General features: G+C 40.4%; 46 protein-coding genes, 1 tRNA gene and 5 pseudogenes. 27 read left to right on the forward strand and 25 right to left on the reverse strand.

Annotation, left to right across the window (positions count from 1 at the left end):
• Positions 1-112: pseudogene (locus CKY02_RS18720) on the forward strand (IS630 family transposase); the annotation flags it as partial.
• A 276-nt stretch (positions 113-388) separates the two neighbouring features.
• The gene (locus CKY02_RS18730) at positions 389-1,018 is read left to right on the forward strand and encodes an AAA family ATPase (protein ID WP_112896454.1); all 630 of its coding nucleotides are present in this window, start codon (positions 389-391) and stop codon (positions 1,016-1,018) included.
• 65 nt (positions 1,019-1,083) lie between these two features.
• On the opposite strand, the gene CKY02_RS18735 is transcribed toward CKY02_RS18730, so the two are convergent.
• Genes CKY02_RS18735 through CKY02_RS18745 form a run of 3 tightly spaced genes read right to left on the reverse strand, consistent with a single transcriptional unit; the run spans position 1,084 to position 2,777 of the window.
• Complete coding sequence (locus CKY02_RS18735) at positions 1,084-1,806, reverse strand: Imm52 family immunity protein (RefSeq protein ID WP_112896455.1); 723 nt, start codon at positions 1,804-1,806, stop codon at positions 1,084-1,086.
• A gap of 13 nt (positions 1,807-1,819) precedes the next feature.
• A complete protein-coding gene (locus CKY02_RS18740; RefSeq protein WP_112896456.1) occupies positions 1,820-2,428 on the reverse strand; it encodes a restriction endonuclease fold toxin 5 domain-containing protein in 609 nt (202 codons plus the stop codon).
• Between the two features lies 1 nt (position 2,429).
• Positions 2,430-2,777 (reverse strand): hypothetical protein, encoded by a 348-nt coding sequence (locus tag CKY02_RS18745; RefSeq protein ID WP_040149637.1) that lies wholly within the window; start codon positions 2,775-2,777, stop codon positions 2,430-2,432.
• Positions 2,778-3,187: 410 nt separating this feature from the next.
• Here CKY02_RS18745 and pyrG point away from each other — a divergent pair, with 410 nt between their 5' ends.
• The 9 genes and pseudogenes from pyrG to CKY02_RS18790 all read left to right on the forward strand — a co-directional run bounded on the left by pyrG (position 3,188) and on the right by CKY02_RS18790 (position 11,641).
• Positions 3,188-4,825, forward strand: a complete 1,638-nt coding sequence (gene pyrG, locus CKY02_RS18750; protein WP_112896457.1) for a glutamine hydrolyzing CTP synthase — start codon at positions 3,188-3,190, stop codon at positions 4,823-4,825.
• 73 nt (positions 4,826-4,898) lie between these two features.
• A complete protein-coding gene (gene eno, locus CKY02_RS18755; protein WP_112896458.1) occupies positions 4,899-6,200 on the forward strand; it encodes a phosphopyruvate hydratase in 1,302 nt (433 codons plus the stop codon).
• Positions 6,201-6,346: 146 nt separating this feature from the next.
• Positions 6,347-6,604 carry a type II toxin-antitoxin system RelB/DinJ family antitoxin gene (locus CKY02_RS18760; protein WP_112896459.1) on the forward strand — a complete coding sequence of 86 codons (258 nt, stop codon included), beginning with the start codon at positions 6,347-6,349 and terminating at the stop codon, positions 6,602-6,604.
• Positions 6,605-6,606: 2 nt separating this feature from the next.
• A complete protein-coding gene (locus CKY02_RS18765; protein ID WP_146747475.1) occupies positions 6,607-6,933 on the forward strand; it encodes a type II toxin-antitoxin system RelE/ParE family toxin in 327 nt (108 codons plus the stop codon).
• Positions 6,888-7,001 (forward strand): annotated as a pseudogene (locus CKY02_RS18770) (type II toxin-antitoxin system YafQ family toxin); the annotation flags it as partial. The gene CKY02_RS18765 and the pseudogene CKY02_RS18770, both read left to right, overlap by 46 nt.
• 772 nt (positions 7,002-7,773) lie before the next feature.
• Positions 7,774-8,481, forward strand: coding sequence for a hypothetical protein (locus CKY02_RS18775; RefSeq protein ID WP_112896461.1), 708 nt, complete (start codon positions 7,774-7,776; stop codon positions 8,479-8,481).
• A 61-nt stretch (positions 8,482-8,542) separates the two neighbouring features.
• Positions 8,543-9,724: a cysteine desulfurase family protein gene (locus CKY02_RS18780; protein WP_112896462.1), complete on the forward strand. Its 1,182-nt coding sequence runs from the start codon at positions 8,543-8,545 to the stop codon at positions 9,722-9,724.
• Positions 9,725-9,746: 22 nt separating this feature from the next.
• Complete coding sequence (locus tag CKY02_RS18785; RefSeq protein WP_112896463.1) at positions 9,747-10,931, forward strand: MFS transporter; 1,185 nt, start codon at positions 9,747-9,749, stop codon at positions 10,929-10,931.
• Between the two features lie 500 nt (positions 10,932-11,431).
• The gene (locus CKY02_RS18790) at positions 11,432-11,641 is read left to right on the forward strand and encodes a helix-turn-helix domain-containing protein (RefSeq protein ID WP_036780506.1); all 210 of its coding nucleotides are present in this window, start codon (positions 11,432-11,434) and stop codon (positions 11,639-11,641) included.
• Positions 11,642-11,973: 332 nt separating this feature from the next.
• On the opposite strand, the gene CKY02_RS18795 is transcribed toward CKY02_RS18790, so the two are convergent.
• The 3 genes from CKY02_RS18795 to CKY02_RS18805 all read right to left on the reverse strand — a co-directional run bounded on the left by CKY02_RS18795 (position 11,974) and on the right by CKY02_RS18805 (position 14,775).
• Positions 11,974-12,696 carry a helix-turn-helix transcriptional regulator gene (locus CKY02_RS18795; protein WP_112896491.1) on the reverse strand — a complete coding sequence of 241 codons (723 nt, stop codon included), beginning with the start codon at positions 12,694-12,696 and terminating at the stop codon, positions 11,974-11,976.
• Positions 12,697-13,013: 317 nt separating this feature from the next.
• Positions 13,014-13,736 (reverse strand): helix-turn-helix transcriptional regulator, encoded by a 723-nt coding sequence (locus tag CKY02_RS18800; RefSeq protein WP_112896464.1) that lies wholly within the window; start codon positions 13,734-13,736, stop codon positions 13,014-13,016.
• A gap of 316 nt (positions 13,737-14,052) precedes the next feature.
• Positions 14,053-14,775, reverse strand: a complete 723-nt coding sequence (locus CKY02_RS18805; protein ID WP_112896465.1) for a helix-turn-helix transcriptional regulator — start codon at positions 14,773-14,775, stop codon at positions 14,053-14,055.
• 981 nt (positions 14,776-15,756) lie between these two features.
• On the opposite strand from CKY02_RS18805, the gene CKY02_RS18810 reads away from it, so the two are divergent.
• Complete coding sequence (locus CKY02_RS18810; RefSeq protein ID WP_112896466.1) at positions 15,757-17,142, forward strand: DASS family sodium-coupled anion symporter; 1,386 nt, start codon at positions 15,757-15,759, stop codon at positions 17,140-17,142.
• 91 nt (positions 17,143-17,233) lie between these two features.
• On the opposite strand, the gene CKY02_RS25890 is transcribed toward CKY02_RS18810, so the two are convergent.
• Positions 17,234-17,545 (reverse strand): hypothetical protein, encoded by a 312-nt coding sequence (locus CKY02_RS25890; protein ID WP_238399212.1) that lies wholly within the window; start codon positions 17,543-17,545, stop codon positions 17,234-17,236.
• Between the two features lie 132 nt (positions 17,546-17,677).
• Entirely contained in the window at positions 17,678-18,436 is a 759-nt protein-coding gene (locus CKY02_RS25895) for an MFS transporter (protein WP_274382196.1), read from the reverse strand.
• 19 nt (positions 18,437-18,455) lie between these two features.
• Between CKY02_RS25895 and CKY02_RS26420 the strand changes: the two genes are divergently transcribed.
• A complete protein-coding gene (locus CKY02_RS26420) occupies positions 18,456-18,590 on the forward strand; it encodes a hypothetical protein (RefSeq protein ID WP_274382195.1) in 135 nt (44 codons plus the stop codon).
• 357 nt (positions 18,591-18,947) lie between these two features.
• Here the strand turns inward: CKY02_RS26420 and CKY02_RS18820 are convergent, their stop codons facing one another.
• Positions 18,948-19,883, reverse strand: a complete 936-nt coding sequence (locus tag CKY02_RS18820; RefSeq protein ID WP_112896467.1) for a 2OG-Fe(II) oxygenase family protein — start codon at positions 19,881-19,883, stop codon at positions 18,948-18,950.
• A gap of 781 nt (positions 19,884-20,664) precedes the next feature.
• Between CKY02_RS18820 and CKY02_RS18825 the strand changes: the two genes are divergently transcribed.
• From CKY02_RS18825 to CKY02_RS25220, 4 genes are read left to right on the forward strand one after another with little or no spacing between them, the layout of a single operon-like run.
• Positions 20,665-21,228, forward strand: coding sequence for a DUF2975 domain-containing protein (locus CKY02_RS18825; protein ID WP_162120633.1), 564 nt, complete (start codon positions 20,665-20,667; stop codon positions 21,226-21,228).
• A gap of 9 nt (positions 21,229-21,237) precedes the next feature.
• The gene (locus CKY02_RS18830) at positions 21,238-21,444 is read left to right on the forward strand and encodes a helix-turn-helix domain-containing protein (protein WP_112896469.1); all 207 of its coding nucleotides are present in this window, start codon (positions 21,238-21,240) and stop codon (positions 21,442-21,444) included.
• 7 nt (positions 21,445-21,451) lie between these two features.
• The gene (locus CKY02_RS24915; RefSeq protein ID WP_167405336.1) at positions 21,452-21,589 is read left to right on the forward strand and encodes a hypothetical protein; all 138 of its coding nucleotides are present in this window, start codon (positions 21,452-21,454) and stop codon (positions 21,587-21,589) included.
• A 40-nt stretch (positions 21,590-21,629) separates the two neighbouring features.
• A complete protein-coding gene (locus CKY02_RS25220; RefSeq protein WP_193493172.1) occupies positions 21,630-21,947 on the forward strand; it encodes a hypothetical protein in 318 nt (105 codons plus the stop codon).
• 172 nt (positions 21,948-22,119) lie between these two features.
• On the opposite strand, the pseudogene CKY02_RS18845 reads toward CKY02_RS25220, so the two are convergent.
• The 3 genes and pseudogenes from CKY02_RS18845 to CKY02_RS25900 all read right to left on the reverse strand — a co-directional run.
• A pseudogene (locus CKY02_RS18845) lies at positions 22,120-22,269 on the reverse strand (PIN domain-containing protein); the annotation flags it as partial.
• Positions 22,270-22,482: 213 nt separating this feature from the next.
• Complete coding sequence (locus CKY02_RS24920) at positions 22,483-22,644, reverse strand: hypothetical protein (protein WP_162120632.1); 162 nt, start codon at positions 22,642-22,644, stop codon at positions 22,483-22,485.
• Positions 22,625-22,714, reverse strand: a pseudogene (locus CKY02_RS25900) (antitoxin); the annotation flags it as partial. The gene CKY02_RS24920 and the pseudogene CKY02_RS25900, both read right to left, overlap by 20 nt.
• Before the next feature lie 865 nt (positions 22,715-23,579).
• On the opposite strand from CKY02_RS25900, the gene CKY02_RS18865 reads away from it, so the two are divergent.
• Entirely contained in the window at positions 23,580-24,092 is a 513-nt protein-coding gene (locus CKY02_RS18865; protein ID WP_112896474.1) for a DUF6622 family protein, read from the forward strand.
• A gap of 150 nt (positions 24,093-24,242) precedes the next feature.
• Here CKY02_RS18865 and CKY02_RS18870 read toward each other — a convergent pair whose 3' ends face one another.
• Positions 24,243-24,638, reverse strand: coding sequence for a hypothetical protein (locus CKY02_RS18870; protein WP_238399214.1), 396 nt, complete (start codon positions 24,636-24,638; stop codon positions 24,243-24,245).
• A gap of 208 nt (positions 24,639-24,846) precedes the next feature.
• On the opposite strand from CKY02_RS18870, the gene CKY02_RS26425 reads away from it, so the two are divergent.
• Positions 24,847-24,969: a hypothetical protein gene (locus CKY02_RS26425; RefSeq protein ID WP_275658229.1), complete on the forward strand. Its 123-nt coding sequence runs from the start codon at positions 24,847-24,849 to the stop codon at positions 24,967-24,969.
• A 612-nt stretch (positions 24,970-25,581) separates the two neighbouring features.
• Here the strand turns inward: CKY02_RS26425 and mltD are convergent.
• Together mltD and gloB are read right to left on the reverse strand one after the other, a co-directional pair.
• A complete protein-coding gene (gene mltD / locus CKY02_RS18875; protein WP_112896475.1) occupies positions 25,582-26,943 on the reverse strand; it encodes a murein transglycosylase D in 1,362 nt (453 codons plus the stop codon).
• 71 nt (positions 26,944-27,014) lie between these two features.
• Positions 27,015-27,767, reverse strand: a complete 753-nt coding sequence (gene gloB, locus CKY02_RS18880; RefSeq protein ID WP_112896476.1) for a hydroxyacylglutathione hydrolase — start codon at positions 27,765-27,767, stop codon at positions 27,015-27,017.
• A gap of 42 nt (positions 27,768-27,809) precedes the next feature.
• Between gloB and CKY02_RS18885 the strand changes: the two genes are divergently transcribed.
• Positions 27,810-28,526 carry a class I SAM-dependent methyltransferase gene (locus tag CKY02_RS18885; RefSeq protein ID WP_112896477.1) on the forward strand — a complete coding sequence of 239 codons (717 nt, stop codon included), beginning with the start codon at positions 27,810-27,812 and terminating at the stop codon, positions 28,524-28,526.
• Here the strand turns inward: CKY02_RS18885 and rnhA are convergent.
• Positions 28,523-28,993: a ribonuclease HI gene (gene rnhA / locus CKY02_RS18890; RefSeq protein WP_112896478.1), complete on the reverse strand. Its 471-nt coding sequence runs from the start codon at positions 28,991-28,993 to the stop codon at positions 28,523-28,525. The two genes, CKY02_RS18885 and rnhA, sit on opposite strands and share 4 nt — an antisense overlap.
• 57 nt (positions 28,994-29,050) lie before the next feature.
• Between rnhA and dnaQ the strand changes: the two genes are divergently transcribed.
• A complete protein-coding gene (gene dnaQ, locus CKY02_RS18895; RefSeq protein ID WP_112896479.1) occupies positions 29,051-29,797 on the forward strand; it encodes a DNA polymerase III subunit epsilon in 747 nt (248 codons plus the stop codon).
• Between the two features lie 129 nt (positions 29,798-29,926).
• A tRNA-Asp gene (locus tag CKY02_RS18900) sits at positions 29,927-30,003 on the forward strand.
• A gap of 115 nt (positions 30,004-30,118) precedes the next feature.
• Here CKY02_RS18900 and CKY02_RS18905 read toward each other — a convergent pair.
• Positions 30,119-30,385, reverse strand: coding sequence for a helix-turn-helix domain-containing protein (locus CKY02_RS18905; RefSeq protein ID WP_011145309.1), 267 nt, complete (start codon positions 30,383-30,385; stop codon positions 30,119-30,121).
• Between the two features lie 444 nt (positions 30,386-30,829).
• Between CKY02_RS18905 and CKY02_RS24105 the strand changes: the two genes are divergently transcribed.
• Positions 30,830-31,138: a hypothetical protein gene (locus CKY02_RS24105; RefSeq protein WP_146747476.1), complete on the forward strand. Its 309-nt coding sequence runs from the start codon at positions 30,830-30,832 to the stop codon at positions 31,136-31,138.
• Here CKY02_RS24105 and CKY02_RS18910 read toward each other — a convergent pair.
• Genes CKY02_RS18910 through CKY02_RS18920 form a run of 3 tightly spaced genes read right to left on the reverse strand, consistent with a single transcriptional unit; the run spans position 31,095 to position 33,214 of the window.
• Positions 31,095-31,763 (reverse strand): helix-turn-helix transcriptional regulator, encoded by a 669-nt coding sequence (locus CKY02_RS18910; protein WP_112896480.1) that lies wholly within the window; start codon positions 31,761-31,763, stop codon positions 31,095-31,097. The genes CKY02_RS24105 and CKY02_RS18910 overlap by 44 nt on opposite strands.
• 17 nt (positions 31,764-31,780) lie before the next feature.
• On the reverse strand, positions 31,781-32,464 hold the full coding sequence (locus tag CKY02_RS18915) for a helix-turn-helix transcriptional regulator (RefSeq protein WP_112896481.1): 684 nt from the start codon (positions 32,462-32,464) through the stop codon (positions 31,781-31,783).
• 60 nt (positions 32,465-32,524) lie between these two features.
• Positions 32,525-33,214: a PAS domain-containing protein gene (locus CKY02_RS18920; protein ID WP_112896482.1), complete on the reverse strand. Its 690-nt coding sequence runs from the start codon at positions 33,212-33,214 to the stop codon at positions 32,525-32,527.
• A 777-nt stretch (positions 33,215-33,991) separates the two neighbouring features.
• Between CKY02_RS18920 and tkt the strand changes: the two genes are divergently transcribed.
• A complete protein-coding gene (tkt, locus tag CKY02_RS18925; protein ID WP_112896483.1) occupies positions 33,992-35,986 on the forward strand; it encodes a transketolase in 1,995 nt (664 codons plus the stop codon).
• Between the two features lie 106 nt (positions 35,987-36,092).
• Here the strand turns inward: tkt and CKY02_RS18930 are convergent, their stop codons facing one another.
• Positions 36,093-36,464, reverse strand: a complete 372-nt coding sequence (locus CKY02_RS18930) for an antibiotic biosynthesis monooxygenase family protein (protein ID WP_011145312.1) — start codon at positions 36,462-36,464, stop codon at positions 36,093-36,095.
• A 157-nt stretch (positions 36,465-36,621) separates the two neighbouring features.
• Positions 36,622-37,143 carry a MarR family winged helix-turn-helix transcriptional regulator gene (locus CKY02_RS18935; RefSeq protein WP_167405337.1) on the reverse strand — a complete coding sequence of 174 codons (522 nt, stop codon included), beginning with the start codon at positions 37,141-37,143 and terminating at the stop codon, positions 36,622-36,624.
• Positions 37,144-37,531: 388 nt separating this feature from the next.
• On the opposite strand from CKY02_RS18935, the gene epd reads away from it, so the two are divergent.
• From epd to fbaA, 3 genes are all read left to right on the forward strand, one after another.
• A complete protein-coding gene (gene epd, locus CKY02_RS18940; RefSeq protein WP_112896485.1) occupies positions 37,532-38,551 on the forward strand; it encodes an erythrose-4-phosphate dehydrogenase in 1,020 nt (339 codons plus the stop codon).
• 82 nt (positions 38,552-38,633) lie between these two features.
• Positions 38,634-39,797, forward strand: a complete 1,164-nt coding sequence (gene pgk / locus CKY02_RS18945; protein WP_112896486.1) for a phosphoglycerate kinase — start codon at positions 38,634-38,636, stop codon at positions 39,795-39,797.
• 62 nt (positions 39,798-39,859) lie between these two features.
• Complete coding sequence (gene fbaA, locus CKY02_RS18950) at positions 39,860-40,936, forward strand: class II fructose-bisphosphate aldolase (RefSeq protein ID WP_112896487.1); 1,077 nt, start codon at positions 39,860-39,862, stop codon at positions 40,934-40,936.
• A gap of 67 nt (positions 40,937-41,003) precedes the next feature.
• Here fbaA and CKY02_RS18955 read toward each other — a convergent pair whose 3' ends face one another.
• The 3 genes and pseudogenes from CKY02_RS18955 to CKY02_RS18965 form a co-directional block, all read right to left on the reverse strand.
• Complete coding sequence (locus tag CKY02_RS18955; RefSeq protein WP_112896488.1) at positions 41,004-41,516, reverse strand: GNAT family N-acetyltransferase; 513 nt, start codon at positions 41,514-41,516, stop codon at positions 41,004-41,006.
• Positions 41,494-41,790, reverse strand: coding sequence for a type II toxin-antitoxin system TacA family antitoxin (locus tag CKY02_RS18960; protein WP_112896489.1), 297 nt, complete (start codon positions 41,788-41,790; stop codon positions 41,494-41,496). Before CKY02_RS18960 ends, CKY02_RS18955 begins: the two co-directional genes overlap by 23 nt.
• 343 nt (positions 41,791-42,133) lie before the next feature.
• Positions 42,134-42,242, reverse strand: a pseudogene (locus CKY02_RS18965) (IS5/IS1182 family transposase); the annotation flags it as partial.

The following is a 42,242-nucleotide window of genomic DNA, read 5'->3' on the forward strand; positions in this document are numbered from 1 at the left end:
CAGGCAGGCAATACATCGCTTTTTTACGGAAATATTACCGGAACTTGCCGGGAACCTGTCGTGCCGTATTAATGACAACTTCCAGGTTCTGAATCCTGCATCTTCAAGTTAAACGGGTATATTGAAATGAATCGATTTTCATATTTATTTAATTTTTTGTCTATGCAAAAATTTTTATTTTATAATTATTTGGTTTCTTTGTTTTTATTTTCTATTTTAATTTCTGCTTTTTGTTTTTTTGTGGTTAAATCATTTTCAGTTATTATGTTTATATCCTATATTTTTCTTTCAGTTATTCTCTCATTTATTTCTTTATTGAGAAATCAGTATGTGAAACTTATTATTCTCTGTGTTATTGTCTCTTTTACATGCTTTTTTGGGGTTATTTATGCTTGAAGTTATTGGACTGGAAGTTATTATTAATGATAAGATTATTTTTTCAGAAAGCAATTGTAATTTTTATGTTGGATTGAACCGTATTGCGGGAATGAATGGGTCGGGTAAAACGACTTTTCTTTCAAGTATTGCGGGTATGAATAAGGTTAAAAAAGGAATGGTTAACTTTATAAAAAAGGAGAAAAAATATCGATGTAATTTACAGAAATATGGTTTTTATGTATCAGATAATGTTGATTTTTATAACTTTATTACTGGGATGGATGTGATAAAGCTATGCAAACGTTATAGGAAAAATAATCTAAGACATCAATTAGATTACTATTTAAATGGTTTTGGCATATCTAAATATTCTGGTATTGAATATGGGCAAATGTCACTTGGCACAAAAAAGAAATTCTTATTGACCTCAGCTTTTATTACGGATGCAGATGTTTATATTTTTGATGAGCCAACAAATGGCCTTGACTCCAATTCAATAACATTTTTAATAGAATTGATGATTTCTATTGCAGAAGAGAAAATTGTTATTTTTAGCTCACATGATGATAGCTTTTTGCAGGGATTAAATTTCACTACCTATGAAATAAATGGTAATAAAATAATGCATCATAGGGAATAAAATATCCTGATTAGTAGTAATGTAGCGTTGCCTGAATGTAAAAACATAAAACAACGCAATTGCCGTTAAACCTCAGTAATTAATGGCAGTAATCCCAGATTTAACAACTGAATTTCAATATCATTGGCTTTATCAATATCATCCTGATTTTCGCCGTCAAAAATGCCTTGTTTGGTGATAATTAATGTCCCCAATTGTTCTTTATCATTGGCAATAGGCAAGATTTCATCTGCCATTGGTAATAATGCGGGATCTATAACAAAGGGTAAATAAATCATCCACCCAGCACTTAACCTGTCGGGGAATACCTGATTTTTCTTCAAGGTATAACCGTTAGTTTCTACCATAATGTAGGGAGCATTACGACTGAGAACTAAAAAAGTAATAAAATCAATCAACCGTGAAAACTGAAACTCTTTTTCGTCAATATTAAGATCTATTGTTATCTCAGTTTGTCCTAACCTGTCACTACGATAGTTCTCATAAAATAGGGAACAGGCAAGATCATCATCTTCACCATCCCAAATACTTTTTCCTATAAAAGGAAAATTTTCTTTGTAATTTTTTTCAAACATTTGAAACGCTTTTTCCGTCGGGTGGTTCTCTTCAAAAACAAGGTGTTCTAATGCTTCTTTACGAGTATGGCCTGTCAAATACCAAGCCTTATGACGGCCAAAAAAGTGATCGATTTGCTGAGTAATTCTATATAAATCAGTTAATACTATTTGGGGACTCAACGGTTCTTGCCGGTCAAAATACAGCTTTATTTCCGGTGATAAAATGATCATTTGTTATCTCGCATTATCTGAATAAGGGGGTATGAAATACTTTAATATTGGGATATTTAGAAAACTCTTTTGAATAGTAAGCCGCGCTCATAGGTTCCATAAAATGCCAGTGGGAACGTGGAATGCCATTCAATGAAGTGCATACTTCTTGCTGCCGTCCTCCTTGGTTCCTCATTGAATCTTTTCCCGTCCACCACCCCATTGGCTTTCCCTTCCTAAAAAACTGATCATATTTAGCTTTAGATTCCAGAAACAGGCATGCTTTTGGTCGCCAGCCATCAAAACTGACCCCCAGACATTCCCATACTTGTATGAGTTTTGCGTCCGGTTTGTAAACGGTTTTGGCTATCTGGAGTTGATAATCAAGGGTAATCTGCGAATATGAACTGGTGCTTTCCCAACTGGGACTCACTTTCTCAATGGCGGGGCAAGCCTTGCATTCTTCCCTTGTTGTACTGATCACATCCGTTCGGGCTTCCGCTTGCTCTTTTTCATCATCCTTGTCTTTTGTCATTTCCGTAACGCCGAGGCCCACACCAACGCCAACCAATATGCCCGTAAGGGCTGATGCTGCATATTCGGCAGCAGTCAGGGCTACCGGAACTAACAGAGGTAAAGGCATGTTAATTGCTCCTTTTCAACAATTTATCTATTATTCTCAAGATATCTTTGTATTGTTGTTCCGGGTTTTCTCCTGCTTCAAGGGCATTTTTGATTTCTGGTACACCGTGGAAATTAAGATTGAAGGCAGTTAAATAAAGGTATGATTTAATCAGCTTTTTATCTTTAAAGCCCAGGTCTTCGATTAAATACCGATAGGCTTCTTTAAGCCGCTTATGCAAATTTTTCTCATCCTCATGCACAACCAAGTCGGCATGTTCTGACAAAATGCATTGCCTGATTTTTTCAATATAAGTATTGTCCTCTGCATCAATAATTTTATCGAATTGTTCCTGAGTCAGTGTAATCATGGCCCCGCTCCTTAAATCATAAGTGACTGTTACCTATAATGGGGCCTTTGGGTTGAGTGTGATTTAGATGAAATGATCACCATAGAAGCAATAATACTGTTTTTTAATCAATTAAAGCAATAAAATCATCCGACATTGAGAATAAACAGACACGATTGACTTCATGGAAAATAAAGTTTGTGTCTGTGCTCATGTTGACATTGACAATGCTATGAAAGGGGCTGTTATCCATGTACAACGAATGAATCGGCTATGTTTAAGCAGAGATGGGGTTAATGTGGGACAACAAAATGTGGGAAAAATACCTTATTTGCGTTCAGATTATTTGTGGCGAATTTAAGGTTCGGGTATACTGCTTTCCCGTCCTGGTTATATCCATCATCTTTTAAACCTAAACTTTCAGGTTCAGCATGAAAACTAATTATATTTTTGTGACCGGCGGGGTCGTATCCTCTCTGGGTAAAGGCATTGCCGCAGCCTCTCTGGCGGCTATACTCGAAGCCCGTGGACTCAATGTGACTATTATGAAACTGGACCCGTACATCAATGTCGATCCAGGTACGATGAGTCCAATTCAACATGGGGAGGTTTTCGTTACCGAAGATGGTGCTGAAACTGATCTCGATTTAGGTCACTATGAGCGTTTCATCCGCACTAAAATGACTCGTCGCAATAACTTCACCACGGGTCGGGTTTATTCCGAAGTTTTGCGCAAAGAGCGCCGTGGCGACTATTTGGGGGCGACCGTTCAAGTTATTCCTCACATCACCAATGAAATCAAAGATCGCATCATCAGTGGTGGTGAAGGTCATGATGTGGTGCTGGTGGAAGTTGGCGGTACGGTCGGTGATATCGAATCGTTGCCATTCCTCGAAGCTATTCGCCAAATGGCGGTCGAAGTTGGCCGTGAACACACTTTATATCTGCATCTGACACTGGTGCCTTATTTGGCGGCGGCTGGAGAAGTCAAAACTAAACCGACTCAGCACTCGGTAAAAGAGCTGCTTTCTATCGGTATTCAACCGGATATTCTGATTTGTCGTTCAGATCGCGTTATCCCTGCTAACGAACGGGCAAAAATTGCTCTTTTCTGTAATGTGCCGGAGAAAGCGGTTATCTCCCTAAAAGACGTTGATTCCATTTATAAAATCCCAGGGCTATTGAAATCTCAAGGCTTGGATGATTATATTTGTAAACGATTCAGCCTCGATTGCCCGGAAGCAAATTTGTCAGAATGGGAACAAGTCATTTACGAAGAAGCTAACCCTTCCGGTGAAGTCACTATTGGGATGGTGGGTAAATACGTTGAACTGCCCGATGCGTACAAATCCGTGATTGAGGCATTGAAGCACGGTGGATTGAAAAATCGTCTAACGGTGAATATCAAGCTAATTGATTCCCAAGATGTTGAAACTCGTGGTGTTGAATTATTGAAGGGACTGGATGCGATTCTGGTTCCTGGCGGTTTTGGTGGTCGTGGTGTGGAAGGCAAAATCATGACAGCCCGTTATGCGCGTGAGAACAAAATCCCTTATCTGGGGATCTGTCTCGGCATGCAGGTAGCGTTGATTGAGTTTTCTCGTCATGTTGCGGGTTTGGAAAAAGCCAGCTCAACAGAATTTGAACCTGATTGCCGGTTTCCGGTTGTTGGTCTGATCACGGAATGGCGTGATGAAGATGGTAATTTAGAAGTGCGTAGCGAAGAGAGTGATCTTGGTGGAACGATGCGTGTGGGGGGTCAGCCATGCCACCTGACAAAAGAGAGTTTAGTGCGCATCTTGTATGGGGCAGATACGATTGTTGAACGTCATCGGCATCGTTATGAAGTGAATAACTTACTGTTGAAACGTATTGAAGATGCGGGTCTGCGGGTAGCGGGTCGTTCAATGGACAATAAGCTCGTAGAAATTATTGAGATTCCAGAGCATCCTTGGTTCGTGGCTTGTCAGTTCCACCCAGAATTTACTTCCACTCCTCGTGATGGTCATCCATTATTTACTGGTTTTATTAAAGCAGCCGGTAAATATCAGAAAGGCCAGCTCAAATAAGATGTGCAGTGAGTGACGGTGTGAAGTGTTTCCGTCACTTACCTGAAATGTAACTTGTACTGAGGAAAACCTAATGTCCAAAATCGTTAAAGTGATCGGTCGTGAAATCATTGACTCCCGTGGTAACCCAACCGTAGAAGCAGAAGTGCATCTGGAAGGGGGGTTTGTGGGTTTAGCGGCTGCACCCTCTGGTGCATCTACCGGTTCCCGTGAAGCGTTGGAACTGCGTGACGGTGACAAATCCCGTTTTATGGGTAAAGGTGTACTGAAAGCTGTTGATGCAGTAAATGGCTCGATTGCACAGGCAGTTATCGGTCAGGATGCTAAAGATCAGGCTAACATCGACAGGATCATGATCGACCTGGATGGTACTGAAAATAAATCTCAATTCGGTGCTAATGCGATTCTGGCGGTTTCTCTGGCTAACGCTAAAGCCGCAGCAGCAGCGAAAGGCATGCCGTTGTACGAGCACATTGCTGAATTGAATGGTACTCCGGGTAAATTCTCTATGCCGTTGCCGATGATGAACATCATCAATGGTGGTGAGCACGCGGATAACAACGTTGATATCCAGGAGTTTATGATTCAACCGATTGGAGCAAAAACGCTGAAAGAGGCGGTTCGTATCGGTTCTGAAGTTTTCCATAACTTGGCTAAGGTTCTGAAAGCAAAAGGCATGAGTACTGCGGTTGGTGACGAAGGGGGCTATGCGCCTAACCTGGAATCTAACGCGGCTGCACTGGCTGCTATTAAAGAAGCGGTAGAACAAGCGGGTTATGTTCTGGGCAAAGATGTCACTTTGGCTATGGATTGTGCCGCTTCTGAATTCTACAACCCAGAAACGGGTAACTACGAACTGAAAGGTGAAGGTAAGACTTTCACTTCTCAAGAGTTCACTCATTACTTAGAAGATTTGACCAGAAAGTACCCGATTGTTTCTATCGAAGATGGGTTGAATGAATCTGACTGGGAAGGTTTCGCTTACCAGACAAAGGTATTGGGCGAGAAAATCCAGTTGGTTGGTGATGACCTGTTTGTTACCAATACTAAGATCCTGAAAGAAGGTATTGAGAAAGGCGTTGCTAACTCTATTCTGATTAAATTCAACCAGATTGGTTCTCTAACTGAAACGCTGGCGGCGATTAAAATGGCAAAAGACGCAGGTTACACTGCGGTCATTTCTCATCGTTCTGGTGAAACTGAAGATGCGACTATTGCTGACCTGGCAGTAGGTACCGCAGCAGGCCAAATCAAAACCGGTTCTATGAGTCGCTCTGATCGCGTTGCTAAATACAATCAGTTGATCCGTATTGAAGAAGCTTTGGGTAACCGCGCTCCTTTCTATGGACTGAAAGAAGTAAAAGGTCAGGCTTAATAGGTAATTAATTAAGTATTAGAATTAAGCAGGAGGGGTAAAACCCTCCTCAGATAATTGGCTACCAAGTCATATTTATAATCTTTTGACGTGTGGCTACAAAAAGGCTACGGTGTTCTAATCAAACACACAGGGGAGCATTTACTATGACTAATACTGTTGTCAGAGCCAGGGTGTCACCAGCCTGCAAAGCGGCGGCAATGGCAAATGCCAAAGCACTTGGGCTCGATTTGTCTACCGTTATACGTATGGTTATTAATCGATTAGCCGCAGAAGGTCGGCTGCCGGATGGGTTGCTGCAACCGAATAGCGAGACGTTACAGGCAATTCATGATCTAGAGAACGGGATAGGTGTTCACCGTGCCAACACGCTTGATGAATTAAAAAGTGATTTAGGTTGGTAACAGTGCTGATTTTCGTTTATCAGAGCCGATTTAAAAGGGATGCCAAAAAGTACGTTAACAATAAAAAAGCGCAAGAAATCATTATGAAAACTCTTGCGCTTTTGCAAACCGGCCAGCCATTACCACCGAAGTACAAAGAACACCGTCTGAGCGGTAACTATACCCTATGGATTTCAAGATGCATCGCGACGGCAAGGGAGCGAATCCCCGGGAGCATAGATAACTATGTGACCGGGGTGAGTGAGTGCAGCCAACAAAGAGGCAACTTGAAAGATGACGGGTATATATTGGTTATTTGGAATGTCATGGAGCACCGGATTTACTTCTGATTTATCGACGTACGGACACTGAATTGATCTTGTATCGAGTTGGTAGCCATGCTGATTTATTCGGATAGTAAGAGGATAACTGATGGATTTTTAAATATGTTTGTTGAGCGGAGAGCTAGCTGTGATTCGAAGAGAAAGAATTAAGTTGAGCTGTGTGTAATAGGTTGATGTTTGAGCATGACAAACCTGAAATAATTTTATTCTTCCAAATGAAAGGCTAAAACCCTCCTTCACAAGGGTAATAGCCTGATAACTTCTACAACGTCAATTTTTGAGTTTTCCTGAGGCAGTCGGTCGGTGCAGCCATGTTTTCACATATGAAACTTTTCGCCGATGGCTTAATAGCGAGAATCCCCCCTTTAATGTTGCTGAGAAGATTTACCTTGATATAACGGATTTTAGTTAGCTGTCTCAACAACAGTTCGGACATATCCATACTTGGCAACTAGAGCCTTGTATTGGTGTGACAGAATTACCCGGTCAGCTGAGAGCTAAATGATGTCCGATGGTCGGGCTCAGAGCTTCGACTGCAAGGTTAAAAAGAAAAAAACATTTAAACAAGACGAAGATCTATTTTTTAATAGAAAAGACACGCTAACCTTTAGTCAGAACTCAGCTTTTTTATGGCAATTATACTTTTGCTTGATATCAGACATATTTATTTCATAACCGGGGTTGCAAGAGAAAAAGATATTTAACGTACGTGAAATTATAAAAGATCGTCTTATTTTCCATTCGTTATATCAACCACTCTTTAAGAACGCCCCGATCCAAAAATTAATGGATTCTTGCGGTCATCCTTATACGTACGATCCATCTTGGGAAAGGATATTGATAAAAATGAATCAGCGAGAAACTAACGTAAGCATACTGGCAGGGAATTCACGAGTTTATCTCAATAAGGATAGCGAGATAGTTATCGAGGCTCAGTTGAAAGCCTTTGAGGCTGCTCTGATGTTCGCCAAACGAAGCCAAGATGAATGTGGTCAATTACCGAGGATATCTGTGGCATTCGATCATCATGGGATATTCCGCCTCCAGTTCCTGATAAATAACCTCACTAATTCTCAAAAACGGAACCCCCGTCTGAGTCATCTCCACGCCTCGATCAGGAATATCTTTTTGCCCGTAGCAGAAAAATATCAGATTCCGCTCAGTGAAATACGTGTTATTCACGAAGATTCAGCCAGGCAACACCTTGTCCACATCCTAGCCTCTGGGGAAATACCCGAAATTATCACTCGACGGATGGTGTCCAAAAACCTTGCTGACGGCAAACCGTCGACATCAGATACTTCTTACGAAGAGCCAACTCAGAAACTCACCTGTGCGGCAATTACGAAGGAATATTTTGAGAAAGCCGCAGGTGATCACAAAGGTTCAGACGCTATTCTGGAGGTATTCTTTGAGGACTGCGCTTGGTCGAGAGCTTTGGCATATGTGCGTGGGCTGCAACTCAGCCACATGCTCGGAGTTTCAACTGCCATTCGTCTTAATCTTGTTAATGAAGAGGGGGAGGTGAGTAAAGGCGATGTAGTTACTGCCTAGCAGATATAGTCAAGATAATAAAAAAATAATTTCATCTTTGTTTGTTAAGGGGGAAAAATTTATGTACAACTTAACTCGGCCGATATATTTGGATAACAATGCTACAACGCCATTAGATCCCGACGTGCTTCAAACTATGATGCCCTATTTTACCTGCGCTTATGGAAATGCTGCCAGTAATCACCATGCATTTGGGTGGAAAGCTATGGAAGCGGTTGAGAATGCAAGAAAAGTGATATCAACATCGATAAATGCGGCGAGTCATTCCGATATTATATTCACGTCGGGTTCCACCGAGTCGAACAATCTTGCAATCGCGGGCCTTCAACATCGGGGCAAAAGGGGGCATGTCATCACATCGACAATTGAGCATAAAGCTGTTCTTGATTGTTGCGGTAGGCTCGAAGCAATGGGAACGGAGGTGACCTATTTACCGCCGCAAAGCGACGGCGTCGTATCCCCAGATTCAATATCTCGTGCAATAAGAGATGATACCTATCTCGTTTCGATTATGGCCGCTAACAACGAGATTGGTTCAATACAAAAAATTGAAGAGATAGGCGCGATCTGTAAGGAACATGACATTCCTCTTCATACTGACGCCACGCAAGCGCTCGGCAAAATAAAATTTGATGTACAGCGCATGAATATAAGTCTTGCCTCATTTTCCGCGCACAAAATATATGGACCAAAGGGGGTTGGTGCACTTTATATCGATTCACGCAATAAGAATATAACACTCGCTCCTCTCATTGTTGGAGGGGGACATGAGCGAGGCTTACGCTCTGGAACCCTCAACGTTCCGGGGATAGTAGGATTTGGGCGTGCCGTTGAACTGTCTGTTAAAAACTTGCCTGATGAGTCGATGAGGTTACGTTATTTAAGGGATTTACTTCGGTCGTATATTATCGAGAATGTGGCTGACGTTCGGATAAATGGTCATCTTACCGAATGCCTTCCCGGTCTGTTAAATGTCTCTTTCAACGGCTTGGATGCTGACTCGCTTTTGCTGGAGCTTTCCGAGGTTGCGTTGTCCTCTGGGTCTGCATGCACATCCGCTAACAGGGCGCCGTCACATGTACTGAAAGCAATAGGAGTCAGTGATGCACAGGCTCAAGCCAGTGTGCGTTTCGGACTAGGAAGATTTAATAATGAAGACGAGATACGGTATGTTTGTCTCCGTCTGGAAAAAGCGGTGAATAAACTGAGGTCAATGGCGCCAAAGCCATTTGGCGTCCTGTAATAATTAAGATGGAGTTTGACTCATGCGAACAATGTCGGCATTTTTTCTCCTGTTCGGAACCCTGTTCACTGCGGGGGGATATGGTGCCACCTTTCTTATTTCCGCGTATTTTCGGTCACAAGGGGGGAGTGACATTGACACTGGGACGACCCTTAGCGTGGCCTTGATCGGCACCTTGATTGGCGTTCCTTTGGTTGGATGGTTTGCTGGGCAACTGGAAGCATCGCGCCTTGCAGCCCTAGCGGCGCTGGCGATGTCTTGTGGTTATTTTCTTTTAGGCGGTTTCAGCGGTGAATTGGGTTACATTCCGCGTATCGCAGCGTTCTTGATTGGACTCGGTTGGGGAATGTTCTATATCAGTGGGCCTATGGCATTGTCGGAGCGTGTCACTGACGTTGACAGGGGGCACTGGTTTACTCGCTTCAGCGCGTTTCAAATGGCTGGGATTTGCGGCAGTCCCATCCTCCTTGCCGCGGCGGTTGAACAGGCAGGAGTGCCCATCCGAGTAACATTTCTCTTTGTTGGCGTCATTGGCATCCTCGCCTCACTACTTCTGGCGACCTTTGGGGTCAGGGAACCGCATGGTCAACGGGAGTTATCACTGAGACCTTGGGTGAGAAAAATAACCAAGATTGCTGCAAGTAGTGCGATCCGTCCCATTGTGATGGTGGGTCTGGGAGGCGGCGTATTCTCCGGAATGATGTCGTTCCAGAGTTCGCTGGTTGAAGGGACTCAAGCAAATGCAAGTACATTCTTTGCTGTACATGCAGCGACTGTGGTTGTGTCGCGGCTTTTGTTGGCCCGACGTTTATCGACGATGCCCCGTACCCCATTAGTCATCGCGCTGATGTTATTCTTGATTATGGGCATTCTAGCCCTGCTAGGCGTACCGGTTCACCCTATGTTCCAGGTTGTGGCGGCCATGTTAACGGGGATAGGCTATGGATTGGTGTATCCCGTTATTCAAACATGGGCAGTAAACGACTCTGCGCTTGAGAATCGTCATGCTGCTCTCACTTGGTTCGTTGTCGCCTACTTTGTGGGGATATTTGGATTTCCGGCAATCGGTGGATGGATATTAGTTGGCGCGGGCAAAACCTTATTTATCCTAACTCTAGCTGCAATAGCTTCTCTTGAACTTATGGTGGCAATATTGGGAGGACGGTGGTTTTGTCGCATTAAAGGCAGGCTGATGGCACAGAATTAAGCATGTTAACGTCATTCAGCCAGTCGATAATTATCGGCTGGCTGATTTGTTGTTGCACAAGCAATTTTTCGATGGCCATGAAGTAGTTAAATTCAGAATCTCTGTAGTCCCGTGCTTCGACATTATCGATTGAGCTGGGACAGTCACTTAGCGTTATTCCTCGTAATTGAAGAGTTTTTTAGGACATTCATTAATGTATTTAATGCTCTTCCAACATTTCCCAAAATAACTAAACTTTTTAAACATTCTAGTATCTATAAAAGAGAATTTATTAACAATTAAAGTTCATTTATGACTTTTGAACGTTAGATATAACATTTTCCTATTCGGAGAATATTTGGCTGTACTTAGCGGGGTTTAACGTTTTAGTTCAGTTATTTTTTAATATTCCGCACCAGTACGGACTCAGGGAAAAAGCTGTAACAATATAAAAACATTAATTTGAAGAGAGTATGAATATAGCACCTTGAATAACCAAACTGAGAGGAGAATCAGTAATGATTGTAAAAAACGACTGGCACCCGGCTGATATTATTGCAGGGCTTAAAAAGCGGGGAACGTCGTTATCTGCTATTTCAAGAGAAGCGGGGCTTGCATCATCCACTTTATCAAATGCTTTGCACCGTCCGTGGCCTAAAGGTGAACAGCTCATTGCTACTGCTTTAAATTGTGAACCTTTCGAAATATGGCCAAGCAGATATTCTAAATGAATTAAAATAAACTTCTCGAAAAAAAGTTAATGAGAAGAGATTAAATGCCTGAAACTTTTCTGATATATTGTGGAAAGTTTTAGGTATGTTCATAGGATTAGAATAGAGTTATTAACGTCGCGTTTTGATGCTTGTCATAATTAATTTTTTTCGGCATCAATTATTTAATATTTTATTATGTGGGAATTCCTCTTTATATCTCTGTTGATTTCACAGATTACCAGATAGGCGTAGTATTACATAAGCGGATGAAACAAAACTTTTTGGGAGGGGAGTAGGATTCTGCTTGGCAGAACCCTAATGACATAGTAACGACAGCGATGCTGTAATTGTTATGCTAAAGGTATATAGGGATTCGTGTTAATAAATCGAGTAGGAGCATAGTTATCATACCCCTTACCCCTGCAATATTCTTTTAACTGGCTTAATGAATTTATTCCTATTTTCTGATAAATGATATGTAGCCTGCTTTGTACCGTTCTATAGGTAATATCTAATTTTCTCGCTATGTCTTTAGCGCTTAGCGATTGTAATGCAAAAAATACTATATCGAACTCTCTATCAGTAAATAAATCAGTTGGTTTGCCAAAAGTTAATGAGTCAGGCTGAATGTTGTTTTCAAAATGATACATGGAATAAATTTCAAGTTTTGTACCGTGACCAACAACCCCAATGCATTTCCCATCCTTCATTAGGGGGGTAACATTGAGCATAAATGGTTGGATCATTTTTTGTTTCCCACCATAAGTCAAGGTGTTTAATACTGGAATGTTTTTTTGACTCGTCATTACAACATCACAACTAGCTTGTATAATATTTTCAAACTCAGACCACGGTGCTGGACACTCACCATCAAGCCTCCCTTCTATATTAAAACCTTTAGGAAGACCGCTGTAATAAATCATTGCATCGTTGGCATAGATGAATCGATGTTCGTTGTCTTTTATAGCCCAAATATCATTGCTGTTTTCCATATATGATATAAAGGCGTCAAAGCTTTTTGAATGAACATCCAGATCCTTGTTTACAGAGAAACTCATCGTGTTATCTTTCATAATTTCACCTATATGATTAAACGGTAAAACTGGAATAACTTCCATGTAAGGTTATCACTTTTGCGACACAATGGATAATTATATTTATGAGTTTTTGGGCACCTATTTGGTGCGGACGATTTTACAAAGGAGCAGTTTCCTGTAATCACCTTCCATATGCTAATATTCTATATTGTGTAAAATTTTTATTAGTAATTATGTTTTTAATGAGTAATTGCAATATGAAATATGCTGGATGGAATGTGAGAGAAACAAGGCTTAAGGTTCTGCCAAGCAGAACCCTAATAGCATAATGACGATAACGGTGTGGTTCATTGTTATACTAGAGGTATATAGGGATTCGGGTTAATAAATCGGGTAGGAGCATAATTATCATATCCCTTATCCCTGCAATATTCTTTTAGCTGATTTAATGAGTTTATTCCTATTTTTTGATAAATAAATTGTAACCTGCTTTGTACTGTTCTATATGTGATGCCTAATTTTCTAGCTATATCTTTAGCGCTTAGCGATTGCAACGCAAAAAATACTATATCGAACTCTCTGTCGGTAAATAAATCAGTTGGTTTGCCAAAAGTTAATGACTCTGGATGAATGTTATTTTCAAAATGATACATGGAGTAAATTTCAAGTTTTTTGCCGTGTCCAACAATGCCAATGCATTCTCCATCCTTCATTAGCGGTGTAACATTGGTCAGAAATGGTTGGATCATTTTTTGTTTCCCACCATAAGTCAAGGTGTTTAATACTGGAATGGTTTTTTGACTCGTCATTACAACATCACAACTAGCTTGTATAATATTTTCAAACTCAGACCACGGTGCTGGACACTCACCATCAAGCCTCCCTTCTATATTAAAACCCTTAGGGAGGCCGCTGTAATAAATCATTGTATCATTGGCATAGATGAATCGATGTTCCTTGTCTTTTATAGCCCAAAAATCGTTGCTGTTTTCCATATACGAAATGAAGGCGTCAAAGCTTTTTGAATGAACATCCAAGTCTTTGTTTACAGAGAAACTCATCGTGTTATCTTTCATAATTTCACCTATATGATTAAACGGTAAAACTGGAATAACTTCAATATAAGATTATCATTTTTACGACACAATGAGTAATTATGTTTATCAGTTTTAAAAGGAGTTTATCTTTTATGCGGATGATTTTACAGAGGAGCAATTTCCTGTAATCATTTTCAATATGCTAATATTCTATATTGTGTGAAATTTTTATTAGTAATTATGTTTTTAATGAATAATTGCAATATTAAATATGCTGGGTGGAGTGTGAGAGAAACAAGGTGTAAGGTTCTGCCAGGCAGAACCCTAATAGTGACGATAACGATGTGGTTCATTGTTATGCCAGAGGTATATAGGGATTCGTGTTAATAAATCGGGTAGGAGCATAATTATCGTACCCCTTACCCCTGCAATATTCTTTTAACTGGCTTAATGAATTTATCCCTATTTTCTGATAAATGATATGTAGCCTGCTTTGTACCGTTCTATAGGTAATACTTAATTTTCTGGCAATATCTTTAGCGCTTAGCGATTGCAACGCAAAAAATACTATATCGAACTCTCTATCTGTAAAAATCTCAGTTGGATTGCCAAATGATAATGATTCAGGAGGTTTATTAATTTCCATATGATACATTGAAAAAATTTCTAGCTTTTTAGCTCTGCCTACTACGCCAATCGACTCTCCATCTTTTATCAAAGGCGTGACGTCCGCCATAAATGGTTGAATAATTTTATCCCTACCGCCATACATAAATGTAATCAAAGTAGGAATGACTTTTTTTTCCTCCATCACTCTACGATCATTAGATTGAATAATATCAGCAACCTCGGACCAATAAACCGGACATTCACTATCCAGTTTACCTTCAACATTAAACTCTTTGGGTAGCCCGCTATGATGAAGTCCATAGTCATTCATATAGATAAATCTCGACTCATTATCTTTTATATACCAGAACTCATTACAGTTCTCCATGTACGATATGAAAGCGTCAAAGCTTTTTGAATGAACATTAAGATCTTTATTTACAGAGAAACTCATCGTTTTATCTTTCATAATTTCACCTATCATGATTAAACTGTAAAACTGTAAAACTGTAAAACTGTAAAACTGTAAAACTGTAAAACTGTAAAACTGTAAAACTGTAAAACTGTAAAACTGTAAAACTGTAAAACTGTAAAACTGTAAAACTGTAAAACTGTAAAAAGCTCCATGTAAGGTTATCACTTTTACGACGCAATGAGTAATTATGTTTAGGGGATTTAAAAGGAGCACCTCTTTGGTGCTAATTATGTTTTTAATGAAGAATTACAATGTGAAATACTTTGGATGAAATGTGAAAAAAGTTAGCTGTTCATGTAATCGGTTTTATGAAGCGTGAAAATGATAATTTTGCATTGATTTTCGATCTTGCTTATAACTGGATAGTAAAATAATTTTGTAGCTCGTGGTCCTATTCACTCAGGTTAAATCATGTGGATTATCGCTTTTCGTGCCATTTGAAAGTAAAGGATTATAGAAACTTTCATTTATTCAAGTAGTAAAACTTTCCCCTCATAAAGCTATCAGTGAAAAATAAGAAAAAATTGGTTTTGTTCGTGCTCATATAAAAAACACCATACCTTAAATATGCCAGTTTAAACTTACTTTATATTACTTTAACCCGTTAAACCACTTGGTAAGTTAATTCACCAGATTTTTAATCATAGTTGATACGAAAACATCCCCTAGTTTTTTAAATGGGTTTGTCAATAGCTTGAGAGAGGGAGAGTTCTCCTGTTTTTTATGCCCGAAAACTTTCATAAAACGTAACGATTTCCTATACCTATAAAGATGTAATAATGTGATGTAACAACAAAAATTTGTATAAAATACCATCTATTACGATTTAATCGGCTAGTTATCGCGCTTTAGATCCCAAAATTTAAAGAACTGCATTTGCTTCCTGGAGAAGACTCCTTATATTCACACGCCTTGTATTTTTTTAACAATTGTAGCAATGGTGGATCAGATATCACCGGCGCTAATGGAGTCACCATGGATGTTTCTGAATCTTTAACCACAGCTATAAGGCCAAATTTTTCGAATAAAAAAGGCTTAATTATTCTGGCTGCTGATATTGCATTACTATTTATTCTACTTAATACGTTACCGTTTGGTGAAAAAGCTAATGCAGGTTTAGCACTAATGGTATTTGTTGGCGTGCTGTGGCTTACCGAAGCTATTCACGTCACTATTACAGCATTATGTATTCCAATTCTGGCAGTTGGTATGGGATTGATGAATACGGGAGATGCGCTGAAATCTTTTGCTAATCCCATCATCTTCCTGTTTTTTGGTGGCTTTGCTCTGGCAACCGCACTCCACATCCAAGGATTGGACAGACTGATTGCTAACCGTCTGCTGATGATTGCCCGTGGACGTTTGTCTGTAGCGGTGATGTTGTTGTTTGGTGTGACGGCGGGTCTTTCCATGTGGATCAGTAACACAGCGACTGCCGCGATGATGCTGCCATTAGTCTTGGGTATTTTGTCTAATCTGGATGCGCGTTCTGAGCGCCATACATTTGTATTTGTGCTGTTGGGTGTAGCTTATAGTGCAAGTATCGGTGGCTTAGGTACTTTGGTGGGAAGCCCGCCAAACGCGATTGCAGCGGCGCAACTGGGTATCGATTTCTTCAATTGGATGAAGTTTGGGGTTCCGTTGGTGGTTATTCTGCTGCCAATGATGGTGGGTGTTATGTATCTGATGCTGCGCCCGAATTTGAATCATAAATTCGACATGAAACTGGAAAAACTGGATTGGACTGGCAAGCGTCTGATGACCATGCTGATCTTCCTATTAACCGTATTTTGCTGGATCTTTAGCACGGTTATCAGTTCTGCCTTAGGGGGCGTGAAAGATCTGGATACCATTATTGCTGTCAGTGCTGCTGTTCTGATTGGTATCACGGGGGTGGCGAGTTGGTCGCAGATTCAGAATAATACCGAGTGGGGTGTGTTGATACTGTTTGGCGGTGGTCTGACTTTAAGCGCTATTTTGAAAAACTCAGGTGCTAGTGAAATCATGGCGAATGGTATGGCGGCTACTTTTGGCGCAAGCCACTGGTTTGTGATTATTGTTGCGGTAGCTGCGTTTATTATCTTCCTGACTGAATTTACCAGTAATACAGCCAGCGCAGCTTTGCTAGTACCGATATTCGCAACCGTTGCGGAAGCGTTGGGGATGCCGGTAATGACGCTGACGCTTATTATCGGATTTGGGGCATCCTGTGCCTTTATGTTGCCGGTTGCCACGCCACCTAATGCGATTGTTTTCAGCTCCGGTCATATTAAACAGACTGAAATGGTCAGAGTGGGTATGGTGCTGAATATTGCCTGTATTGCTATCATCTCTCTGTTTGCCTGGTTATTCTGGTTGTAACTGAAAATTTACTTATGTCCCTCTGGATACAATAATTATTCAATATCCCCATCAAATATATGGTGGGGAAATAAAGCCAGAGGGCGAAGATTCATAGAGAAAGATTTGTCGAACGCGTTAGCCAGAAATCTAATATTGTCAATGTAAGACCGATAACCAATCCTACCGATAACACAATCATGGCTACGGGGGGACCTCCCTTTGCCAGTCCTATCATTGCTAACGGTACCAAGCTCAAAATGCCCAGATTATTGAACGTTTCTGCAAAGGCTAGAACCATACCTTTATTAGCACTTGCTCTTGTCACCAAAACCACTGTACTTGAAGGTGCTCCAGCACCAAGCGCGATTCCCCAAAATATCAAACACCCCAATGAGCCGAAGAGTGTAATTGGAACGAGCATGAAAACTGAGATCACACCAGTTAGTAGCAGACTGACAACGACTAAAGTCGCTTCTTCTCGACCGCAAAGCTTGCGAAGCCAACCTGTTGAGATATTTCCTATACCCAGACCGACACCAAAGGCTATAACGGTCTAGCCGATTTCGGTTGGACCAAATCCGTACTGTTGACGTAAAACTTCTCCCGACAGAAGAAAAGCAGAGACACCGGCACCATTCCAGGCCCCTTTTGCAATGAGTGGCCTGACAATTGACCATTGCCGAAACCAGACTAATTGCTGGCTTATAAGCTCTTTTGATGCCATTTGCGTCGGAAGACAGTAAAACCCTGCGATAAATGTGACGGTGCAGCCAAGCGAGCTAAATAAAAATGGTGCTTGCCAACTAATGAGGTCAGTAAGTATTCCCGCTAAGGCTGGGCCAAATGCAATACCGAAAGTCATGCCAAGCATAACGACTCCCATTGCTCCCGCCTGGTGGTTATAAGGAACGATATCGGCGATCAAGGCAAATACGGTGGGTATGATTACCGCTGATGCTATACCGCCAAAAATTCGCAGTATGATTGCGATTTCAAGAGTGGGTGCAAGAATGATAGCGAGACCATCTACGGCGAAAAACAATAAGGAACCCAGAAGCAATCTGCTCCGATTAACACGATCTGAAAAATATCCGAGTACCGGGGCTGCCAGAGCATAGGAAAATGCATAACCAGACACTAACCAGGATGCTCCGACGGTGGTCGTCCCGAAGGCTACTGCTAAAGGGGTAAGCATAGACGATAACATGAATTCGGTCGCGCCGACGAAGAATACGGTGACTGAAAGGATAAATAAAAACGTGTATTTTGTACTTTGTTCTAAAGTGGATGAATATTGCGTTTTTTTGTTCATAAGATCGATTTAACTCCATATGTATGCCTTATGGATTTCAAGATGGATCGCGACGGCAAGGGAGCGAATCCCCGGGAGCATAGATAACTATGTGACCGGGGTGCGCGAGTGCAGCCAACAAAGAGGCAACTTGAAAGATGACGGGTATAGATAGATATTCGTATATTTTTTGCGATAAAGCGTGATGAACCAGTGACGTAGGAAAGCTGTTGTGAAATACATATTAAGGGAGGCGGTACCAGACCAGATTAAGCAGATGTGAAAATATTAAATATTACAAAGGAGAAAAGGGAAGCGCATTAGTAATATACCCAATAAAGAAAGCGAGCAAGGAATTAATTTATCGGATTAGATATGTCGGATACCGGATATAAGAACGGAGTTTATCCTTTGTGTACATTCTTTTAGCTACAGGAAAGATTAGCTTTGAATCGATATGACAGACACCGATATAAAGGTATCTGTCAGCTCAAATCTGCGTTATGACCTTGATTTATTGTGCTAAGAATATCTACAAAGTGTCATTATCATCATCGTATGTTCGACTCGCTTCCTGGATAACAAACTCTTTAACGGATTGAACTTTGATGGGGCCGTTGGGACCATATTTGTAGACATTACCAGCCAGATCGCTAACTAAAAACATGACATATGACATTCTATCGCACTGCCTATTTCTTTCTGTGCGAGCAACGCCATGTATATTGGCTCGAACATTCGGGATTAAATTTTCTGTCAGCACTTCGATCGAACTACCAAAGTTAATTATTAGGTATCCTGGAACAGGATCAATAGCTAAAAGCTCATCATTTATATAGGCAAGAAGGCCACGTTCAGTTGATCTTAGAACTGTCACCCATCCTGAATCCCGATGAAATTTAGAGCCTCGGGTGGCTTTCTCTGATCGGAAGTGGTTAAACGATAACATCTGGTTTCCTAGCCCTTCTGAAATACCATTGGTGACAAGTTCCCAGTCATGGCGAGGAATACCAACATAAGTTAATACAGAGCGTAGTACACATATACCGACGTGTGCCATATGGTGACCCAGTGTGGCGACCTCTGATGGCATGAGGTTCCAGTGTTCCCGTTCGAGGCGGAACTGTTCCCATTGATCATGTTCTCTGTTGAAATAACCTTCGTATTCGTTGGAAAAAGTATATGATTTGAATCCCGTATAGGGTCGAAGGTCACCTTCTGTGGCGGGTTCAAAGAAGTGGTATGCAAATCGATCACCATATTTAAAATCCATATATGGTGGTGCTTTCAGAAGGAAAAAACCATCCCGGAGGGCTCGATTAAAGCCGTCGTTGTCAGTAAAAATGAGATTATCTCCCTCTAGATAGGAGCGCGCCATGTCTGCTGATTTATATGTTTTTGAGGCTTCGCTTTCCGATGGCATTGGTGGTAATTTCACTGGCGCTCGCGTTGTTGATGAGGTTTTCATAGTCGTAGTCCTTAGGTATAGTGATAGAATTTTTATTTTATTCGTGAATATCTTTGATTTTTTGATGAAATTTGCTAGCCATTCATAATGGTATACAATTTTCTATTCTTATTAGTTCGAAATAAAAGAAGTCTGGAAATTGAACCCGATAAGTTGTATTCAATATAATGTATCTTCACCTAGTTTATTATTATAGTGTATTAATTCGTTTTTTCGTTATACTTATGTCTAAATAATTGTATTTTGTCGATTTTTATTAATTGGTAAATATAATTATTTGTATTTTTACAATTGTTATTAATTTTATTGTAATTATCTACATTGGAGAAAGCATATGAAATTAATTTAATGGTAATTTATAATAAAGAGCTTATCTAACTGCTATTTGTATCTGAATTTATGTTTTTTTAGCATAACTAAGTATTAAAATCATCTTTTTCTTGATGACAGATATATTTGTTATTTTAGAGTTTATCCTTATGGGAATTTATTCCAGACAATGAATCTATATGCCGGGTGAAATATATATTTTTATTTTTATATCATGGAATAATCCTATTAAGATAGGTTTTTAAATGTAAAAAGTATCTTTGCTTATAGGGAAAAACTGTTCATCTACCTTATCTGTTCATTTTTCTTTTTAAAAAGATGCTTAAAAAACAATTTGTTACTTAATTATTATAATCCAAGGTATAAAATTATTATCGTTTTACGATAAGAAAATATTGTTTTGTGGTAATTTTTGGCTATAGTGTGATCATGCTTGATGATAGGGGTAAGTATGACAGACTCTTCAAAATTGGATCGAATGACTAATCTTAGCTTAGTCATGTCTAAATTTTCTCTGTTAGTCATCACGGTGGCTATTATAATTAACATTTTTAGTTGGTTGAAGCCAGAATTGATCCTGGAGAAATACGGACTTGGGTTTTCTCTCACGGAGAGAATATTACCTAATTTTGATATATATTCTTTCAGTTGGTGGCAGCTTACCGGTGGAATTCTCATAACAAGTATCCCGTTGTCATCATTAATATTTAGCTTGTGGGCTTTACATCAACTGTTTAGAAGTTATAGCCAAAGGGATTACTTTTCAAAGAAAACAGCAAGGTATTTAGGATTTTCTGGTTGGGGAGTGATTGGTTGGAGTATGTTAGATATTCTATGTGAGCCTTTGCTAACTTTATGGTTAACGATGAATGAGTCACCGGGGAGTCATTTTATATCAATAAGTTTGACTACCGGCCATTTTGTCGCTTTTTTTATGTCGGCTTGCTTGGCCATAATTTCTCGTATTCTTTATCAAGCCTGTGATATATACGCTGAAAATCAGAGTATTATATAGGGGTACACTGTGTCAATTCATATGACTCTAGATGTAATGATGGCAAAGAGGAAGGTTAAATCTAAAGATCTCGCGTTATTAATAGGAATTACCGAACAGAATCTGTCTTTATTAAAGAAAGGAAAGATTAAGGGAATTAGATTTTCTACTTTAAATGCTATATGTCAATATTTGGAGTGTCAACCTGGAGATATACTGGAGTTTAAAAAAGATTAGTTGGTTAGTGTTAGTTAGTATTGTTAATTGTTATATACCTGTCATCCTTCAAGTTGCCTCTTTGTTGGCTGCACTCACTCACCCCGGTCACATCGTTATCTATGCTCCCGGGGATTCGCTCCCTTGCCGCCGCGATGCATCTTGAAATCCATAAGGTATATCAATTTAGTAAATAAGGAAAAGAGATGAAATTTCTATCATATGCTTTATTGCTTGGTCTGGCTTATATTCCGTTTTCTTTTGCAGAAACATCAGTAAATGATGTTAATAATGAAATTCATGCCAATGAAAAAGGTGCCTTGAGTAAATGTACAGATTTACTTCCCAAAGGGAATTTATATACAATTAGTGTTGTTGGAAAGTCAGATAAGAAAACGGCGAATGTAGATGGAAAATTTAAAGGAAGGTTTGATGTTTCCGATGAAACAAAAAAGCCTTTAGATAAGAAAAGAAGTGAAGAGGTAAAACCTTTTATTCAATGTGTAAAAGATACTGTACTGTGATTTGAGATTTGTTTAAAATTAAGATACCTGAGACACAATCAGCTTTTTTGCAAGTATTTAGTTTGTGGAAGTCCTCAGGTATATTTAATTTAAAAGAGTTTTATTATAAAGTTGATGCAAAAGCTGAGTAATGAAATTATTTCTATGATTTGGATATTTCCTGGTTTTATTTTTATAATGTCCAATCTTCAAGGGGCAAATCCGGTATCATTGAGAACGCTTTATCGTTCGTTACCATAGTGATCCTTCGGCTGAGTGCGAGAGCGGCGATAAGTTGATCGAGTGCTCCCATAACTTTCCCTTTCTTTTCCATAGTCGCTCTCTAGAGTGCCGCAGCTTATAAACTTTAATGGAATCTAAAAAGGCGTGTACCGTGATTACTTCACTCCAGCAAACGGATCACGATTTGCTATTCCTTGCTGTCGTTCATCAGCATCTAGAAATGTTGAAGGTACAGTTGTCTTTATCAAGTAAATTGAAAAAATGCTCTAAATTATCTGGTTTGGCTGGTTGTTTTGACAGGATAATATTACCGTTATCGTCTCGACGGATATATATACCCGTCATCTTTCAAGTTGCCTCTTTGTTGGCTGCACTCACTCACCCCGGTCACATAGTTATCTATGCTCCCGGGGATTCGCTCCCTTGCCGCCGCGATGCATCTTGAAATCCATAGGGTATACACGGTCTGTGTCAAACTCAAATTCGACGGGTAATCTTACCGCTTGATTCCGGCCATTTTTAAATAGTTTTGCGATTCTTTCCATTGTAATCTCCTTCTCTAATCATATGCTAAAGCATAGGCCACAAGCAGGCATATATCAAAGCATATGTTTTAGTATGCTGGCCTAAATGAGGGCCCTTTTCCAAGCGGACCCCATTTACCAAGGAGGAGTGGTAAATGGAGCGACGGGCTGCTAGCAGCGTACGGTAATATTAGCGGTTGGCCCAAGGCGTGAGAAATCAGGCCTATTAGTAAGCAGGTTTATGGTTTCCGCTTGAATTTAGACCATTATTTGTTTCGGGAGTATTTTCCCAGACAGTCAATTTCTCCCTGGCTCATTACTTATCGACTTTGTTTTTTCTCTGTGTAAAGGTAATGAAAGAAATACTGATATCATTGAACTGCATAAAGTCAAATTCTTAAAGGCTGTAATACCTAATCACAACTATACGGTATCATTCAGGGTTGATAGAGGCGAAATGTCAGGTGACTTTTTTATCTATGCTGAAAATGGTGAACGCCGTGTTAATGGTAACTTCTCCTTATCCAGGTATTGTCATGAATGGTTTGTTTAAATTTGTTATTTCTCTGATTCCTTGGGATTTCTATTCTTATGTGATGTCTACTTCATTAACCTTAGAAACAACATTTTCCATCTGGTGGCTGCCATTAATTTCTCACTATCCCGCAAGTTTCCGTTACGCTATTTTGGATTTTTTTAATAAATGGAATAATAAGCTATTTTCTTGTATCAAGGGTAAATTCTCGCTTATACTCTTTAAGTTTTGTTATTTTAGCCATGCTCTCCTCTAAGTATTTACCAACAATGATGAGAGAGTATTACAGAAAAAAATATAAATCACCTAAGTTAGAAGTTTCTCATACGAAGAAGATTAATGGAGAATAACATGTCACTCACCGTCATTATAGAAGACACACCTATTTGGGTGTGGATCCTTCTTGTATTGCTTGTTATGAGAGGAATTAGTGCTCTGTCCGATCGTGAAATGCGCGTAGAACGCATTTTCTTATTGCCTATCGTGTTTTTAGTCTGGGGAGTGCATAGCGTCCTCTGCAAAACCTACTTCTCAGATTTATCATTAATGACGATGGGAGTAGGCCTAGTTGTCGGCATTGCTATTGGTTGGATATTGTGGAAATCCCTACCACGATTAAGAGAAAAACCTGATAGCACTTTAATTATCCGTCCAGGTACTTCGCTGACGCTGGTGCTGATTGTGACTACTTTTGTGAGCAAATTTATTATGACAGCTATGTTAAGTATTCATCCAGTGTTGCTGCATTCATTATATTATAATCTGCTGTTCGGCCTATTAAGTGGCGTTCTTGACGGTGTTTTCTGGGGGGGAACGCTGAATCTTTTTATTTCATGGTATAAGAATAGGAATGAAAGCACATAATTAACATTACCTCTGCTTACATAATACGTATATTATCACTCGCTTTTTAGTTGGAACGTATAGGAAATTAATCCTGATACCACTTCCAACAAGAAACCAAGCTGACAAGGTATCTGTCAGCTCAAATCTGCTTTATTGTGCAGAAAATACCTACAAAGCGTTATCATCATCGTATGTCCGATTCACTTTTTGGGTAACAAACTCTTCGACGGATTGAACTTTGATTGGGCCGTTGGGACCATATTTGTAGATATTGCCAGCCAGATTGCTGACTAAATACATGACATACGACATTCTATTGGGTTGTCCATTGCGTTCTGTACGAACAACGCCATGCACATTGGCCCGAACATTCGGCATTAAATTTTCTGTCAGCACTTCGATCGAACTACCAAAGTTAATTATTAGGTATCCTGGAACAGGATCAATAGCCAAAAGCTCATCATTTATGTAAGCCAGTAGGCCACGTTCAGTTGATCTTAAGGAGGAAAAAACCATCCCGGAGGGCTCGATTAAAGCCGTCGTTGTCAGTAAAAATGAGATCATCTCCCTCTAGATAGGAGCGCGCCATATCTGCTGATTTATATGTTTTTGAGGCTTCGCTTTCCGATGGCATTGGTGGTAGTTTGATTGGTGTTCACATTGTTGATGATGTTGTCATAGTGATAGTCCTTAGATGTGGTAAAAGAACTTTTGTTTATTCTTTTGTATCTCGGCAATGTATGTTGCCGATATTACATGTAGTGCTTATTATGTGAATCTACCTATACCCGTTATCCTTCAAGTTGCCTCTTTGTTGGCTGCACTCGCTCACCCCGGTCACATAGTTACCTATGCTCCCGGGGATTCACTCCCTTGCCGTCGCGATGCATCTTGAAATCCATAGGGTATAGTGTATTAATCTGTTTTTTCGTTATATTAACGTCTGGATAATTATATTAATAAGTTTATTTGTTAAAACGCCATTTGTTAAAACATTAAGTAACTATTTGGCAAAGTAATTGATATTGATTATTAACTATCCTAGCTGATTTTTTGAATATTACAAGAATTTGATGATTTATATATGAAAAATAATAAAAATATAAATGGCGATAATAGGGTCATGTTTTTTAATCGGTTGTTAATATGAAAGTTTTATAAATGACTTGGTTATGTTTTATTGTTAAATGTGATAGTTTATCAATGATATTTTTATAATTTCCATTAATTCTATTAATTAATATTTTATCGTGATTATATTGTTATATTATTTAAATGCGATTTCTTAAATAGTATGTTTAACATCTTGCAATATTGATAATTAAGTCGATTTTAATGATTGAGTGTTATATTTATCAATTGATTATATGATTTCCTTGCACTGTTTATCAATTTGTTTGATTTCGGAAAGAGTAAGCTAGGGTTTATTCCACTAAATATGAAAAATGGCCCTAAGAGAGGGCCGTCTATTATATTTCTTTAACAACAAATAGTTGCAGGAAAAGTTTTAAACTTCATCATAATATTCATTGATATAAAGCGTTAGTTCAATTCCTGGCTTGATATCTGTTGTTTTTATACCATCGTTCCAGTTCATTAAATCCTTAATATTGATGCCATGACGTTTAGCAATACTGGCAATTGAGTCGCCTTGGCGTACACGGTAAATAATAGCATTGTCATTATTTACTCTTAATAATTGTCCAATTTTTAACAATCTGGCGGTTTTCAGATTATTCAGGCGCTGTAATTCACGGATGGAAACATTAAATCGCTTTGCAATAGCGGATAATGTATCACCTGAACGAACTTTATATTGGTTTTGTTTACTCAGTCGGCGGTTGTTTTTAGCAACTTCTTGACGAATATTGCTCAAAACTGTTTTATTGGCCAGCGAGTTTTTAAACTGATCAACTTTTGCCTTTGGCAGCATGATGTAATGTGGACCGTTCGGCGATGTCACTCCTCGCTTATACCCAGGGTTGTAGGCTTTAATTGATGTCAGGGACATGCCCGCCAGTTCTGCGGCTTGAGACAGCGTGATTTGTTGACCGACATCAACCTGATCAAGCGCCCGCTGATTATTGGATTTTGGCAGCGTAATGCCATATTTATCACTGTTACGGATGACATCACTGAGTGCCAGAACTTTAGGTACATAGAGCGAGGTCTCCCGTGGTAGTGATAATGACCAGAAATCCGTTGGCTTGCCTTTTACTTGGTTTTCTTTTATTGCACGCATAACACGGCCTTCGCCGCTGTTATATGCAGCAATAGTCAATAACCAGTCACCATTGAACATTTTATTCAGGCGTTGTAACAGATTCAGGGCGGCAGTTGTTGATGCGGCAACATCCCGACGTGCGTCGTACCATTTATCCTGAGTAAGACCGTAATTGCGACCCGTATCCGGGATAATTTGCCACAGACCAGCGGCCTTAGCGCGTGAGGTAGCATGCGGGTTAAAAGCACTCTCCACTATGGGTACCAATACCAGTTCCATCGGCATATCGCGTTGCTTGATCTGCCTGACTATCCAGTACATATACGGTTCAGCCCGTAAAGTTACATCGTGGAGATAGCTCTTGTTTTTCAGGTAATAATTTCGTTGTTCACGTACCCTGTAGTTATCAGGGATCTTCATCTTCAACTCATCACGGATGTATCCCCACAGCTCACGCTGAGCGCCAGAATCATCCTCTCCCCAGTAGGCAGTACGCTGATTGGTATCATCAGTTGCTATCTTGCCTGTCTTTAGACTCGTTGAAGACGAATTCTGTGCCCGTTGTCCGGCTGTCGTCGACCAATCAGGCCCTGATTGACAGCCAACCAGCAAGACAGATGCGAACAGAATCGCTTTTGTCTTCATAATTAATTTTTATGGTCGCTTAAAAGACGACCAATAATACTTATCTTGGTTTGATATAGCAACTCTCTAAATCAAAATTGATCTTTTTGTCTTCTTAGTTGACGGAAAACGGCGGAAAGCGGTTGAGAGTTGGGTGTAATTCCAATATTTCTTTGTAAATCAATATCATCACATTTTAAGAAAATATTGATTTTTTTCTCAGTTTGTAATGTGGTTGGTGTTGTTGGTTGATTATTTTCCCTCATTCTGATTACTTTTTGCTGGTATTCGCTAATAATCTGATTGGGTAAAACAGTATAAGCAAATTTCATATTAGAAACGGTATATTCATGGGCGCAACAGATCAGTGTATCATCGGGCAGCTCAGCGATTTTTCCGATAGATGTATACATCTGCTCAGCGGTGCCTTCAAAGAGACGTCCACAGCCACCAGAGAACAAGGTATCCCCACAAAAGAGATAAGGCGCTTGATAAAAAGCAATGTGCCCCAGAGTATGGCCTGGAACATCGATGATCTGGAAAGAAAAGTGACCGAAATTGATGCTATCACCGCCACATACTATCATGGTGGCACCTTTGTTCTGGGTTTCTGCTGGGCCGTATACTAGTAGCTCAGGGAATTGATCAATAATTCCAGGGACGCCACCAACATGATCGTGATGATGATGGGTAAGTAAAATTGCATCGGGTATCCAGCCGCGAGATTCCAAGGTATCAAGAACAGGTTGTGATTCTGCCGGATCAACGATGACAACATGTCTATTCTCATCACAAAGTAACCAAATGTAATTATCTGAAAGGGCCGGAATGCTGATAAGCTCCATTGTATACCTCTTATTAACAGCGGGTTATAAGGAAAAGAAGCCATGAAATCTGCACATACAATACAGAATATAAATCCCCCGGCTTCTTGGGCTGATTTACCTTGGGGGGAGTATTACCGTGCCGCTTTGGAGCACCAATTACAACCCTGGTGGCCGAAAATATTTGGTTTCCATCTGCTGAAAGTCGGTAATTTGAGTGCTGAAATTGACAGTAATGGCTGTCCGATTTTTAATCAGATTAATGTCGGTAGGGAAGGCAAGAATATGCAGGTGATTAGCGATCCTTACCATCTGCCGTTTGAAGAAAAGTCCGTTGATGCTTGCTTACTGAGTCATATGTTGGCTTACAGCGCTGATCCCCATCGTCTTTTACGGGAAGTTGACCGGGTGATGATTGATGATGGCTGGCTCATTATCAGTGGTTTTAATTCATTGAGTCTGCTTGGTTTGGGGAAATTAGTACCGGGATTATGGCGTCATCAACCCTATTGCAGCCGGATGTTTTCCATGATGCGCCAACTTGATTGGTTGAGCTTGCTTAATTATGAAGTGGTGTATCGTGACAGCTTTCAAGTATTGCCCTGGCGAAATGAAACAGGTTTTTCTAATCGGCACTTGTCTGTATTAGGCTGTGTCAGTCTGATTATTGCCCGCAAGCGCACACTGCCATTAACACTAAGTCAGAGAAAAGTGACGCGATTAAAACCTAAATTGGGCAATGCCGTTGGCGTAACAAAATGTTACCGAAAGCGTAATTAATCTCTATTTTCGAGATATCCCGCGTCGGTTTCTGTTGGTGAGTTTGCTGCGGCACGGGCCAGTTCATCACAACGCTCATTTTCATCATGTCCGGCGTGGCCTTTGACCCATTGCCAATCAATGTCATGGCGGCTAATGGCTTGATCGAGACGCTGCCATAAATCGACATTGCTGACAGGAGATTTATCTGCTTTACGCCAGCCGCGTTTTTTCCAGTTATGGATCCATTGTGTAATGCCTTGACGCACATATTGGCTGTCGGTGGTTAAGACAATTTTGCAAGGGCGAGTCAGCGTTTCCAGGCCAATAATTGCCGCCATGAGCTCCATTCTGTTGTTTGTTGTACGATAAAAACCTCCGCTAAGGTTTTTTTCGTGTTGTTGATAACGTAATAACACACCGTAGCCTCCAGGCCCCGGATTGCCGAGACAAGATCCATCGGTGAAAATTTCTACCTGTTTGCTCATATCTGGTAGACTCTTCTTATTCAATTCAAAACCCTAAGTCTGACACAAAAAGGCATTATGAGCACTGTAATTACACGACAAGTTGTCCTTGATACCGAAACGACTGGTATGAATAAATTAGGTGTTCACTATGAAGGACACAAAATTATTGAAATTGGGGCCGTGGAGCTTGTTAACCGTCGTTTAACGGGTCGCCATTTTCATGTCTACATTCGACCGGATAGATTGGTCGATCCTGAAGCATTTGAAGTGCATGGGATCAGTGATGAATTTTTGCAGGATAAGCCGCTGTTTGTTGACATTGTAGATGAGTTTATTGAATTTATTCGCGGGGCTGAATTGATTATCCATAATGCTCCCTTCGATATCGGCTTTATCGATTATGAGTTTGGCAAGCTGAATCGTGATATTCCGCCAACTGCGGATTTCTGCAAGATTACTGATAGCTTACAACTTGCAAGAGGGTTATTTCCGGGGAAAAGAAATAACCTTAATGCGTTATGTGATCGTTATGATATAGACAATTCTAAACGAACCTTACATGGGGCGTTACTCGATGCTGAGATATTGTCTGATGTCTATTTGATAATGACAGGCGGGCAGACTTCTCTTGCCTTTTCAATGGAAGGGGAGGTTGCTGGCGGTGCGAATGTTTCTGAAATACAGCGTATTACCCGGTCTCAAACGGCATTAAAAGTTATTTATGCAACGGATGAAGAGCTCGCGGCACATGAATCCAGGTTGGATTTAGTGGAGAAGAAAGGCGGGAGCTGTTTATGGCGTATGAATTCTGGACAAAGCTAATATAAAATTGCAGATAAATTACCTTTTTGGGTGAAAAGTTGATCAGGCGCGCCGCTTTGTTATAAAAAATATTGACGGAATGATCTTGGATTCGTAATATTCACCTTGTTCTCAACCAGAACACTGCGCGGTGCGGTAGTTCAGTCGGTTAGAATACCGGCCTGTCACGCCGGGGGTCGCGGGTTCGAGTCCCGTCCGCACCGCCAAAGATTCCGAAGCCCTGGGTAGTTGCCCGGGGCTTTTTCATTCGTACTTATATCATTCAGTAATCTCTCGATAATAGACAATGATGAAATTGCATTGAAATAAGACATAGAGACGCTACCAGCTTTCTATAGTGCTTGTTTCTGCAATTCTTATTAGGAATTTATTTTCTTTACCAGGTTTATAGCGTGATGGCCAAATATCCGATGGATGTAAACCCAATTCAGTGGCAATTAATGCTTCTCCCTTTGGCCACGGGCGATGTAATGCATTACTCAATGTCGATGATGCTAATCCGGCTTTTCGGGAAACGGCTGAAAGATTTGTTCCTTGTTTTCTCAGTGCTGCAATAATATCTGCCGGATGCCAGTCTTGAATATCCATGAATAATCTCCAAATTTTAATTGTGAGAAAAACATTGATAATAGATAAATTATCAATGTCTTGCTGTTTGGTAGTAATTAGGTGCAGATTATCAATGAAGATTAATTGAATTGGCTATCGGAGATAATACTGAATAATGGTATCGATTGTTTTATAGCAAAATATGACCTATATATTGAAGGTGTTTTTTCTGGATGTAAAGAGTATTATTATTTTCTTTGAAAAATATTATTGGTTTAATAACTTAAATAGCTAATAATTTCTGACGAATATTTTCACTCTGTTTTTCATACAATTTATTAATGATTTTGTATTCACATAATAAATGCAGTGAAATTGCTTGTTTTTTGTAAGCCACGACCCGAAATTCTATTCCATATATACTCAAGATACTTCAAAGTGCATGTTTGAAAAACGATTATGTTGTTGAATTTAAATGTTTTTATGTCTGACGACTCAAGCATCTTGAAGTTCATTCGGTATATCATCTGGTTGAGTCGTGGTAATAATCAAATTTCTTATATATTCATAGTTGGCTTTTATACCCTATGGATTTCAAGTTGCATCGCGACGGCAAGGGAACGAATCCCCGGGAGCATAGATAACTATGTGACCGGGGTGAGTGAGTGCAGCCAACAAAGAGGCAGCCTGAAAGATGACGGGTATATAATATTGTCGCCTTATAATAACTTTAATATAAAGATGATGTTTATGAGTAAGGGAATAAAAATCTCTCTGGTATATAAAGGTTAAAATTATTCATACGGCAGTACTCCTCAAATTGAGAATCAGAGTTAATTTTTAGTTTTTGATATGTTTTTTCTATCTGGTCTTTTACTGATTGATAAGGAATATTGAGTCTCTCACTGATTTCCCTTTTGCTGTGTTTTGCCAGAAATAGAAAAATAATTTCCCATTCTTGTTGGGAAAATTGTTCTGAGGGAGAACAAAACATAATGGAAGGCGGTAGTTTCCCATTGAAAAATTCTTTTAAAGCAAGCGCTTTTGCTTTCCGTCCATGAAAAATAATGCCAATACATTCATTATCTTCATTATAAAATGGGAATTTCTCGAAAAAATAGGAAGAAAGATGTTTTTCCTTGCCAAACCTATGTGTCTCTAATGAGGATATACTTTTTTCCAAACGCATGACAGTTCTGTCATGTCGTTGAAATTGCTCTTCAAAGATTGCTCCTGCCCAAGGTAATTCACAATCAAAACGCCCTTCGACGTTTAAATTAAGTGGGATATCTTGTAGCATAGCCATTGCTTTATTTTCATAAATAAAGCAAGTGCTTTTATCTTTAATTCCCCAAGGATCATGGCTATTTTTTATGGTGTTTATTATTTGTGCTGATATGTTATTTGCTGTTTTCATCTGTTTTATTTACCACATTATATAAACATTTTACTTCCCGGTTTTAAAAATCTCTCAGGAACATAGAGATCAAAATCATTAAGGCGGCAGTATTCATCCAACTGTTGACCAGAGTTAATACCAATTTTCTTGTATATCCGTAACATATGCGTTTCTACCGTGCGATAAGAGATATTCAGTATTCGCCCGATTTGTTTACTGGTATATCTCTGTAGAAATAGAAAAATGACATCCCATTCCCGTTGAGTAAATAGCTCAGAAGGTGGCTGGAACATGATAGAAGCGGGAAGTTTACCATGAAAAAAGCGTGTCAGAGAAAAGGCTTCGGCTTTCCAGGCATGAAAAATAACGCCGACACATTGATTATCCCCATTATAAAAGGGAAATTTTTCAAAGAAATAGGAGGAAAGTAGTTTTTCTTTACCATATAAATGGGTTTCTAATGAACAGATTCTTTTTTCTGCTTGCATTACTGCTCTGTCATGGATCTGAAATTGTTCTGCAAAAGCGGCTCCTTCCCAAGGTAGATCATTGTCTAGACGTCCTTCTACATTAAAACCGCGGGGAAGATCGCGCAACATAGCCATTGCCTTGTTTTCATAAACAAAACGGGAGTTTTGATCTTTTATGCCCCAGGGTTCATGACTGGTTTCCATTAGATTAATAATTTGAGGCGATACGGTTAATTTTTTATAGCTCACAACATAATTCCTATCATTATTAGAAAAATATCTGGGTTTTAGATTTGAATTAATAGAAACTTACAACTCTTGGCTGCCAATAGTGACGAATCTTTCTGGAATATATAGGTCAAACTTATTTGCTTTGCAGAAATCTTCTAATTTTATATGCAGCGGTAGATTAAATTTTTGATAAATTGACTGAATATGATGAATGGTATCTTCTGTGCTTATCATTAATTCTTCGCTGATACTCTCTTCATCCGGTGTGCGAAGGGCCAGAAAAAGAACTTCCCATTCAGTTTGGGTTAGTATGTCGTTAGGCGGTGTAAATTCCAAAGCCGCTGGAGATGATTTTTCATGATAGTAAGCAGTAGAAAAGTTTTGGACTTTGGACATGTGAAACGTGATGCCGATGCAGTTCCCATTTTCATCACAAAGTGGGTATTTATTACAGAGATAGGTTTGTTTGACTTTATTTCCCCCAAAAAGGTGAGTCTCAAGTGAAGTGACTGTTTTCATGGTTTGCATCACTTTTTGATCCTGACGACAATATTCTTCTGTATATTCTGCAATAGGTGAAGGTAATTCGTCCGTTGCAAGCCCTGCAATATCGAAATCTTCAGGCAAATTGAGCAGTTGGTAAAAAGCAGGATTTGCGTATATAAATTTTGATTGGCGATCTTTAGCGCCCCACGGCTCATTACTTTTTTCCCACATGTAAATTAATTGCGGAGTGATATTATTTGGTCTGTTTTTGATATTTGACATGGAAGTGCCCTAGCTGTTAATTAAGTAATCATCTGTATGTCTATTTTATGTGTTCTATTTAAAATAACCTGATTGTATAATGGATTGCAATAATTAATTCGCAAAAAAAATAATATTTTTTTTATTTTATCCATATCTGTTAATTAAATTACTTATTATTTTAGGTAAAAATGTTATCATATAAGAAAATATAACCATAAGTATTATTTTATTTTAAATTGTTTATTTGTTTATTTGTTTATTGATATTAAAATAATATTGATTTTTGATTGGTGTTTTTTTACGTATTCACTATTGATAAATTAAATTATTAAGAGAACATTGCCCTATAATTCGGAACAATATAAAAAATCAATTTAGTTGCTGAAAATTACCATAAATCAAGAATGTGTCGCCTCTTAATTGGTTATTTTATCTCTTGATTTGCAACTAATATACCCTATGAATTTCAAGATGCATCGCGACGGCAAGGGAACGAATCCCCGGGAGCATAGCGAACTATGTGACCGGGGTGAGCGAGTGCAGCCAACAAAGAGGCAGCTTGGAAGATAACGGGTATAGCGGTGTTTAATTAATTTACCCCTTTATATGAACAGTGAGTTTGTTTATTACTTTGATGATGCTGAAATTCATTGTAGAACAGTAAGGTAAATCAAAGAATTGTCGTTCAGATGAAATTAAGATAGTTTCCTGATATTTGGCTTTAAAGATTGCGGTTTGTGTGCTGTGCTGAGAAAATTATTCCCCTAAACGTTTTTATCCCACTTGGAGTAGAAAATGACCACTCGTAAAACCCTTGCTAATGCTATTCGCTTCCTGAGCATGGATGCTGTGCAGAAAGCAAAATCAGGGCACCCTGGTGCGCCTATGGGAATGGCTGATATCGCTGAAGTTTTATGGCGTGATTATTTGAATCATAACCCAACTGATCCACATTGGGTCGATCGTGATCGTTTTGTATTGTCTAACGGTCATGGTTCTATGCTGATTTATAGCCTGTTGCATCTCACCGGTTATGGTGTTTCAGTTGATGATCTGAAAAATTTCCGTCAGTTACACTCTAAAACCCCAGGCCATCCTGAGTATGGCTATACTCCAGGCGTAGAAACTACGACAGGTCCTTTAGGGCAGGGGATTGCCAACGCAGTAGGTTTTGCGATTGCTGAACGCACTCTGGCCGCGCAATTTAACCGTCCTGGTCATGAGATCGTTGACCATAATACTTATGTCTTTATGGGTGATGGCTGCATGATGGAGGGCATTTCTCATGAAGTTTGTTCTCTGGCAGGAACATTAAAGCTAGGCAAGTTGGTTGCTTTCTATGATGACAATGGTATTTCCATTGATGGTCATGTTGAAGGCTGGTTTACGGATGATACGGCAAGCCGTTTTGAGGCTTATGGTTGGCATGTGATTCGCGGTGTTGATGGTCATAATGCAGATTCAGTTAAAGCGGCTATCGAAGAAGCACGTAAAGTTGCTGATAAACCTTCTCTGCTAATGTGCAAAACGATTATCGGTTTTGGTGCGCCAACCAAAGCGGGGACCCATGATTCTCATGGCGCGCCATTGGGTGATGCGGAAATTGCCGCGACTCGTGAAGCACTAGGTTGGAATTATCCGGCATTTGAAGTTCCAGCGGAAATCTATTCTGAGTGGGATGCAAAAGAAGCTGGCAATGCGAAACAAGCCGCTTGGAATGAAAAATTCTCTGCCTATGAAAAAGCGTATCCTGAATTAGCCGCTGAATTCAAACGTCGTACCGGTGGCGAATTACCGGCAAACTGGGAAGCTGAATCAAAAGCATTTATCGAGCAGTTGCAAGAAAATCCGGCCAATATTGCCAGCCGTAAAGCATCTCAGAATGCCTTGGAAGCTTTTGGTAAGGTGTTGCCTGAATTTATGGGGGGATCTGCTGATTTGGCACCAAGTAACCTCACGATGTGGTCAGGTTCTAAGCCGTTGAACGAAGATCAGGCAGGTAACTACATCCATTATGGCGTTCGTGAATTTGGCATGTCAGCCATTATGAACGGTATCGCTCTGCATGGTGGTTTTGTGCCTTATGGTGCAACCTTCTTGATGTTCGTTGAATATGCCCGTAACGCGGTGCGTATGGCGGCATTGATGAAAATTCGCAGCATTTTTGTTTATACCCATGACTCAATTGGTTTGGGTGAAGATGGTCCGACTCACCAGCCAGTAGAACAGCTTGCCAGTTTGCGTGTGACACCAAATTTGAGCACATGGCGCCCATGTGACCAGGTTGAATCTGCGGTGGCGTGGAAATATGCTATCGATCGTAAAGCAGGCCCATCAGCACTTATTTTCTCTCGTCAGAATCTGGCACAGCAAGAACGTACTGCTGAGCAGTTGGCTAATATCGAGAAAGGGGCTTACATCCTGAAAGATTGTCAGGGCCAGCCAGAACTGATTTTGATCGCAACGGGTTCAGAAATTGAATTGGCGGTGGAGGCTTACAATCAATTGATTGAGGAAGGTCGTCAGGTGCGCATAGTCTCCATGCCGTCTACTGACGCTTTTGATAAGCAAGATGCTGCATACCGAGAAGCGGTTCTGCCTGCTGCGGTTTCTGCACGTGTTGCAATCGAAGCGGGTATCGCCGATTACTGGTTTAAATATGTCGGTATGAATGGCGCTATCGTTGGTATGAATACATTTGGTGAATCAGCACCTGCTGATCAACTGTTTAAAACGTTTGGTTTCACTGTAGAGAATGTAGTCGCTAAGGCTAAAGCTCTGCTGAAATAATGAGTAAATTCATGAATGAGCGCACCTGAGGTAAATGTTGAGCGGGTGCGCTCTTTTTCTGTACGATGCCGTTATTGAAGATGGATTTGTGACGGTTTTCCTCGGCTTATGCCACGCAAATTCCAGGGACGGCTACTTTTTGGAATACGTGAGGCGAACCGACAATCCCATCAGGATACTTGGCGAGTTTCTCCTTGAATTCAGGGTCCGTGAACGCGGCGCGGAAACGCTCCAGACTCTCCCAAATGGCGTAGTTCATGAATGTGCCACTGCCAGCGATTCCGCGATGTAATTGTGCGGAAATCAGTCCTACCTTAGACCGGAAATATTCTGCATCTTCCTTCCAGGTTTCTATTAGGGTGTCAGCCATTGAGGGATCAACATGAAATATGTTCACCAGCACGATGGAGCCATCGGTGTTCGAAAATAACTGTTCCCGCAGGGTTACGTGGGTGTCCATTTCTTCTAGCTTGACCATTTCTATCTCCTGAAAATTATGTGTTTATATTTATGTTTGTATTGCTATCCTGCCGAGGCGAGTCGCGTGATTTACGCGGCTTTTGATGGCAACAATATGTCAACGTAGAGACAAACGCGTTCCACCAATTACATGCTGTTTCCACGTTGTATTTTGTTTAACTGTTTGGTAACTCTTTGTCGTTATTAACAAACGAATCCGTAGCGCTATGTCGTGTATTTGGCACTGGTGACTCTTCCAGCTTCGTCTCTAGGCTTATCAATGTGTTTAATGTCACTTTTAGCTCGTTAGGATCAGAGGATTGCACCAGTGATCCGACCCATTCAGCTTCCAGCGATATCGCCGCATCAAAAGTACGCCAACCAAGCTCGGTCAGTTGATAGAGTGGTGAGCGTTCATGCCGAGGGTTAGTGATGGTTTTCACCATTCCTGAACTCAGCCCGAGATTCAATTGCTTTTGCACTCCTTGGCGTGTGATACCCATTGCGGCGGCAATCTGAGGCGCGGTAAGTGGATGTGGTGCGTGCGCAATCGCACCAAGTACTTGCCATCTTGCACTCGTGATTCCTAACGGGGCAACGAGCTGATCCCCTTTAGAGAGCAGTAAGGCGTTGAGCCGAAATACCGCCAATGTGATCTCAGTGAATACCTCAAACGCTGAAGTTTTCTCGGTTGACACGATTTACTTCCTTTTCCTTAAATACATCAAAAAACGACAACCAGTTTCCACTTATTGAGATTAGATGTCAATATTTCAACAAGTGATATTGATGATCAATGTCGCAGTTGTGAGTAAATAACTGTGGGATTGTTTCTTTCTGCTTGCTTAAAGTTCGATATTTTCACTTCGTAGGTTGATCACTTTTTACTATTACTATTCGATTATTATTGCTATCAATTTCCTTTTCCCGTAACCTCATTATTTATAGCTGAATCGTTTCATTTTGTTATTTGAAGCGGTTTTTTGTGCTTGGTTTTAATAATTTTGTGATAAACAATCAGTACATGAGTGATTGAGTCGGTTATTCTAAGCGGTTGCGTGGTAATAACTATATTCAGGGAGTAACATGACAATTAAGGTAGCAATAAACGGTTTCGGCAGAATAGGGCGTAGTATTTTACGTGCTCTTTATGAGTCTGGACGTCGAGCTGAAATTGCGGTTATTGCTGTTAATGAGCTGGCAGATGCTGAAGGAATTGCTCACTTGCTGAAATATGACTCTAGTCACGGCCGTTTTGCTTGGGATGTGCGTCTGAATAATGATGTGTTGCAGGTTGGTGATGATAATATTCGCTTGTTTCATCAACCTGATATATCGATGTTGCCTTGGCAAGAACTGGGGATTGATATTGTTCTTGATTGCAGTGGGATTTATGGCAGCAGAGCTGATGGCGAGGCACATCTTGCCAGTGGCGCCAAAAAAGTGCTGTTTGCTCATCCGGGGGGTAATGATTTAGATGCGACTGTGGTTTATGGTGTGAATCAGCACTTACTGACAGCAGAGGATTGCATTGTGTCCAATGCTTCCTGTACCACTAATTGCATTATTCCCATCATTAAATTATTGGATGATGTATTTGAGATTGAATCGGGTACAGTGACAACCATTCATGCCTCAATGAATGACCAACCGGTGATTGATGCTTATCACAAAGATTTACGGCGTACTCGGGCTGCTAGTCAGTCTATCATTCCGGTGGATACTAAGCTGGCCGCAGGGATAACCCGGATTTTTCCAAAGTTCTGTGACCGTTTTGAAGCTATCTCCGTGCGTGTACCAACGATTAACGTTACAGCTATCGATTTGAGTGTTACGGTAAAATCTTCAGTAACTGTTAAGAAAATCAACGAATTAATGCAAAAATCAGCAGCTACTTCATTTCGTGGTATAGTTGACTATACCGAATTGCCGTTAGTCTCAACGGATTTTAACCACGATCCCCACAGCGCGATTGTTGATGGCACACAAACGCGAGTCAGTGGGCAACATCTGATTAAGACATTAGTCTGGTGTGATAATGAGTGGGGATTTGCTAACCGAATGTTGGATACAACGTTAGCAATGGCTGCTATGGGTTTCAAATGATCTGTTGTTGATCGACGGTCCATAATAGATCCGCACACGGCGCAAGATTAAATAATTTAGAGAATCAATGAGAGGATTCACCATGTCTGTAATTAAGATGACCGATTTAGATCTGGCGGGTAAGCGTGTTTTGATCCGCGCTGACCTGAACGTTCCGGTAAAAGATGGCAAAGTCACCTCTGATGCGCGTATCCGTGCTTCCTTACCGACCATTGAGGCAGCATTAAAACAGGGTGCCAAAGTCATGATCACTTCTCACCTTGGCCGCCCTACTGAAGGCGAATGCAATGAAGAATTCTCGCTGAAACCAGTAGTAGACTATCTAGAAGAGAAATTATCTTTCCCCGTTCGACTGGAAAAAGAGTATCTGGAAGGCGTGGATGTTGCGGAAGGTGAACTGGTTGTGCTGGAGAACGTTCGCTTTAATAAAGGTGAGAAGAAAGACGACGAAACCTTGGCTAAAAAATATGCTTCCCTGTGTGATATTTATGTCATGGATGCATTTGGTACTGCTCATCGTGCACAGGCTTCTACTCACGGAGTGGCTAAGTTTGCTCCTGTGGCCTGTGCCGGTCCTTTGTTGTCCGCAGAGTTAGAGGCATTAGGTAAAGCGTTAGATAATCCAGCTCGTCCAATGGTGGCTATCGTTGGGGGTTCTAAAGTTTCAACCAAGCTGACCGTTCTGGATACGCTGTCTAAAATTGCTGACCAACTGATTGTCGGTGGTGGTATCGCGAATACCTTTGTTGCCGCGGAAGGCCACAATGTCGGTCGTTCTCTCTATGAAGACGACTTGCTCCCGGAAGCGAAGAAATTGCTGATAAGCTGTGATATTCCGGTGCCAACCGATGTTCGTGTGGCAACAGAATTCTCTGAAACAGCCGAAGCAATCTTGAAATCTACCCACGATATTAAAGATGATGAGCAGATCCTCGATCTGGGAGATGAATCTGCTCAACGGCTGGCGGATATTCTGAAAAACGCCAAAACGATTCTATGGAATGGCCCGGTTGGTGTATTTGAATTCCCTAATTTCCGTCAAGGAACTGAAATTGTCGCGCGCGCCATTGCTGATAGTGATGCCTTCTCTATCGCCGGTGGCGGCGATACGCTGGCAGCGATCGACTTGTTCGGTATTGCTGACAAAATTTCTTATATCTCTACGGGTGGTGGTGCTTTCCTTGAGTTCGTGGAAGGGAAAAAACTGCCTGCGGTTGTGATGTTGGAAGAACGTGCAAAACAGTAATTAAGTCATGACGGGTAGCGGCTGATTGGCTGCCTGCCCGCTCTAAACAGGACCCACGTAACATGTCTAAAATTTTTGATTTCGTAAAACCGGGTGTCATCACTGGTGATGATGTTCAAAAAGTGTTCGCTATAGCCAAAGAAAACAGCTTTGCTTTACCGGCGGTCAACTGTGTAGGTACTGATTCAATCAATGCCGTGTTGGAAGCCGCTGCCAAAGTTCGTTCTCCCGTTATCATTCAGTTCTCTAACGGCGGTGCTGCTTTTATTGCCGGTAAAGGTTTGAAAGCTGAAGGTCAACAAACGGCTATTTTGGGTTCAATTTCTGGTGCTCACCATGTTCATCAGATGGCTGAACATTATGGTGTTCCTGTGATCCTGCATACTGACCACTGCGCACGTAAATTGTTGCCGTGGATTGATGGCCTGTTAGATGCAGGTGAAAAGCATTACGCAGCGATGGGTAAACCCCTATTCTCTTCTCACATGATTGATCTGTCAGAAGAATCTCTGGAAGAGAATATTGAGATTTGCAGCCAATATCTGGCTCGTATGGCAAAAATCGATATGACGCTGGAAATCGAGTTGGGTTGTACTGGTGGGGAAGAAGATGGGGTTGATAACAGCCATATGGATAGCTCTGCTCTGTACACTCAACCGGAAGATGTTGCTTATGCTTATGAGAAACTGAACGCTATCAGCCCACGTTTCACTATTGCGGCTTCTTTCGGTAACGTTCACGGTGTTTATAAGCCGGGTAACGTTAAACTGACGCCAAAAATTTTGCGTAACTCTCAAGACTATGTTTCTGAGAAATTCAATCTGCCACATAACAGCCTGGATTTTGTTTTCCACGGCGGTTCTGGTTCTACTGCGGAAGAAATCAAAGAAGCGGTCAGCTACGGCGTCGTTAAAATGAATATCGACACTGACACCCAATGGGCGACTTGGGAAGGTATTCTCAACTACTACCAAAAGAACGAAGGCTATCTGCAAGGTCAACTAGGTAATCCAGAAGGCGCAGATAAACCTAATAAGAAATTCTACGATCCACGGGTATGGCTGCGTGCCGGTCAGGTTTCTATGGCTGCCCGTCTGGAACAGGCATTCAAAGAATTGAACGCGATTGATGTATTGTAATTAGTGAAAGCGTTCCCTCTGAATTTTCATTCAGAGGGAACGTTAGCCGCATTCAGTAAATGAGATGTTACATCGCATCTACTCTTTTTATCATTTCCATTGCAACAGCCATAGACATGAACAGTTTGCTCTTTGTCTGAGGAAACTCCTCAAACCCTACGTTCATATACAGTTTTTTGGCTATGTCGTTCTTCGCATCGACGATAATCATCGGGGTAGGAATAGATTTTGACGACTCTATAGCTTTTCGAATTGCATCTATAAGCAATATTTCACCAAACCCTTGGCGTTGAAATGACTTACTTATAGCTAGGCGACCAATAAGTGCGCAATGTAGTGTAGAAGGGTACTTTTTCGATATTTGCTCTGGTAGTTCGTCTAGCTCTACCGTGCATAGTGCTAGGGAATAGTATCCCTTTATTTGAGATCCATTTTGACTACTTGTAAGGACGAATGTTCTTGATAAGTCCTTTTTATCATGTTGTCCCGATACTGCCTTCAAGTAGTTGTTTAGTGCGGGTTCACCACAGTTAAAATTATTTCTATCGTGTTTGTTTTTATCTAGACGTTCTATCTTCATTTTTTATTGTTTCTTTATGTCTACGAGCAGCACGAAGGAAACGTTTGTTTACTTTGATTGGTTTTTCCAATGCATGAACAAATGCCAATGCATCTTCTTGACACAATTGAATACGCATATTTTGTTCAATGAGTCTTTTTGCCTCTGCTACAGCAGCATTGGCAATAAAGCTATTCAAACTTGCATACCCTGATAGTGATAACGCCCTTTCAAGTAGCTCTTTGGTCTCTGAACTCACCCTTGTGGTGATTCTTTCATTTGCTAATGTGGTCATAAGCCTTACTCCTACCGCATTGCGGTTATTAGTTCTTTAGTTCACTATAGATATCCACTACTCGTTTGCATTATTTATTTGGAGCTAGCGGAACATATTGGTTTAGTGAAATGCTAAGTTTGCTTCATTGACTAGTTTAAGATTTTTTTTAACAAAATTCAACATGTGTGCCAAAATGACGCCATAATTGTGAGACTAAACAAACCATAGTCAGATAGAACAAAAATCATCAAAATTCGGGCGCAAGTGAATCTGAGTATGCAGAGTTGTTAGCAAAAACCGCCGTAAACCCTCTTTACGGCGGGAAGCAGTCACCTGAGTTGTACTAGGTTATGTCCCTCAATTAAATTATGGCCTTAAGAAATAAGCGGATACAACCTAATTTCACCATAGCGATATAATTTCTTGCTGTCTTTTCATAACGGGTGGCGATGCGACGATGCTCTTTGAGT

The organism is Photorhabdus bodei (assembly GCF_003287735.1).
In the GTDB taxonomy this organism is placed as follows: Bacteria; Pseudomonadota; Gammaproteobacteria; order Enterobacterales; family Enterobacteriaceae; genus Photorhabdus; species Photorhabdus kayaii.

What these genes read in the sequence shown, in the direction of transcription:
- CKY02_RS18785 (WP_112896463.1), top strand. Translation starts at nt 9,747, where the DNA reads ATGCGAACAATGTCGGCATTTTTTCTCCTGTTCGGAACCCTGTTCACT.
- CKY02_RS18810 (WP_112896466.1), top strand. Translation starts at nt 15,757, where the DNA reads ATGGATGTTTCTGAATCTTTAACCACAGCTATAAGGCCAAATTTTTCG.
- CKY02_RS18865 (WP_112896474.1), top strand. Translation starts at nt 23,580, where the DNA reads ATGTCACTCACCGTCATTATAGAAGACACACCTATTTGGGTGTGGATC.
- CKY02_RS18825 (WP_162120633.1), top strand. Translation starts at nt 20,665, where the DNA reads ATGACAGACTCTTCAAAATTGGATCGAATGACTAATCTTAGCTTAGTC.
- CKY02_RS25890 (WP_238399212.1), bottom strand. Translation starts at nt 17,545, where the DNA reads ATGCTCGTTCCAATTACACTCTTCGGCTCATTGGGGTGTTTGATATTT.
- CKY02_RS18930 (WP_011145312.1), bottom strand. Translation starts at nt 36,464, where the DNA reads ATGGTCAAGCTAGAAGAAATGGACACCCACGTAACCCTGCGGGAACAG.
- CKY02_RS18920 (WP_112896482.1), bottom strand. Translation starts at nt 33,214, where the DNA reads ATGTCAAATATCAAAAACAGACCAAATAATATCACTCCGCAATTAATT.
- CKY02_RS18775 (WP_112896461.1), top strand. Translation starts at nt 7,774, where the DNA reads ATGAATCAGCGAGAAACTAACGTAAGCATACTGGCAGGGAATTCACGA.
- CKY02_RS24105 (WP_146747476.1), top strand. Translation starts at nt 30,830, where the DNA reads ATGTCTGACGACTCAAGCATCTTGAAGTTCATTCGGTATATCATCTGG.
- CKY02_RS18760 (WP_112896459.1), top strand. Translation starts at nt 6,347, where the DNA reads ATGACTAATACTGTTGTCAGAGCCAGGGTGTCACCAGCCTGCAAAGCG.
- CKY02_RS18820 (WP_112896467.1), bottom strand. Translation starts at nt 19,883, where the DNA reads ATGAAAACCTCATCAACAACGCGAGCGCCAGTGAAATTACCACCAATG.
- rnhA (WP_112896478.1), bottom strand. Translation starts at nt 28,993, where the DNA reads ATGAGCAAACAGGTAGAAATTTTCACCGATGGATCTTGTCTCGGCAAT.
- pgk (WP_112896486.1), top strand. Translation starts at nt 38,634, where the DNA reads ATGTCTGTAATTAAGATGACCGATTTAGATCTGGCGGGTAAGCGTGTT.
- epd (WP_112896485.1), top strand. Translation starts at nt 37,532, where the DNA reads ATGACAATTAAGGTAGCAATAAACGGTTTCGGCAGAATAGGGCGTAGT.
- dnaQ (WP_112896479.1), top strand. Translation starts at nt 29,051, where the DNA reads ATGAGCACTGTAATTACACGACAAGTTGTCCTTGATACCGAAACGACT.
- CKY02_RS26420 (WP_274382195.1), top strand. Translation starts at nt 18,456, where the DNA reads ATGTATGCCTTATGGATTTCAAGATGGATCGCGACGGCAAGGGAGCGA.
- CKY02_RS18805 (WP_112896465.1), bottom strand. Translation starts at nt 14,775, where the DNA reads ATGAAAGATAAAACGATGAGTTTCTCTGTAAATAAAGATCTTAATGTT.
- CKY02_RS18740 (WP_112896456.1), bottom strand. Translation starts at nt 2,428, where the DNA reads ATGCCTTTACCTCTGTTAGTTCCGGTAGCCCTGACTGCTGCCGAATAT.
- fbaA (WP_112896487.1), top strand. Translation starts at nt 39,860, where the DNA reads ATGTCTAAAATTTTTGATTTCGTAAAACCGGGTGTCATCACTGGTGAT.
- CKY02_RS18885 (WP_112896477.1), top strand. Translation starts at nt 27,810, where the DNA reads ATGAAATCTGCACATACAATACAGAATATAAATCCCCCGGCTTCTTGG.
- CKY02_RS18780 (WP_112896462.1), top strand. Translation starts at nt 8,543, where the DNA reads ATGTACAACTTAACTCGGCCGATATATTTGGATAACAATGCTACAACG.
- CKY02_RS18955 (WP_112896488.1), bottom strand. Translation starts at nt 41,516, where the DNA reads ATGAAGATAGAACGTCTAGATAAAAACAAACACGATAGAAATAATTTT.
- CKY02_RS18735 (WP_112896455.1), bottom strand. Translation starts at nt 1,806, where the DNA reads ATGATCATTTTATCACCGGAAATAAAGCTGTATTTTGACCGGCAAGAA.
- CKY02_RS18730 (WP_112896454.1), top strand. Translation starts at nt 389, where the DNA reads ATGCTTGAAGTTATTGGACTGGAAGTTATTATTAATGATAAGATTATT.
- tkt (WP_112896483.1), top strand. Translation starts at nt 33,992, where the DNA reads ATGACCACTCGTAAAACCCTTGCTAATGCTATTCGCTTCCTGAGCATG.
- CKY02_RS25895 (WP_274382196.1), bottom strand. Translation starts at nt 18,436, where the DNA reads ATGAACAAAAAAACGCAATATTCATCCACTTTAGAACAAAGTACAAAA.
- CKY02_RS18960 (WP_112896489.1), bottom strand. Translation starts at nt 41,790, where the DNA reads ATGACCACATTAGCAAATGAAAGAATCACCACAAGGGTGAGTTCAGAG.
- CKY02_RS18795 (WP_112896491.1), bottom strand. Translation starts at nt 12,696, where the DNA reads ATGAAAGATAACACGATGAGTTTCTCTGTAAACAAGGATCTGGATGTT.
- CKY02_RS18870 (WP_238399214.1), bottom strand. Translation starts at nt 24,638, where the DNA reads ATGATCTCATTTTTACTGACAACGACGGCTTTAATCGAGCCCTCCGGG.
- CKY02_RS25220 (WP_193493172.1), top strand. Translation starts at nt 21,630, where the DNA reads ATGAAATTTCTATCATATGCTTTATTGCTTGGTCTGGCTTATATTCCG.
- CKY02_RS18745 (WP_040149637.1), bottom strand. Translation starts at nt 2,777, where the DNA reads ATGATTACACTGACTCAGGAACAATTCGATAAAATTATTGATGCAGAG.
- pyrG (WP_112896457.1), top strand. Translation starts at nt 3,188, where the DNA reads ATGAAAACTAATTATATTTTTGTGACCGGCGGGGTCGTATCCTCTCTG.
- CKY02_RS18910 (WP_112896480.1), bottom strand. Translation starts at nt 31,763, where the DNA reads ATGAAAACAGCAAATAACATATCAGCACAAATAATAAACACCATAAAA.
- mltD (WP_112896475.1), bottom strand. Translation starts at nt 26,943, where the DNA reads ATGAAGACAAAAGCGATTCTGTTCGCATCTGTCTTGCTGGTTGGCTGT.
- CKY02_RS18905 (WP_011145309.1), bottom strand. Translation starts at nt 30,385, where the DNA reads ATGGATATTCAAGACTGGCATCCGGCAGATATTATTGCAGCACTGAGA.
- gloB (WP_112896476.1), bottom strand. Translation starts at nt 27,767, where the DNA reads ATGGAGCTTATCAGCATTCCGGCCCTTTCAGATAATTACATTTGGTTA.
- eno (WP_112896458.1), top strand. Translation starts at nt 4,899, where the DNA reads ATGTCCAAAATCGTTAAAGTGATCGGTCGTGAAATCATTGACTCCCGT.
- CKY02_RS18800 (WP_112896464.1), bottom strand. Translation starts at nt 13,736, where the DNA reads ATGAAAGATAACACGATGAGTTTCTCTGTAAACAAAGACTTGGATGTT.